The following is a 56,861-nucleotide window of genomic DNA, read 5'->3' on the forward strand; positions in this document are numbered from 1 at the left end:
GCCACGGTGCAGGTTTCCTGCACCGTGGCACTCCGCTCAGGAGGTGACGTCGCGACGGGCGAAGTGGCGGAAGGCCAGCGCGGTGAAGATCGCGGCGTAGACCAGCGACTGGACGACGCCGCGGAACAGGTCACCGGAGTCGACCGGCGTCTGCAGCAGGTCGGTCCAGGCGAACTCCTCCGCGGTGGGGAACCAGTCGCGGATCGACCCCAGCTGCTCGACCTGGTCGAGGATCGCGAACACGAACATGGTGAACACCGCGCCGCCGACCGCCGCCAGCGGCGCGTCGGTCACGGTGGACAGCCAGAACGCCAGGGTGCCCACGACCAGCAGGTGGACGGCGAGGTAGCCGACCATCCCGGCCAGCCGCAGCATCCCCTCCCCCTGGTCGAGGGTGACCCCCAGCGGCGTCCGGATCGCGTCGAAGCCGAACGCGATGCCACCGGCGACCACGGCCACCGCGGTGAGGACGACGAGCGCGCCGACCGAGAGCAGCAGCGCGGCGGCGAACTTCTGCCGGAGCAGCCGCATCCGGGGCACCGGCGTGGCCAGCGTGTAGCGCAGCGACCCCCACGAGGCCTCGCTGGCCACCGTGTCGCCGAAGAACAGCGCGTAGACGACGACCAGGAAGAAGCCCGTCGTCGCGAACAGGACGAACAGCGTGAAGTTCAGCCCGCTCGCGGTGGCGACGTCGACCAGGTTGAGCCGGCTGTTGGCCCGCGCGTCCTCGCCGGCGCCGAACTGGAGGGCGGCGATGAGGATCAGCGGCAGCGCCACCATGAGCGCGAGCACGCCGAGGGTGCGCCGCCGCTTGAACTGCCGGCGCAGCTCCACCGACAGGCGCAGGGTGCGCTCCGGCCGGTAGCCGGCCACCGCCCCCGTCGGCTGCACGTGGTCCGCCGGAATGGCCACTTCGGTCACGAGCCCTCCCCCACCAGCGCCAGGAACGCGTCCTCGAGCCGCCGCCGCGGCGTGAACTGCTCGACCGCCACGCCCGCGGCCACGAGGGCCCCCAGCGCATCGGCCCGGCTGGTGCCGCCGCTCAGCTCGACGACCAGACCGTCGTCGGCTCGCTCGACCGTGACCCCGGGCAGTGCCGCCAGGACGGCGACGGCCCGGTCGGCGTCCGCCTCGTCGGCCAGGCCCACGAGCACCGACCCGCCGGTGCCGACGATCTCCTCGACGGTGCCCTGCGCGATCTTCTGCCCCTTGGCCATGACCACGACGTGGCTGCAGGTCTGCTCGATCTCGCTGAGCAGGTGGCTGGAGACGATGACCGTGCGCCCGGTGGCCGCGTACGAGCGCAGCACCTCGCGCATCGCGTGGATCTGCGGCGGGTCCAGCCCGTTGGTCGGCTCGTCGAGCACGAGCAGGTCGGGCAGCCCGAGCATGGCCTGCGCGATCGCCACCCGCTGGCGCATGCCCTGGCTGTAGCGGCGCACCGGCCGGTCGATGGCCGCGCCCAGGCCGGCGACCTCGATCGCCTCCTCCATGTGCGCGTCGGCGTCGGGCCGGCCGGTCGCCGCCCAGTACAGCCGGAGGTTGTCCCGGCCGGACAGGTGCGGCATCAGCCCGGTGCCCTCGACGAAGGAGCCCAGCCGCGACAGCACCGGCTTGCCGGGGCCCGCCGCGTGGCCGAAGACGCTGATCCGGCCCTCCGTCGGGCGGATCAGCCCCATGAGCATGCGCAGCGACGTCGTCTTCCCGGCGCCGTTGGGACCCAGCAAACCCAGCACCTGACCGCGGCGGACCTCGAAGGACAGGTCGCGGACGGCGACGAAGCCGTCCTTGTAGGCCTTGGTGACCCCCTCGAACCGCAGCGGCACGTCCTCGCCGTCCGGCTCCACCTCCGACACGCGGCGCCGCTGCCGGCGGCCCCACAGGAGGGCGGCCAGCCGGCCGAGCAGCGCCAGCGCCGCGAGGACGCCGAGCAGGACCCACCAGCGGGTCGTCCCCGAGTCGCCGACCGGGGTGCCGTCGACCTCGGGCACGGACAGCACCCCGCCGTCGCCGTCGGCCAGCGCCACGGCGTAGACCGCCGGCTCGGCGGGCAGCGCGAAGGCCTGGTCGGTGGACGACACCAGGACGCGCATCGTGTGGCCGGTCTCGAAGCGGTGCACGATCCCCGGCAGCGTGACGGTGACCTCCGTCGGCGCCGCCGGATCGGTCGAGAGGCCGGTCAGCTGCACCGGCGCCACCAGGCCGGCCGGCAGGGTGAGGCCGCCCTCGGGGGCGACGTCGTAGAGCTTGGCGAACAGCACCGCCGTGCCGCTGGGCGAGGAGACGGCGAGGTCGACGGTCGGGGCCCCGACCACCTCGACGGCCTCGGGGAGGGGCCGGCTGTCGAAGGCGGCGAACTGGCCGGGGATCTCCACGGTCGCGCCGCCGAGCGCCGCGGACACCGCACCGAGTCCCGGCACGGTCGTCAGCGCGGCGGGCGTGCCGCCGGCGGGGGTGACCACCGGCTGGACCGGGCCGGACACCGCGATCGGGGCCCGCGCACCCGGCTCGGCGCCGTCGAGTCCGGGATAGGCGTCGACGACCACCGTCCGGGCGGCGCCGCCGCCCTGGACGGTGAGGCCGCTGGTCGCGATGCCGGTGGGCGCCGGGAACTCGAATCCGGTACCCGGGTCGCTGCCGCGGTCGGGGTCGCCCTGGTCGCGCAGGTGCCAGGAGAACCAGCCGGCGACCTCGTCGCGCAGGCCGGCCGCCACGCGCGGGGCCGGCGGGTCGTCGTGCCCGCCGTCGAACCAGACGACGCGGACGGGCGTGCCGTTCGCGGCGATGCCGCGGGCGTTGGCGTCGGCCTGCCCGAGGCCGAACAGCGAGTCCTGCGTGCCCTGCACCAGCAGTGTCGGCGCGGTGATGCGGTCCAGCACGCCGGCCGGGCTGCTCCGGTCGAGGACCGCGGCGATCTCCGGCGTCAGCGTGCCGGTGACCGCGGCGTCCTGGTACGCCGCGCAGACCTCGGCGCGGAAGCGGCCGCAGGTGAGCGCCTGCTCCACGGCGGCGGGATCCACCGTGGACGGGTCCACCGCCGCCGGGTCGGCCGGGGCCGGTCCGTCCGCGCCGGCGTCGGCCGCTCCCCCGCCGCCGAGCAGGTCGAGCAGGCCGCCGGCGGTCGGCACCGAGCCGACGCCGAAGAACAGCCCCGACCACAGCCGCTTGTAGACCCCGCCGTCGCCCTGCGGCGTGGCGGCCACCGTGGTGGCGTCCCCGGGTTCCCCGCGGGAGTCCGGGAAGAGGGCGGCGGTCAGGGAGTTCCACGTGATCTGCGGGGCGATGGCGTCGACGCGGTCGTCGTAGGCGGCACCCAGCAGCGACAGCGCGCCGCCGTAGGAGGCCCCGGCGACGCCCACCCGCGGGTCGCCCGGGGCGTCCTGCAGCACGTCGTCGCGCTCGGCGAGCAGGTCGAGCAGCGTGGAGAGGTCGGCCACCTCGTAGCGGGGGTCGTCCAGCCCGATCTGCCCGGTGCTGGCGCCGAAGCCGCGCGCGGAGAAGGTGAGGACGACGAATCCGCGGCCGGCGAGGTCCCGGGCGTCGTCGGCGACGGAGTCCTTGCTCCCGCCGAAGCCGTGGGCGAGCACGACCGCGGGCGCCGGGTCGCCGGCCGTGGCCGATCCGGGCCGGTACAGCGTGGTGTCGAGCTCGACGGCGTCCGCGCCGGTGCCCGAGGGGACGGTCGCGTCCTCGGTGGTGACCTCCTCGGCGGCCGCGGCCGGCGCCGGCGGGACGAGGACGAGGAGGGTCAGGGAGAGCAGGAGCGTGAGCAGGGCGGCGGACGCCGGCCGGGCGCCGGGGCGCGGGCGGTGACGTACGGGCCCGCGGGGTGGGCGCACGCAGCGGCCAACGGACGGCGACACGACGGTGTTCCGGCGGCGGACCGCGGGTGGATGATGCGTCAGGGCCGCCAGTCACCGGCGGCGACGACGACCAGGCCGGGGTCGGTCTCGCCGGGGACCTCGAAGAAGCGCACCGCCACGACCTTCACCTCCGGGTGCAGCTCGTGCAGCTGCTCCGCCGACCACCGCTGCTCGTCGACGCCCTCGGTGTAGTAGACCGTCGTGACGCCGACGTCGTCCCCGTCGTAGGCGCCGGTGGCGACGGTCTCCCAGCCGTCCCCGGCCAGGACGCCGGCGATGTCGGCGGCCAGCCCGTTGACGTTCGTCGCGTTGAGGACGGTCACCCCGACGCGGACGGGCGTGCCGGGCGCGTCGGCGACGGTCGACAGCGGCTCGGCCTCCAGCGGTGGCAGCGCCCCGCTGGTCTGCACCGGCGCCGGGGCGCTCGGTGCGGCCTGCTGCTCGCCGTCGGAGGCCGGCTGGGTCTGCGGGGAGGCGAAGGAGTAGACCCCCAGGACCACCAGTGCCACGACGACGACGGCCAGGAGCGCGGCCACCCCCCGGCGGCGGGCCGGGCGGGGCTCGTCGTCCTCGGTGCCGGGGACGCGCGCGCGGACGTGCGCCACCCCGTGGCGCCGGGCCTCCCGGCGGCGCTCGTCCTCGGCGGCGCGCCGCTCCTCGCGCAGCGCCGCCCGGCCGCCGACGACGCCTGTGTGCGCGCCGCCCGCGTCGTCCCGGACCCGGTCCCGCGGCTGCTCCGCCACGCCTCCGTCCGCTCCGGCGGGCGGGACGTCGGGGACGACGGTCCCGGGGACGGCGTCGGGGACGACGGTCCCGGGAACGGCGTCGGCGACGGGCGCGTCCCGGCGACCGCGGCCGGCGTCCCGGTCCGGGATCGCCGTGGTCGCCGGCGCCGCGCCCTGCCCCGAGGGGCGGGTCCAGTCCCGGTAGGCCGGGTTGCCCTGCGACGGGACCGGTGCGGACGGGGCACGGCGCGACGGCGCGGCAGGCTCGGCGGCGGGCTCGGCGGCGGGGACGACCGTCGGCGGCACCTCGGGCGCGACCGACGGCTCGTCGAGCCAGCCGCGGTCCCAGCCGGCGCCGGGGACGTCGGGCAGCGGCGCCGAGGGGTGCTCGGTGGGACCCGGCGACGGCACCGCACGGAAGGGCGCGACGGTCGTGCTCGGCCCCGCGACCGGGCGCGCCGCCTGCGCGGCGGCGACCGCCGGTGCGGCCACGGCGGGCCGGCCGGCCGGCGGCCGGCTCGGCGCGGGCGCCTCGGACGGGCGCTGCCGGGGCGACGACGCAGCCGCCGGGCGGGCGACCGCCGGGGGTCGCGCCGGGGCCCCGGGCGCCCGGCCGGGCTCGGGGGCTCCGGGACGGGCGGCGCGGGCGGGGCGGCGGCCGGGATCGATCCCGGCGTCGAGCAGCCCGTCGCGGCGGCGGTCGGCGCGGCTGCGCCCGGGCGTCGTGGGGTGGTCGCCCGGGTCCTCCGGGAGCTCCGCCGGCGCGGCCGCCGGGGCGTCGGTACGCCGACGGTTCATCGGGACCGGGGGGTTCCCCCGCTCCGTTCCGTCACCGCCTGGCGCGGCATGCCTCCCCACAGTGGTCGAGGCTAGACAACACGGTTGTCATTTCCCAGCAGGTGCGACGAACGACGCTGCCCGCGCGCGGCGCGCAGCCTCCGGAGGCGGCGGACCAGCAGGGGGTCGACAGCCAGCGCCGCGGGCTTCTCCACCAGCGCGTTCAGCGCCTGGTAGTAGCGCGTCGGCGCCTGGTCGAAGCGCTCCCGGATGGCCGCCTCCTTCGCGCCGGCGTGGCGCCACCACTGCCGCTCGAAGGCGAGCATCTCGTGCTCGCGCCGCGTCAGCGCGGCGTCCGGGGAGCCGGCCGTCCCGGGAGCGGGGTGGGTCGGCCCCTGCTCGGGCGGGGTGACCTCGCCCCCCGGCGGGGAGACCGCGGAGGCTGGTTCGGGGTGCATCGGGCGTCCTCGTCGTCGGTGCGCGCGGGGAAGCAGCGCGACACCTGCGACGGTAGTCGGGGGCACCGACGTTCCCGACGTCGTTCAGACCGGCGCGGTCACCGTGTCCGCCGACCGCCGCCGGGCCCCGGCGCGGGCGTGCCGGAGGCTGTCGACGCTGAACACAGCCAGGGCCACCCAGACGATCACGAAGCCGGCCAGCCGCGCGGGCGGCATCGGCTCGTGGAACACGAACACCCCGAGGGCCAGCTGCATCAGGGGCGTGACGTACTGCAGCAGGCCGACGGTCGACAGGGGCACCCGGCGGGTGGCCGCGGCGAACAGCAGCAGCGGGATCGCGGTCGCGATGCCGGAGCTCAGCAGCAGCAGCGTGTGCCCCGCGCCCTCGCTGCCGGCCGTCCCCTGTCCGCGGGAGTGCAGGACGACGAGGAAGAGCGCGGCCGGGAGGAGCACGATCGCCGTCTCCACGAACAGGCCCGGCGCGGCCTCGACCCGCACCAGCTTCTTCATCAGGCCGTACAGGCCGAAGCTGGCGGCCAGCGCCAGGGCGACCCAGGGCGGGCGGCCGTAGTCCACGGTCAGCACGACCACCGCGACGGTGGCGATACCGACCGCCGTCCACTGCAGCGGCCGCAGCCGCTCGGCGAAGAAGACGACACCCAGCAGCACGCTGACCAGCGGGTTGATGAAGTAGCCGAGCGAGGTCTCCACCACGTGACCGGAGTTGACCGCGACCACGAAGACCAGCCAGTTGACCGCGATCAGCAGCGCGGCGGCGGCGAGGACGAGCAGCGTCCGGCGGTCGGTGACCGCCGGACGCACCAGCCGCCACCGCCGGAGGACGGTGAGCAGCAGTCCGATGAAGACCAGCGACCACACGACGCGGTGCGCGACGATCTCCACGCCCCCGGCCGGCTCCAGCAGCCGGAAGTACAGCGGGAAGACACCCCACAGCAGGTAGGCCGCCAGCCCGGACAGCACCCCGATCCGGCCCTCCTGCACCGCCGCACGGTACGCCCGGGCAGGCGCGGGTCGTGAGCCGGGCTCACGACCCGGTGGTCACGCCGTCTGGATGTAGTCGACCAGCTGGGCCCGCTCCTGCTCCAGCTCGTCGAGACGGGCCTTGACGACGTCGCCGATGGAGACGATGCCGACCATCCGGTCCCCCTCGACCACCGGGACGTGCCGGATGCGGTGGTCGGTCATCGTCCGGGCCAGGTCGTGCACCGAGGCCGTCGGCACGCAGGTGCGCACCTCGGCGGTCATGACGGCCGACACCGGCTGGTCCAGCAGCGCGGCACCCTGCTCGGGCAACGCGCGGACGACGTCGCGCTCCGTGACGATCCCCTCGATGGCCCGCCCGTCCGGCGACACCACGAGCGCACCGATCCCCCGATCGGCGAGCAGGCGGAGCGCGGCGGAGACGGTGGCGTCGCGCGGCACGGTCGCCACCTCCGGGCCCTTGCGACGGAGCAGCTGCGCGATCTGCACGGGAGCCTCCTGGGGTCGCGACCGATGCCGCGAGTGTGCGGTACGCCACATCCCAGCCGCAACGGTCCTCCCGTGGATCACCCGGGAGGCCTACCGTCGAGGGGTGCGCACCCGCTCCCCCGCGCCGCCGGCCGCGCCGCGGCCCGGTCCCCTCCGGTGGCTCCGCTACGCCCTCGGCGGCGGCCTGCCCGAGCGGTTCGCGCCGTGGGTGCTGGCCGACACGACCGAGCTCGGCTGGGTCCGCCGCCACCTGGCCCGCGCCGTGGTGCAGATGCTCCCGCTCGTCGCGCTGTGCCTGGTCGTCCCCGTGCCGGTCGTCTACCGCTTCTCGGCGGCGCTGGGCGGCCTCCTGATCGGGCTGATGTTCTCCCTGGCCTTCATGGTGGAGACGACCGAGCACCGGGTCGCCAAGGCCGGCTACCCCGCGGGGACGGCCGCCGCCCTGCGCGAGGAGCGCATCGAGCGGGCCCGCGCGGAGCGGCGTGCGCCGTACCGGGTCGGCGGGGCCGGCAGCTTCGACTGACCGGCTCCCTCAGCCGGACCGCGCCGGGTCCTCCTCCGGCGGCAGGTTCGTGCGCGCCCACAGGGCCGCCGAGGTGCGGTCGTGGACGCCGATCCGCTGGAACACGCTGCCCAGGTGGGCCTTGACCGTTCCCTCGCGGATGCCGAGCGCCCGCGCGATCTGCTTGTTCGCCAGGCCCCGGCCGACCAGCCGCAGGACCTGCTGCTCGCGTTCGGTCAGCTCGGGGACCGCCCCCGGCTCGCGGCGGGCGGAGAGCAGGGTGCGGGCCACCCGCGGGTCCAGCGGCGAGTGGCCTCGCGCCGCCGAGCGGATCGCCTCGAGGATCACGGCCGGCTCGGTGTCCTTGAGGACGTAGCCGATGGCACCGGCGTCCAGCGCCTCGGTGACGCGCGGCGCGTCGGAGAAGGAGCTCAGCACCACGACGGCCACGCCGGGGTGCCGCCCCGTGATCTCGCGGGTGGCGGCCACGCCGTCCAGGACCGGCATGGACAGGTCCATGAGGACCACCTGGGGGGACGCGGTCGCGATGGCCTGCAGGGCCTGCGCGCCGTCGGACACCTCGGCGACGACCCGCATGTCCTCGGCGGAGCCGATGACGCCGCGCAGGCCGGCCCGGACCAGCGCGTGGTCGTCGACGAGCAGCACGTCGATCACGGCAGCGGGGCCTTCATGGGCGGGTGTGTGCCCGCGCCGGGCCCGATCCGCACCTCGCGATGCGGAGCCGCGGAACCCGGCCGGGCGGGCGGGTCCTCGCGGACCGTCCCCGGTCGCGTGGGGCGGGTCTCCGGCCGCCGGGGTCAGCGGTAGCGGGCCGGGCTCTCCTCGAGATGGGGGGACCCGGTTCCACCGGGCGCCGAGCGCCACTGCTCCCCCAGCGCCGCCGCGGCCGCCGGGCTCCAGGCGGTCCCGCCCGCGGCGACCTCCCGCACCCGGTCCGGCAACTCGCCGGGGTTCTCCTCCTTGAGCAGGTAGCCGGCGGCGCCCAGGGCCTGCGCCTCGCAGGCCGTCGCCGGGGTGAGGGCACCGGTGAGGATGACGACCCGCATCTCCGGATGGGCAGCCAGCAGCGCGCACGTCGCCTCGAGGCCGTCCATGACCGGCATCTTCACGTCCATGAGGACGACGTCGGGGCGGGTCCGCTCGGCGGCCTCGAGCACCTCGCAGCCGTCGGCGCACTCGCCCACCACCTCGATGCCGGGCGAGTCGCCGAACAGCTCCACGAGCGCCCGGCGGATCAGCGGGTGGTCGTCCACCACGAGGACTCTGATCGGCATCCGGGTCCTCCTCGTGCCTGCCGGCCGCACCGGCGGCGCACCGGGTCGCGTGCTCCAGCCTGGCCGATCCGGCGCCGGCCGGCGGCCCGGGGACGGGGGGCCCCGCACTCCCCAATACACGGGATGCGGCGTGGCAGGCGCAATCGGCCGACAGTCGTACGCCCTCGGGTGGAACCGGCCGCGGGCTCACCGGGGCACCCGCAGCCGCACCGTCGTGCCCTGACCGGGGGCCGTGGCCAGGTCGAGCGTGGCCCCGGCGGCCTCTGCCACGTCGCCGAGCACCCGCAGACCGAAGGACCGCCGGCCCGTGGCGGGCGCGAGGTCGAATCCGGTGCCGTCGTCGCTGACCTCCAGCACCACCACGTCGTCCTGCTCGGAGACGGCCACGACCGCCCGGGTGGCGCGGGCGTGCTTCACGACGTTCTGCAGCGCCTCCTGGGCCACCCGGAAGAGCAGGCCGGCCGTCTCGGGCGGGAGGTCGAGGCCCGGCGGCAGCGCGATCCGCGTCCGGACGCCGCGCGACTCGACACGGGCGGCGAGGTCGGCCAGGGCGGCGGGCAGCCCCGCGTCGGCCAGGTGCGGCGGATAGATGTCGATCATGAGAGTGCGCAGCGACGTGACCGACGACCGGACGGCGGCCGTGGCGGCCCCGAGATCGGTGAGCAGCTCGGCGTCGTCGGCCCGCCGGTCGGAGGCGGTGGCGATGCGGTCGACGGCGCGCGCCATGATCAGCGGGGCGGCCGAGAGGTCCTGGACCACGCCGTCGTGCAGGTCCCCGGCGATCCTGCGCCGCTCCCGGGTCGACGCCGCGACCGCCCGGGCCGAGGACCGCAGCCGCTCGCCGTCGCCGGCCCTGACCGCCCTGATCATCCGGTGCGCCAGCGGCACCTGGAGGGCGAGCAGGACCAGCAGCGCCGCCGCCGTGATCGGGGCGAAGTGGAGCAGGATGGACCGCTGGCGGTCGGTGACCTCGTCGTACCGGAAGTAGGTCTCGAGCACCAGGCGCTCCCCCGAGGGCGTGGCGACCGTCCGGTAGACCTCCAGCAGCCGCCCGGCGGAGCGCTCGTAGATGTTCTCGTCGTCGCCGAGGTCGGTGAGCTCGGCGACGACGTGCCCGTCGGCCATCGTCTCCACCTGGTACTCGCCGGCCGGGAACGTGCGGCCGACCAGCCGGGCCTCGTCGGAGTAGACAATCCGTTCGTCTGCGTTCCAGATCTTGACCCGAACGACGGCGGCGTCACGCAGCTCGCCCCGGACGACGGCGTCCAGCCGGTCCACCGCGTCGGGGTCCCCGCGCAGCAGCGCCTCGTCGAGGGCCGGCTGGACCAGGAGGGTGGCGATCAGGTCGGTGGTGGTCCGGGCGTCGGCCAGGGCCTGGTTGCGGGCCGTCACGTGGCTGGCGTACACGCTGCCGGCCAGGAGGAGCGCCGCGGCGACGACGTTCGCGACGGCGAACCGGATCAGGACCCGCCGGACGGTCGGCCGGGATCGCGGCGAGCCCTGGTCGGCTCCCGGGCCGACCAGGCGGGTCCACCCGGGCGGAGCGTCCTCCGGCGGGTGGTCGGACGCGGCGCTGCGCTGCGCGGTCACGGTGTCCCTCCCGGCCCGTAGCTGCCGCGGCCGAGCGGCCCCGGTCCTCGATCCGGCACTCGGAGACCTGGCGGATCACCAGCATGGTCGGTGGCCGCCAGAGGTCCCGGTAATCCCCGAAGCAGGGGGTGAGCAGGACGTCCACGCTGCACGTGGCCGTCGGGCGGCGCCCGGCGGGGAGGGCAGGGCGGCACGCGAGGATGGGAGCCGACGAGGGGACTCGAACCCCTAACCGCCCGATTACAAGTCGGGTGCGCTACCAGTTGCGCCACGCCGGCGGGACATGGGACCAAGTCCCGGGACAAGTCTAGGGACTGCTCGCAGGGAGACTCCGCGGCCTCGACGACACGGCGTCGGCTCACCCCCCGGGACGGACCGTCCACCGCGCGATCGGGCTCGGTCGCCGTGCGCCCGGACCGGGTCCGCGGGCGTCGTCCGGGTCCGGGGAACGGTCAGCCGGCGGGCCGGGCGAGCCGGGGCCGCAGCAGCAGCATCGGGATGACCAGCGCCGCGTTCACGGCGAACATGAGGGGCAGTCCGCGAGCTTCGGCGTAGGCACCCAGCACGGGGAGCCCCGCGATGGCGCCCAGGGCCAGGGCGCACAGCGCCGCGCTGAAACCGGTGGCCGGTCGGTCCGGGAACACCTCACCGGACCAGATCACCAGCAGGGCGGAGAGGACCATGAAGCTGGAGCCGAAGAGCACCGCGGAGACCGCCAGCAGCGGCCAGGACGGCGTGAGGACCAGCAGCGCGGACGCCAGGCCGAGAGCGATCGAGGTGGCGACCAGCGTCCAGCGCGGTCCACCGGTGGCGACCAGGTGGCCGGTGGTGGTGCCCACGATCCCGCTGGCGCCGACGAGCACCCAGAACACCGGTGCCGCGACGTCCGGTAGCTCGGGTGCGCCCGCGATGCGGTCGACGGCATAGGTCCAGTACACGGTGCTGGTGAGCCCGAACCCGGCGCCGGCGAGGAGGAGGGGCGCGCTGCCGGGGCGCCGCAGCCAGCGCCACGACGAGGTGCCTGCCGGGGCGTCCGTGCGCCGCGGGTCGGGTCCACCGGGCAGCAGCTGCACGTTCCAGACGGCCGAGACCAGCGCGACGACGGCGAAGCCGGCCCACGCCAGGCGCCAGGCCGACCCCTCGCCGGTCAGCCAGGCCGCCGGGGCGGAGACGAGCACGCCGAACGTCGTCCCGGACGTGATCACCGACAGGGTGCGGTGTCTCCGGTCCTTCGGCACCTGCCGGGCGACGGCGTCGGAGAACGGCGCCCAGCACCAACCCGGGCTCGTCGCGGCGACCCAGATCCCGATCGCGAGCACCACCGTGTTCGGCGCCGCGGCGATCACGGCCGTACCCAGGGTGGCCGCCGACGTGCCGATCAGGACGAGCAGCCGCGGCCCTGTCCGGGCGACGAGCGCCTCGGTGGCCAGCAACGCCAGCAGGTAGCCGGCATAGCCGCCGGCGGCCAGCAGTCCCGCGGTGTCGGTGGACAGGTCGAAGGTCTCCCGGAACTGAGGCAGGAAGAGCCCGTACCCGTACCGGGCGAAGGCGAAGGACACCGCGATCGCCGTGAGGCCGGCCGCCGCGAGATGACCGGGAGATGCGGCGACCCGCACGTCCGGATGTCCGTTCGCCATGCAGTGCGAGTCTCCTCTGCTGGTCCACGGGCCTCCGCGCCGCCCGGTGGACCCCGTCCCGACGATCCGGCACGTCGGTGACCAGGGCCCACCCAGGGGTGGCGACGGACGGTCCTCCGTGACCAGCAGGTCACCCGCGGCGTTCCACGAGACCCTTCGTTCCCACAGGCCACGCCGCAGGCCGGCGGGGCACGGGGCAGGTCCCGGGACGGAGGACAGGACGGCGCCCGCGCCACCGGTGGGCGCGGGTCGGCCGGTCAGACGTCGGTGCCCGCGGCACCCGCGCGCAGGTAACGGGCCGGGTCGGTCGCCGACAGCGGCCCCGCCGCCAGCCAGCGCGCGAACCCGGCCGGATCGCGCCGCTCGAGCTCGTCGAGGACCTGCTCGCGCCGGCCGACGATCGCCTCACGGGCCCGCGGGTCCGGGCCCGCCGCCAGCGCCGCGGACGTCGACGTCCACTCGTGGCCGAGCACCTCCAGCGGCAGCGCGCTCAGCGGCGCGGCGGCCAGGGGCCCGCCGGCGACGTTGCCGGTCACCACGGTCGGTCGGGAGACCGGCGCGGGAACCGGCCGAGCTCCGGCCGGAGGAACCGGACGAGCTCCGGCCGGAGGAAACGGAGGTGCCGCGGCGGGAGGGGACGCCGGAGGGGCGGCCGGCGACCGCCGCGAGGGCCGGGTGCGCGCCATCCAGACCGCCAGGCCCAGCATGCCGCCCACGGCGCCGACCAGGGTGGTGATGAGCGCGCCGGCCACGGCGGCGACGCCGGAGAGGACGAGCAGCCCGAGCACCGTCCACCCGGCCGTCTGCCAGGTGGCGTCGATCGTGGTGCGCAGGTCGTCGTCCGAGGCCTCCCGGGCGATGCCGGCGGCGAGCGCGCCGGCGACCACGGCGCCCAGCCCGACGGCGAGCAGGCCGGCGGGGCGCAGGGCGAGCCCGCCGATCAGGGCGAGCCCGCCGACGACGACGAGCCCCAGGAAGGCGAGACAGCGGACGAGCGGACCGCGGGACGACACGACGACGGCCTCCGGACGACGGACGGGTGGGATGCAGCGGTACCACCGTGGTCCGCACGCCGCGGCCCCTTACCCCGGTGTCGCCGGATCGCACACAGCTCCGCGGCGTGTCGCGTCACCGCGTGTCGTCCCAGCGACCTCACAGCGGGTGTCCAGCGAGGCAGGAGACGGGAGGCCGATCCTGGTACCCGGAGCAGCGATCGGCTGCGCCGGAGGAGGAGGACCGGACATGGACGAGCGAGACACCCCGGACGCGGCGGGACACGGCCCGCAGCAGCCGCACGGCGGCCCGGCTCCGCACGGGCAGGTCCCCCCGGCGTGGCGCACTCCGGCGCCGCCCGTCCCGCCGGCACCCACCTGGTCCACGGCGGCCCTCGGGAGCGGGCCGGTGCACGCCACCCCGCTGCCGTCCCCGGCACCGCCGGCCCGGCGGGGCGGGCGGGTGCGGATCGGACTCGCCGGCCTCGTCGCCGGCGCGCTGATCGGCGGCGGAGCGGGGGCCGGCGTGGTCGTGCTGACCGACGGCGGGAGCAGCGGCGGCGGCAACCCGGTCGCCACGCAGGCGGTCACCATCACCGACCCGGAGAACGCCACGGCGGTCACGGCGGCCGCCGCGAAGGCCACGCCGAGCGTCGTCACCGTGTACGTGAGCAGCGGGTCCTCCAGCGGCAGCGGGTCCGGCGTCGTCCTCACCTCGGACGGCTACGTCGTCACCAACAACCACGTCGTGACCCTCGACAGCAGCACCGGCTCGGCGAGTGTCCAGGTCCGCACCTCCGACGGCTCGCTGTACGACGCCACCGTCGTGGGCACCGACCCGACCTCGGACCTGGCGGTGCTGAGGCTGGACGGCGCGAGCGACCTGACCCCGGCGGAGTTCGCCGACTCCGGGGACGTACAGGTGGGCGACCTGGCCGTGGCGATCGGCGCGCCTCTCGGGCTGTCGGACACGGTGACCGACGGGATCGTCAGCGCCACCGGTCGCGCGGTGGCCACCGGCTCCACACGGGACGACGCCACCGTCATCGACGCGCTGCAGACCGACGCCGCGATCAACCCCGGCAACTCCGGGGGGGCGCTGGTGAACGCGGCCGGCGAGGTCATCGGCATCAACACCGCCATCGCCACGGTGGCCTCCGGGGCGCCGGGCCAGCAGGGCCAGAGCGGCAGCATCGGCGTCGGCTTCGCCATCCCCAGCAACACCGCGCAGCGGATCGCCGAGGAGATCATCGCCAACGGCACCGCCGACACCACCTTCCTCGGGGTGAGCACGCGGACCGACGGCAGCGAGGAGGTCGGTACCGGCGCGCAGGTGCTGTCGGTGGAGCCCGGCTCGCCCGCCGCCGACGCCGGCCTGACCGCCGGTGACGTGATCACCGCCGTCGGGGACCGGCCGATCACGACCTCCACCGAGCTGACCGCCGCCGTCCGCGGCCACGCGCCCGGCGAGCAGGTGGCGCTCACCGTGCGGCGGGACGGCGGGACGGCGACCGTCGACGTGACGCTGACCGCCGCGGCCGGCTGAGCGAGGACCCCTCGCCTCCACCGCTCGCGAGCGCGCGGCGGGGCCCGGCGCGGGGGCCATAGTCTCGGTCCGTGACGGCACCCACCGCGTCCGCGCCCTTCGCGAGCTCGCTCGACGACCCGCAGCGGGCGCGGGACCTGTCCCGGATGAAGCGGGTGGCCACCGGGCTGCTGCTGGCCGCCGCCGCCGTCTTCCTGACCTGCGTGCTGATCGGTGACGACGCCGGCCCCTGGGTCGGCTACGTCCGCGCCACCGCCGAGGCCTCGATGGTCGGCGCGCTGGCCGACTGGTTCGCCGTCACCGCGCTGTTCCGGCACCCGCTGCGGCTGCCGATCCCGCACACGGCGATCATCCCGCGCAAGAAGGACCAGATCGGGGCGAGCCTCGGCACCTTCGTGCAGGAGAACTTCCTCACCCGCGCGGTGGTCGAGGAGAAGCTCGCCAGCATCGACGTCCCCGGGCGGCTGGGCGCCTTCCTCGCCGCTCCCGGCCGGCCCGAGCGGCTCGCCGGGGACGCCGCCGCGGCGCTGTCGGGCCTCACCGACCTGCTGCGCGACGAGGACGTGCAGCCCGCCGTCGCCGCGCTGGTCGACCGCAAGCTGCACGAGACGCCGGCCTCACCGGTGCTGGCCCGGGTGCTGGAGCTGGTGGTCGACGGCGACCGGCACCAGGAGGTCCTGTCGGCAGGGTTGCGGTACATGGCCCGGTTCCTCGAGGAGAACCGCGTCGTCTTCCGCGCCCAGCTCGGTGACGCGTCCCCCGCCTGGGTTCCCGACTGGGTCGACGACCGGGTGTTCAACCGCGCCTTCACGGGCTTGCAGGAGTTCCTCGAGGAGGTCGGCGACGACCGGCACCACGAGCTGCGCCGGGTCTACGATTCCCGCCTGCGGGCCTACGTGCACGCCCTGCGCACCGACCCGGCCACCCAGGCGCGGGTCGAGGAGTTCAAGAAGGACCTGCTCGAGCACCCGGCGATCCGCACCTGGTCGGGCTCGCTGTGGACCAACGCCAAGGCGGCGTTCCTCGCCGCGGCGTCCGATCCGGACTCGCAGCTGCGCGGGCGGGTGGCCGCGCTGATCCGGGACGCCGCCGGGGTGCTGCAGACCGACCCGACCGCCCGGGAGCTGGTGCAGCGGCACAGCCGGCGGGTGGCCGGCTACGTGGTGGAGCGGCTCTCCGGTGACCTGGCCGACGTCGTGGGCAGCACGGTCGCCCGCTGGGACAGCGAGGAGACCAGCCGGCGCATCGAGTTGCAGGTGGGCCGTGACCTGCAGTTCATCCGCATCAACGGCACCGTCGTCGGCGGGCTGGCCGGGCTGGTCATCTACTCCCTCGCCCAGCTCATCGGCTGACCACCACCGGTGGCCGTCCGCCGACGGACGTCCGCCGAAGTAGCCACTTCGGTGGTCAGGTCCGCCGAAGTGGCCACTTCGGCGGTCAGGTCAGGCGGAAGCCGCGCCACTCGAAGCCGGGGCTCACCACGCAACTGACCAGGACCTCGTCGGACCCGGGCTCGGTCGACTGCTCCACACCGGCGGGCACCAGCACCTGCGGGCGGCCGGGGCCGAGGACGACGCGCTCCTCCCCCAACCGCAGCAGGAGCTCGCCGGGGCCGTGCCAGAGCCACAGCTCGTCGGCGTCCACCACGTGCGGCGCGGACCGCTCGCCGGGAGCCAGCAGGAACAGGATCGCCGTCGTCGCCGGGCGACCGCTGCCGAGCACGGCCGGGGACGACCAGGTGCGCCGGTACCAGCCGCCCTCCGGGTGCGCCTCGAGGTCCAGCGCGGCGGCCCGGGGCGGGCGGCTCACCGCCGGGCTGCGCCCGCCGCGTACAGGGCGATCCCCGCCGCGACGCTGACGTTCAGCGACTCGGTGTCGCGGGCGATCGGGATCCGGACGACGACGTCGCAGCGCTCGCGCACCAGCCGCGACAGCCCGGTGCCCTCGGCGCCGACCACGAGCGCCACCGGGTCGCCGAACCCGTCGAAGTCGTGCAGGTCGACGTCGCCGTCCCCGGCCAGGCCCACCGTCTGCAGGCCGGCGTCCTGGTAGGAGGCCAGCGCCCGGGCGAGGTTGACCGCGCGGGCGACGGGCAGCCGCGCCGCGGCGCCGGCGCTGGTGCGCCAGGCCGAGGCGGTCATGCCGACCGACCGCCGCTGCGGGACGACGACGCCGTGGGCGTCGAACGCCGCGGCCGACCGGACGACGGCGCCGAGGTTGCGCGGGTCGGTCACGCCGTCCATGGCCACCACCAGCGGCGGCCGGCCGGAGTCGCGGGCGAAGTCGAGCAGGTCCTCGGGGTGCGCGTACTCGTAGGGCGGCACCTGCAGGCCGATCCCCTGGTGCAGCGCGCCGCTCGACATCCGGTCGAACTCGGCCTTGCCGACCTCCAGCAGCGGCAACCCGCGGTCGGCGGCCAGCGTCAGCGCCTCGGTGATGCGCTCGTCGGTGCGGCCGGCGTCGGTGACCACGTACAGCGCCGTCGCCGGGATCTGCGCGCGCAGGGCCTCGACGACGGGGTTGCGGCCCAGCAGGAGCTCCGGCGTCTCCTCGGCACGCTGGCGGCTGCGATCGCGCTCGGCGCGCCGCCGGGCGTCGGCCTGCGCCTTGCGCTGGGCGGGGTGACCCTTGCGCATCTCGGCCGGCGGGGTGGCGCCGCGACCGGCCAGCGAGCGGCGGTTCTTGCCCCCGGTGCCGGCGGTGGCGGTCTTCTTGCCGGCGCCGCTGCTGCGGCCGCGGCGCTGACTGTTGCCGGCCATCAGCGGCTCAGCTCCCATCGGGGTCCGGCCGGGGTGTCCTCGACCTGCACACCGAGGGCGGTGAGCTGGTCGCGGACCGCGTCGGCGGTGGCGAAGTCCTTCCGGGCGCGAGCGGCCTGCCGCTGCTCCAGCGCCAGCCGCACGAGACCGTCGGTCACCTCGGCCAGCCGGTCGTCGGCGCCGCCGGCCGCCGCCCAGTGCGGGTCGAGCGGGTCCAGGCCGAGGACGGCGAGCATCGCGCGCACCGCGCCCAGCGCCGCGGCCACCGCCTCGTCGTCCGCCCGGTCCAGTGCGCCGTTGCCGTCGCGGACGGTGTCGTGCACGACGCCCATCGCGGCCGAGGTCCGCAGGTCGTCGTCCATGGCGGCGTCGAAGGACGCCGGGCGCCCGGCGGGCCCGACGTCCCCCACGCGCTCGACGGCCCGCCGGACGAAGGACTCGATCCGCCGGTAGGCGACACCGGCCTCCTGCAGCGCGGCGTCGGTGAACTCGATGGTCGAGCGGTAGTGCGGCGTCACCAGGTAGTAGCGCAGCTCGACCGGGCGCACGCGCGTGACGACCTCGTCGACCAGGGCGGTGTTGCCCATCGACTTGCTCATCTTCTCCCCGCCGAGGGTCACCCAGCCGTTGTGCACCCAGTAGCGGGCGAAGCCGTCACCGGCGGCGCGGGACTGGGCCTGCTCGTTCTCGTGGTGCGGGAAGCGCAGGTCCAGCCCGCCGCCGTGGATGTCGAACTCCGCGCCGAGATAGCGCCCGGCCATCGCCGAGCACTCCAGGTGCCAGCCCGGCCGGCCGCGGCCCCAGGGTGTCGGCCAGGACGCCGTCTCCGGTTCGCCGGCCTTGGCGCCCTTCCACAGCGCGAAGTCGCGCGGGTCCCGCTTGCGGTCGTCGGTGTCGGTGTCGGCGGCCGGCTGGAGGTCGTCGAGGCGCTGCCCCGTGAGCGCGCCGTAGCCGGCGAAGGAACGCACGTCGAAGTAGACGTCCCCGTCGACCGCGTAGGCGTGCCCGCGCTCGATCAGCCGCTCCATGAGCTCGATCATCTCCGGGACGTGGCCCGTGGCCCGCGGCTCGTACGTCGGCGGCAGCACGCCGAGGACGTCGTAGGCCCGGGTGCACGCGAGCTCGTTCTCGTAGGCCCACGCCCACCACGGCACGCCGTGGGTCTCGGCCTTGGCGAGGATCTTGTCGTCGATGTCGGTGACGTTGCGGACCAGCGTCACGCGGTGCCCGGTCGCGGTCAGCCAGCGGCGCAGCACGTCGAAGTTGAGCGCGGCGCGCACGTGCCCCACGTGCGGCGGTCCCTGCACGGTGAGCCCGCAGACGTACATCGAGACCTCACCCGCGCGCAGGGGCTCGAAGTCTCGGACCGCGCGGGCGGCGGTGTCGTGCAGGCGCAGGCTCACCGCGCGGATTCTACGGAGCCACCCGCGGCGTCCATCCGGACCACCAGCGCCGTCGCCACCGCGGCCCGGCCCTCGCCGCGACCGACCAGCCCCAGCCCGTCGGTCGTGGTCGCCGAGACGCTCACCGGAGCGCCCAGCGCCGCCGACAGCACCGCCTCGGCCTCCCCCCGCCGTGGCCCGACCTTCGGGCCGGGCGCGACGAGCTGGACCGAGACGTTGCCGACCCGCCAGCCGGCCGCCTCGACCACCTCGCGGACGTGCTCCAGCACCGCCGCACCGCGGGCACCGGCCCAGCGGGGGTCGTCCGTGCCGAGCAGGCCGCCGATGTCGCCGAGCCCGGCCGCGGCGAGCACCGCATCGGTGACCGCGTGGGCGACGACGTCGCCGTCGGAGTGCCCGGCGCACCCGTCGGCGCCGGGCCACTCCAGACCGGCCAGCCAGCACGCGCGACCCGGCTCGACCGGGTGCACGTCGACGCCGGTGCCGACCCGCGGCAGCCCGCTCACCGCGCCACCTGCAGCTCGGCGAGCGCCAGGTCGTGCACCACGGTCACCTTCGCCGCCCGCTCGTCACCCTCGACGGTGCGCACCGGCACACCCGCGGCGCGGACGACGGCGGCGTCGTCGGTCAGCTCGGTGCCGGCGGGCAGCCGGTCGTAGGCCTCGCCGAGCACGGCGCGGGCGAAGCCCTGCGGGGTCTGCACGCGGCGCAGCGCGGCCCGGTCGGGCGCCGAGGTGACCGTGCCCTCGGCGTCCACCACCACCGTGGTGTCCACGACCGGGAGCACGGGGACCACGGCCGGCGCGCCGGCGGCCAGCGCCGCCAGGACCCGGGCGACGACGCCGGGCGGGGTGAGCGGCCGGGCCGCGTCGTGCACGAGGACGGCGTCGGCCGCCGGGTCGACCGCGGCCAGGGCCGACCGGACCGACGCGGTCCGGGTGGCACCGCCGTCGACCAGCCGGGTCGCGGCGGGCAGGACGCCGGCGAAGGCGGCGCGCTCGGCCGCGGGGACGGCGACGACGACCTCGTCCGCACCGCCGTCGAGCAGGGTCGCGACCGCCCAGACCACGAGCGGCCGGCCACCGAGCGGGACCAGCGCCTTCGGACGGTCGGCCCCCAGACGCAGACCACTCCCGGCCGCTGCGACGATGCCGACAGCGTGCACGGGAGTGGTCAGGAGTGCTGCGGGGGAAGCGCCGGACCGGCGCTCAGCTGGCGAGGACCTCGTCGAGGAGCACCTCGGCCTTGTCCTCGTTGGTGCCCTCGGCCAGGGCCAGCTCGCTGACCAGGATCTGGCGGGCCTTGGACAGCATCCGCTTCTCGCCCGCGGACAGGCCGCGGTCCTTGTCGCGACGCCAGAGGTCGCGGACGACCTCGGCCACCTTGTTCACGTCACCGGAGGCCAGCTTCTCGAGGTTGGCCTTGTAGCGGCGGGACCAGTTGGTCGGCTCCTCGGTGTGCGGGGCGCGCAGCACCTCGAACACGCGGTTCAGCCCGTCCTGGCCGACGACGTCGCGGACGCCGACGATCTCCGCGTTGTCGGCAGGGACACGGACGGTCAGGTCGCCCTGGGCGACCTTCAGCACGAGGTAAGCACGCTCTTCGCCCTTGATCACGCGAGTCTCGATCGCCTCGATCAGAGCGGCACCGTGGTGCGGGTAGACGACGGTCTCGCCGACAGTGAAGCCCATGTGGATGTGACCCCTTTCGCTGTCCACAGCCTACCACGGCAGACTGCACCCAGGGACGGCTCGCGACCGGCAAAGGCGCAGGTCAGACGGCAGGTGAAGTGCCAGGGAGGGGTTGACAGGGGCGTGGTCGGTGTGCCTGCGGGGTCGGCCCGGAGGGTCCCGTCGGTGCGGGCGCTGCTCCTCGCGACGCACCTCGGGCCGACCGTCGCGGTGACCACCGTGGCCACCCTGCTGGCGGTCGCGGCGGGGGTGCCGGCGGGGCGCGTGGTGCTCGTGTGCCTGGCCGTCCTCGCAGGTCAGGTGTCCATCGGGTGGAGCAACGACTGGCTCGACGCCGAGCGCGACCGGGCCGTCGCGCGGGCCGACAAGCCGGTCGTGCAGGGCGCCGTGCAGCCGACGGTGCTGCGGACCGCGGCGCTGGTGAGCGTCGTCCTGGCCGTCGTCATGTCGCTGCTGCTCGGGCCGGCCCCCGGCCTGCTGCTGCTCGCCCTGGTCGCCAGCGGGTGGGCCTACAACGCGGGCCTGAAGCGGACGGCGCTGTCCGTCGTCCCCTACGTGACCGGCTTCGGGCTGCTGCCGGCCGGCGTCGTCGCCGCCGCGCCGGGCACCCCGGCGGCGCCCTGGTGGCTGGTCGCCGCCGGCGGCGCGCTGGGTGCCGCGGCGCACCTGGCCAACGTCGCGCCGGACCTCGAGGAGGACCTGGCCACCGGCGTGCGGGGGCTGCCGCACCGGATCGGCGCCACCGCGTCGGCGGTGACCGGCGCGGTGCTGCTGTTCGGCGCCGCGCTGGTCCTCGTGCTCGGGCCTCCGGGCCGCCCCACGGCGGCCGGCTGGGTGGCCCTGGCCCTGGCCGCGCCGGCCGTCGTGGTCGCCGGCCTGTCCGCGACCCCGCGCTTCCGGCGGCTGGCCTTCCCCGCGGTCATGCTGCTGACGGTGCTGACCGTCGTCCTGATGCTGCTCGGCGGGGCAGCGCTCACCTAGCCGGGGCCCGGGGCGGCGGCCAGCGCGAGCGCTCCGCTGGGGCAGGCCCGGACCGCCTCCTCCACGGCGGGATCACCCGGCGCCGGCTGCCGGACCCGCAGCACGCCGTCGTCGTCGAGCTCGAAGACGTCCGGCGCCGTCACCTCGCACACCCCGCTGGCCAGGCACCGGTCGCGGTCGACCAGGACGTGCGTCATCGCGTGGCCGCCAGCCGGGCCGGGAGCCGCTTGAGCCCGTTGACGAAGGAGGACTGCAGCCGGGCCGGCGGGCCGGTCACCTCCAGGTCCGGCAGGTGGTCGAAGACCGCCCGGAAGGCGACGGCGACCTCCCGGCGGGCCAGGTGCGCACCCAGGCAGAAGTGCGGGCCCTTCGATCCGAACCCGACGTGCGGGTTCGGATCGCGGCCCAGGTCGAGGCGGTGCGGGTCGTCGAAGACGGCCGGGTCGCGGTTGGCCGCGGCGTAGAACAGCAGGAACTTGGTGCCGGCCGGGAAGCGCTCGCCGGAGAGCTCGACCTCCCGGGTCGCGGTCCGGCGCATCCAGGTGATGGGGCTGGTCCACCGCACGATCTCCTCGACCGCGGTCCGGTCCAGCCCCGGGTCGGCGGCCCAGCGGTCCCGCTGGTCGGGGTGCTCGGACAGCGCCAGCACGCCCTGGGAGATGGCGTTGCGGGTCGTCTCGTTGCCGGCGACCAGCAGCAGGATGAAGAAGCTGCCGATCTCCTGGTCGGTCAGCCGCTCGCCGTCGACCTCCGCGTGCACCAGGGCGGTGGTCAGGTCGTCGGCCGGCCGGCTGCGGCGCTCCACGGCCATCCGGGTCATCAGCCCGGCGAGCAGCTCGCCGGCCGCCAGGAACGCCGCGACGGCGTGCTCCTCGCTCTCGACCAGCTCCGGGTCGCCGCCGGAGAGGATGACGTTCGACTGCTGCAGCACCATGGCGCGGTCGCCATCGGGCACGCCCATGAGGTCGCAGACGACCCGCAGCGGGATGGGTGCGGCGAGGTCGGCGACGACGTCGATCGCCCCGTTGCCGGCCTCGGCGGTGCGGCGGGCCCGGGCGACGACGTCCCCGGCGACCGCCTGCACCGAACCGACCAGCCCCTGCAGGATCCGCGGGGTGAACGCCTTGGCGACGATCCGGCGGATCTTGGCGTGCCGCGGGTCGTCCATGCTGATCAGCGAGCCGTAGAACTCGTTGAGGTCGGGCGGCATGTCCTGGATCGACACCGCGCCCGCGGCGGAGGAGAACAGGTCGGGGCGGCAGCTGATCGCCTCGACGTCGGCGTAGCGGGTGACCGCGTGGTAGCCAGGCCCCACCGGCAGGTAGGGGATCACCGGTTCGGCGAAGAAGGCGAAGGGCGCCTCGGCGCGCAGCAGGTCGAGGACCGCGTGCTTCTCCTCCGGCGGCCGGGCCCAGAACGCCCGATCGGACAGGTCGATGCCCCCGAGCCCGGACGGCGGCCCGGACGGGACGACGGTGCTGGACACGGGGCCTCCCGGGGTCGCGGCGCGAGCCGCTCCACCGTGGCCTCGGTCACACCCGCGGTCAACCGGTCCGGTCCCGGGGCCCGGTGCGGCGCGGGGCCGGGCCGGCTGCCCGGTCCGGCCCCGCGGAGGTCAGCGGCGGCCGCCGCCGTTCCCCTGGCCGCCACCGTTCCCGTGGCCGGGGTTGCCGCTCCCGTTGCCGCCGCCGTTCCCCTGGCCGGGGTTGCCGCCGCCGTTCCCGTGACCGGGGGCGCCGGTCCCCTGGCTCGCGGAGGCGGTACCGCCGTCCACCGCCGGGGCGGGCGCCGGAGCGGGCGCCGGGGCCGGCCGGACGCCGGCGGGGGCCCCACCCGGCTGCACGCCCGGCTGCCCGGCCGGCGGGGCCGGGGGCTGCTCGGCGGGGACGCCGTCCCGGACCGGCGGGCTGCCCTGCGCGAGGGCCTGGCAGTCGCTCTGCGCGGGGCCGTTCGGCTTGCCCACGCGGGCGAAGCAGCTGACGACGTCGCCCCGGACGAGACCGGCGGAGCTGCCGGCGCTGACCCACTCGCCGAACGAGCGCCACTCGCCCGTTGCGGGGCCCATCGCCCACGCCCCCGGGTCGGCCGGCGCGGCGCCGCCGTCGTCCTCGGCCGTGCCGTCGCCCGTGCCGTCGCCCGTCCCGTCGTCCGTGCCGTCGTCCGTGCCGTCGTCCGTGCCGGTGCCGTCCGTCCCGGTGTCGTCGCCGGCCGGCTCGCCGTCGGTGGTCGTGCCGTCGGGGTCGTCCGCGCCGCCGACGGTCCCCTCCTCGTCGGCCGGGCCGGGGACGGCGTCGCCGTCGCTGGTCGTGACGACCGCCGGGTCGTCGCCGGTGCCGGGCAGGACGTCCGTGGCGGTGGCGACGCCGGTCAGGGTCAGGGCGACGGCGCCACCCGCGACGGCCGCCTTGGCGACGGTGCCGGCGGCGGCGAACTTGACGGCGAGGGAGCCGAGGATCATGCGAGGTCTCTTCCGTGAGCTGGGGGCGGGTCGACCGACCGTCGTCCGGGACGGATCGGTGAGCAGACCGGTCGCCAGCAGCTCGGCCAGGGCCGCGTTCGGCCGCCCGGGGGCGGTCGCCTCGGCCCGCAGCGCGTCGGTGAACGCGGTCACGGCCTCGGCACCCGCGGGTCCGGGACGGCCGGCGAGGGCGGCCTCGAAGGCCTCCTCGACGGATCGGCTGTGGGCTGGCGTGGTCATCTCGCTCCCGTCATCGCTGCGCGGACCCGCAGGGGTGCGCGGACCGCACCCGGGTCACCCGCCCGGGTGGGGCCGGCGGGCTCCAGCTCCTCGCGCAGCCGGCGCAGCCCGCGCCGCTGCAACGCCTTGACCGAGCCGACGGAGCGGCCCATCACCTCGGCCACCTGCTCCACCGTGAGGTCGGCGAGCACGCGCAGCAGCAGCACCGACCGCTGGTCGGCCGGCAAGCCCGCGCACAGCCGGTGCACGCTCTCGGCGCCCAGCCGGGTGAGGACGTCGTCCTCCACGTCGCCGCCCACGGCGTCGGGGACCAGCTCGTCCCCGCCGTCGGCGAGCTGCGGACGGCGCCCGCGGCGCCGCCAGTCGTCGGCCAGCCGGCGGTGGGCGATGGTGAACACCCACGACCGCAGGCTCTGCTCGTCGCCCTCGAAGCCACCCAGCCCGCGGAAGACGGCGAGGAACGTCTCGCTGGCCAGGTCGTCGGGCTCGAGTGCGCCGTGCAGCCGGAGGTACCCGGTCACGGCGGGGGCGAGGTCGCGGTAGAGCGCCTCGAAGGCCCACGCGGCTCCCGCCCGTGCCGCCGCCAGGACCTCGTCGAACGCCGGGCCGATCCCGTGGTCGCGCGCCATCTGCACCTCCCGCCGTCTCCCCGTGGCAGGGAGGGCATCGGCAGGTGCGGGCCGGGACCGGACCGCCGTCCCCCGATCGGGCGGTGGACGTCAGGGCGCGGCGGTGCCCCGCTCGTGCTCCTGCTCGACGACGAGCGGCAGGTTCGCCAGCCGGTCCAGGCCCTGCAGCGGCCGGCGCATCCGCTGGTTGCCGGCCAGCCGCTCGCGGTTGCGGTCGAGGAAGGCCCAGTAGCCGGCCGTGTAGGGGCAGGCGTCCTCGCCCAGCCGCTTGCGGGGGTCGTACCGGCAGCCGCCGCAGTAGTCGCTCATCCGGTCGATGTAGGCCCCGCCCGAGGCGTACGGCTTCGTCGCGAGGACCCCGCCGTCGGCGTGCTGGCTCATCCCGACGACGTTGCTCACCATCACCCAGTCGTAGCCGTCGACGAACGACCGGTGGAACCAGTCGGTCATCTCCAGCGGGTCGATCCCCCGCTGGAGCGCGTAGTTGCCGAGCACCATCAGCCGCGGGATGTGGTGCACCCAGCCGTCCCGGCGCAGGTCGGTGAGGACGCCGGACAGGCATGCGGCCTCCACCGCGTCGCCGTCGAGCTCGGCGAGCCAGTCCGGCACGGGCTCGGTGGCCGCCAGCGCGTTGCCGTGCCGGTAGCCGCGGCCGAGGTGCCAGTAGAGGTGCCAGACGTAGTCCCGCCAGCCCATCACCTGCCGCACGAACCCCTCGACGCTGTTGAGCGGCAGCGGGTCCCCCGCCGCGGCGCGGTCCCGGGCGGTGCGCTCGGCGGCGGTCACCACCTCCAGCGGGTCGAGCAGCCCGAGGTTGAGCGCCGGGGAGAGCAGCGAGTGGGCCAGCCACCGGTCGCCGGCGAGCATCGCGTCCTCGTGCGGGCCGAAGGCGCCGAGCCGGTGCTCCAGGAAGTCCTCGAGCCGGCGGAGGGCCTCGGCGCGGGTGACCGGGAACAGCCGCGGGCCGTCGTCCCCGACGAAGGAGACCAGGCCCTCGGCCTCCCACCGGTCGAGGTCGGCGCGGACCTCGGCGTCGATCTCGTCCTCCTCGGGCCACCACGGCCCGGGGACGCCGATCCGGCCGTCGGCCGGCGGGGGCTCGCGGTTGTCCGCGTCGAGGTTCCACCGGCCGCCCACCGGCTCGGTCCCGTTCATGACGACGTCGTGCCGGCGCCGGGAGTCGCGGTAGAAGTCCTCCATCAGCAACCGGCGGCGGCCGCGGCCCTCGGCCCAGGCGGCGAACTCCGCCTGCGTGGTGACGAAGCCGCGGGCGGCCAGAACCTGCAGCCCGGGGCGGCCCAGGACGTAGTCGCGGCTGCTCCACGTCGAGGGTGCGCAGACCGACAGCGGTCCGCCGACCCGGTCGAGCGCCTCGGCGTAGGTGGTCACCCGGTGGTGCTCGGCCTGCTCGCCGAGCTCGGCGGCGCGGTGCCGCAGCGCCGACAGCACGAGATGGGCCTTCTGCCGGTGGAAGCGGCGCCGCGCGAACACGGCACGGGACTCGATCAGCAGGACCGGCTGCTCCGGGTGGTCGAGGAAGTGCGGGCCCAGCTGGTCGGCGAAGCACCAGCGGCGCGTGCCGGGCGCGCGCACCGGGAAGTCCGCGAGCGCCGGGTCGGCGCCCTCCTCCGTGCCGTCGCCGAGACCCATCGCCTCACCTCCCGGCGGTCATCGTGGGTCGACCGTTAGGCTCGGCGCGACTCGAACCACCGAACTCACGGTGGTCCGTCCCTGCACGCTGGAGGTCGTCGGCTGTGAACCGCGCACTGCGCGCCGCCACCATGGGGGTCCTGCTGCTGACCCCGGTCGCCCTGACCGCCTGCAGCGCCGGGCAGGTCAACCAGACCGCCTCCCAGGCCCGGGACAAGGTCGGCCCGATGGCCCAGGTCGGTGACCTGCAGCTGCGGCAGGTCACGATCGCCAACCCCTGCGAGGCCGGCGACGAGCAGGCGATCGCCTACGAGTCGGGGGACTCCCCCGAGCTCGTGCTGTCGATCGCCAACGGCAGCCGTGAGGACGACACGCTCACCGGTGTCTCCGGCGACGCCTTCGACGGCGTGTACGTGGGCGAGCTGCCGGACGAGACCTCCCCCGAGGCCCCGGCGACCCCCACCGAGCCGGGCACCGAGACGCCGGGCACCGAGCCGGACACGCAGACGCCGGGGACCACGGACACCCCCGGGACGGCGGAGACCCCGACCGGCGCCGAGGACCAGGGAGCCGGAGCGGCTGCGACGGCGAGCACCAGCGTCGACGTGCCGGTGCCGGCCGGCTCGGTGACCACCATCGGGCTGCGCCAGTACGACGGGGAGCAGCCGTGCGAGCCGGAGATCCCCTCAGGCACCCCGCGGATCTTCCTCGCCGACCTCGACGTCGACGACCCGCTCACCGCCAGCCAGACGGTCACCGTCACGCTGACCTTCGAGAACGCCGGTGAGGTGACGGTGCAGGCGCTGGTCGCCGGTCCGGCCGGCGCGGTCGAGCGCGGGGAGGCCTTCGACTTCCACCACGGTGAGGAAGGGGCCGAGGGGAGCGAGGAGCAGGACACCGAGGCCGAGTAGGCGCCCGCGCGCGTGGCGCGGGGCCGCCCCGGTCCGCCGTCCACGGGATCGTCGTAGGCCGCGGTTAGCGTCGGGGCGTGCCCCCCGCCGCCAGGACCGCCCGCCCCGCCCACCGCTGCACCGAGTGCGGCTTCGCCTCGGCGAAATGGGTCGGGCGCTGCCCGGAGTGCCAGGCCTGGGGCACGCTGCAGGAGGTCGGCGCCGTCCCCTCGGGCGGCCTGCGCGCCGTCGTAGCGGGCGCGGTGACCGCTCCGGCCCGGCCGATCGCCCAGGTCGAGCTGACCGGCGCGCGCGCCGTCCCCACGGGCATCGCCGAGTTCGACCGCGTGCTGGGTGGCGGGCTCGTCCCCGGCGCGGTGCTGCTGGTGGCCGGCGAGCCCGGCGTCGGCAAGTCCACGCTCCTGCTCGAGGTCGCGCACCGCGTCGCGGCCACCAACGGCCCGGCGCTCGTCGTCTCCGGCGAGGAGTCGGCCGGGCAGGTGCGGCTGCGCGCCGAGCGGATCGGCGCCCTGCACGACCGGCTGTACCTGGCGGCGGAGACCGAGCTGTCGGCGGTGCTGGCGCACGTCGAGCAGGTCCAGCCGACGCTGCTGGTCCTCGACAGCGTCCAGACCGTTCGCTCCCCCGCCGTCGACGGCACCGATGGCGGCTCGACCCAGGTGCGCGCCGTCGCCAGCGCGCTGACCTCCGTGGCCAAGAGCCGCGGGATGACCACCATCCTCGTCGGCCACGTGACCAAGGACGGCGCCATCGCCGGGCCGCGCACGCTGGAGCACCTGGTCGACGTGGTCGTCTCCTTCGACGGCGAGCGGCACTCGACGCTGCGGCTGGTCCGCGCCACCAAGAACCGGTTCGGCCCCGCGGACGAGATCGGCTGCTTCGAGATCGGCGACGCCGGCGTGGTCGGGGTGCCCGACCCCTCGCACCTGTTCGTCTCCCGCCGGGCCGCCCCGGTGCCCGGCAGTTGCGTCACGGTGACCATGGAGGGCAGCCGGCCGCTGCTGGCGGAGGTGCAGGCGCTGGTCGCGCCCAGCGGTGGCGGGTCGCCGCGGCGGGCGGTGAGCGGCCTGGACCCCCAGCGGGTGGCCATGGTGAACGCCGTCCTGGAGCGCCGGGGCGGGGTCCGCCTGGCCCAGGCCGACGTGTTCGCCGCCTCCGTCGGCGGCGTCCGGATCGCCGAGCCCGCCGCCGACCTGGCGCTCGCCCTGGCGATCGCCTCGGCGACCGCGGACACCCCGCTGCCGGCCGGGCTGGTGGCGGTCGGCGAGGTGGGGCTCTCCGGGGAGATCCGCCGCGTGGGGGGCACCGGCCGGCGGCTGGCCGAGGCGGCCCGCCAGGGCTACCGGGTGGCGCTCGTGCCCGAGGACGCGGGGCCGGCACCCCGGGGCATGCGGCTGGTCGAGGTGCCCGACCTGGGCACGGCACTCACCCCGCTGGGCTGACCTCCTCCGAGCCGCACCAGTACCGTCACCTCGCACGTAGACTCAGGCCCCGCCCCCGACCGTCAGGAGCGCTCGTGCCCCCCGCTGTGGACTCCGAGGTCGCACTGCGCGAGCTCCTCGGCCGCATCGCCCCCGGGACGGCGCTGCGCGACGGCCTGGAGCGGATCCTGGCCGGTCGCACCGGCGCGCTCATCGTGCTCGGGTACGACCGGGTGGTCGAGTCGATCTGCACCGGTGGCTTCGCGCTCGACGTCGCGCTGTCGGCCACCCGGCTGCGGGAGCTGGCCAAGATGGACGGGGCGGTGATCGTCTCCTACGACGGCCTGCGGATCGTCCGGGCCGGCGTGCACCTGATGCCCGACCCGACCGTGCCCACGGAGGAGTCGGGCACCCGGCACCGCACCGCGGAGCGGGTGGCCATCCAGACCGGATTCCCGGTCATCTCGGTCAGCCAGTCGATGCACATCATCAGCGTGTACGTGGCCGGCCGTCGGTACACCCTCGAGCACCCGACGACGATCCTGGCCCGCGCCAACCAGGCCCTGGCCGCGCTGGAGCGGTACAAGCTGCGCCTCGACGAGGTGGCCAGCACCCTGTCGGCCCTGGAGATCGAGGACCTGGTCACCGTCCGCGACGCGATGAGCGTGAGCCAGCGGCTGGAGATGGTCCGCCGGATCGCCGACGAGATCGAGGGCTTCGTCGTCGAGCTGGGCACCGACGGTCGCCTGCTCGCGCTCCAGCTGGACGAGATGCTCGCCGGCGTGGAGGAGGACCGCGGGCTGCTGGTCCGCGACTACCTGCCCGCCACCGGCCGCCGGGCCCGCAGCACCGAGCAGGTGCTCACCGACCTGCGGGCGCTGTCGGCCACCGAGCTGCTCGACCTCTCGGCGGTGGCGCGCTGCTACGGCCTGCCCACCTCCGCCGAGGCGCTCGACTCCCCCGTCAGCCCGCGCGGCTACCGACTGCTGGCCCGGGTCCCCCGCCTGCCGGCCGGCATCATCGACCGGCTGGTCGACCACTTCGGCGGGCTGCAGAAGCTGCTGGCCGCCACCATCGAGGACCTGCTGGCCGTCGAGGGCGTCGGCGAGGCCCGGGCGCGGGGCATCCGCGAGGGCCTCTCCCGCCTGGCCGAGACCTCGATCCTCGACCGCTACAGCTGACGGCCCGGCACGTCCGCGCGCGACCGGCTCATCCCGCCGGTGGGGTCAGTGTCAGCGGGGTCCCGGGGCTCGGCGCGGTGTCCAGCCGGCCGCGCAGCACGTACTGGCCCGGTGGCATCGTCGTCCGCTCCGCCGTGCAGCTCGGTTCGCTGGACCGCCCGCTCCAGACCAGGGGGAAGGCCGCCTGCTCGCCGGGCGCCAGCGTGCGGACGTCGTCGCTGGCCTCCGGCAGGCAGTCGTTGCTGCCCCACAACCGGGCGCCGGCGGTGTCGAGCAGGACGATCTCTTGCAGCTCCTTGTCCAGCGCGCGCACGCACGGCACCGACGAGACGTTGGTGACCACGAGCTCGATCGTCGGGCCGCTGCCGGCCGGGACGCTGCCTGGGCCACGCACCTCCACGCCGATCATGTCGTCGCTGCACGGGTCGCCCGGCTGGGGGCCCGCCGGTGGCGGAGGGGCAACGGTCGGCGTGGCCGGCGGGGTGGGCGTCTGCACGCTCGCCAGCGAGGGCACCACCCGCTCCAGGGCCGGGGTCCCGGCCGGCGCCGCCGAGGCGGTGGAGGAGCCGGCGGCCTGCGTGCCGGCGTCCGCGCCGCCCACCTGCGACAGGCCGAGCCACGCCCCACCGCCGAGCACGGCCAGGACCAGCCCCAGCACCAGTGCGCGGCGCCGCCAGTAGACGGCCGCGGGCAGGGGGCCGACCGGGTGCAGCACGGCCAGAACGGTAGTGCCGGCACGGCCGGGGGCGGGTCCGGCACGCCGGGTCCGGCCGACGGCACACTGGACCCTCGTGGACAGCCCTGCACCGCCGCCGACCGCGCTCCCCGGGAGCACCGGTCCCGCCCTGGGGGACGTGCTCGTCGACTGGTTCGCCGGGGCCGCGCGGGACCTGCCGTGGCGCCGCCCGGACACCGATCCGTGGGCCGTCCTCGTCAGCGAGGTGATGCTGCAGCAGACACCGGTCGCGCGCGTCGAGCCGGTGTGGCGGGAGTGGACGGCCCGCTGGCCGGCGCCGGCGGACCTGGCCGCAGCGTCCCCGGCGGAGGTGATCCGCGCCTGGGGCAAGCTCGGCTACCCCCGCCGGGCGCTGCGGCTGCGGGAGACCGCCGAGGCGCTGGTCCAGCGGCACGGCGGCCGGGTGCCCACCGACGTCGCCGCGCTGGAGGCCCTGCCCGGTATCGGCACCTACACCGCCCGGGCGGTGGCCTGCTTCGGTCACGGGCAGCCGCAGCCGGTCGTGGACACCAACGTGCGGCGGGTCGTGGCCCGGCTCGTGCACGGCCGCGCCGAGGCCCTGCCCGCGCGGGTCGGGGACCTCGCCGACGTCGCGGCGTTCGCTCCCGCCGACCCGGACCGCGCCGTCCGCTTCTCGGGAGCGGTGATGGAGCTCGGGGCGCTGGTCTGCGGAGCCCGCACCCCGCGCTGCGACGCCTGCCCGGTGCGCCTGGCGTGCGCGTGGCGGTTGGCCGGCCACCCGGCCGCCGAGGGGCCGCCGCGTCGTGTGCAGCGGTTCGCGGGCACCGACCGGCAGGTGCGCGGCAAGCTGCTCGACGTGCTGCGGGCCGCGACCGGTCCGGTCCCCGCTGACGCGCTGGACCCCGCCTGGGACGACGCCGCCCAGCGCGGGCGGTGCCTGGACTCCCTGCTGGCCGACGGGCTCGTCGAGCAGACCCCCGACGGTCGCTTCACCCTCCCCACCTGACGGCGAGATCTGCACACTGGTCACCATCAGCCGCTGATGCCGACGAGTGTGCAGATCTCGTCGAGGGCCCGGGGACGGCGAAGGGGCCGCCCCCCGAGCGGGAGACGGCCCCTGTCGTCGTGCGAGAGGCGGGTTACTCGGCCGCGGTGGCCGCCGGGCCCTCCTCGTCGCCGTCGGCGCCCGAGAGGGCCACCGGCGGGGTGTCGGGCAGGTCGATCGGCTTGGCCTCGCCGCGGAAGGTGAACTTCGCGTCGGTGCCCTCGCCCTCGACGTCCACCACGATGATTTGCCCCGCGGACAGCTCGCCGTAGAGGATCTTCTCCGACAGCGCGTCCTCGATCTCGCGCTGGATCGTCCGGCGCAGCGGCCGGGCGCCCAGCACCGGGTCGAAGCCGCGGCTGGCGAGCAGCTTCTTGGCCTCCTGGGTGATCTCCAGCGACATGTCCTTGTTCGCCAGCTGGCCCTCGACGCGGGCGACCATGAGGTCGACGATCTCGATGATCTCGTTCTCGGTCAGCTGGTGGAACACGACGATGTCGTCGATGCGGTTGAGGAACTCCGGCCGGAAGTGCTGCTTGAGCTCCTCGTTGACCTTGAGCTTCATCCGCTCGTAGTTGCTCTGGTCGTCGTTGCCGGCCTGGAAGCCGAGCCCGACCGCCTTGGAGATGTCCCGCGTCCCGAGGTTGGTCGTGAGGATGAGGATCGTGTTCTTGAAGTCCACGATCCGGCCCTGACCGTCGGTGAGCCGGCCGTCCTCCAGCACCTGCAGGAGCGTGTTGAACACGTCCGCGTGCGCCTTCTCGATCTCGTCGAACAGGACCACCGAGAACGGCTTGCGCCGCACCTTCTCGGTGAGCTGGCCGCCCTCGTCATAGCCGACGTAGCCGGGAGGGGCACCGACGAGGCGGGAGACCGTGAAGCGGTCGTGGAACTCGCCCATGTCGATCTGGATGAGCGCGTCGTCCTCGCCGAACAGGAAGTTGGCCAGCGCCTTGGCCAGCTCGGTCTTCCCGACACCCGAGGGGCCGGCGAAGATGAACGAGCCACCGGGGCGGCGCGGGTCCTTGAGGCCCGCGCGGGTGCGCCGGATCGCCTGGCTGACGCTCTTGATGGCCTCTTCCTGGCCGATGATCCGCTTGTGGAGCTCGTCCTCCATGCGCAGCAGCCGGGAGGTCTCCTCCTCGGTCAGCTTGAACACGGGGATGCCGGTCCAGTTGGCGAGGACCTCGGCGATCTGCTCGTCGTCGACCTCGGCGACGACGTCCATGTCGCCGGCCTTCCACTGCTTCTCGCGCTCGGCCTTCTCGGCGAGGAGGTTCTTCTCCTTGTCGCGCAGCGACGCCGCCTTTTCGAAGTCCTGGGCGTCGATGGCCGACTCCTTCTCGCGGCGGATGGCCGCGATCCGGTCGTCGAACTCGCGCAGGTCCGGCGGGGCGGTCATCCGCTTGATCCGCATCCGGGCGCCGGCCTCGTCGATCAGGTCGATCGCCTTGTCCGGCAGGAAGCGGTCGGAGATGTACCGGTCGGCCAGCGTCGCGGCCGCGACGAGCGCGCCGTCGGTGATGCTGATCCGGTGGTGCGCCTCGTAGCGGTCGCGCAGCCCCTTGAGGATCTCGATGGTGTGCTGCAGCGTCGGCTCGCCGACCTGGATGGGCTGGAAGCGGCGCTCGAGGGCGGCGTCCTTCTCCAGGTGCTTGCGGTACTCGTCCAGCGTCGTGGCACCGATGGTCTGCAGCTCGCCACGGGCCAGCATCGGCTTGAGGATGCTGGCGGCGTCGATCGCGCCCTCCGCGGCACCGGCACCGACGAGCGTGTGGATCTCGTCGATGAACAGGATGATGTCGCCGCGGGTGCGGATCTCCTTGAGGACCTTCTTGAGCCGCTCCTCGAAGTCACCGCGGTAGCGGGACCCGGCGACGAGCGCGCCGAGGTCCAGCGTGTACAGCTGCTTGTCCTTGAGCGTCTCGGGGACCTCGCCCTTGACGATCGCCTGGGCCAGGCCCTCGACGACGGCGGTCTTGCCGACGCCGGGCTCGCCGATGAGGACCGGGTTGTTCTTCGTGCGGCGGGACAGCACCTGCATGACCCGCTCGATCTCCTTGGCCCGCCCGATCACCGGGTCGAGCTTGGAGTCGCGGGCGGCCTGGGTGAGGTTCCGGCCGAACTGGTCGAGCACCAGCGAGGTCGACGGCGTGCCCTCGGCGGGCCCGCCGGCCGCGGCCGGCTCCTTGCCCTGGTAGCCGGAGAGCAGCTGGATGACCTGCTGGCGGACGCGGTTGAGGTCGGCACCCAGCTTCACGAGGACCTGGGCGGCGACGCCCTCGCCCTCGCGGATCAGGCCGAGCAGGATGTGCTCGGTGCCGATGTAGTTGTGACCGAGCTGCAGCGCCTCGCGCAGGGACAGCTCGAGCACCTTCTTGGCGCGCGGGGTGAAGGGGATGTGGCCGGAGGGGGCCTGCTGGCCCTGCCCGATGATCTCCTCCACCTGCTGGCGGACACCCTCCAGCGAGATGCCGAGGGACTCGAGCGCCTTGGCGGCGACACCCTCGCCCTCGTGGATCAGGCCCAGGAGGATGTGCTCGGTGCCGATGTAGTTGTGGTTGAGCATCCGGGCCTCTTCCTGGGCCAGGACGACCACGCGGCGGGCTCGGTCGGTGAACCGTTCGAACATCTGCTGCTTCTCCTTCGACCGGCTGGTCCGGCACTGCCCTCCCCGTCTGCTGGGGAGGAGCACCCGACGTCCGTCGGCACGCGGGGGCACCGGTCTTTCCACTGTAGTCGCGGACTCCGACTCCCCGTCGGCGCACGGCCGGGGATGGGGAGGAGGAGCTGCCCGGTCCAACTGATGCTGGCGGGACGGTGTTCCACCCCTGTTACGCCCACAGAGAACGACGAAGGCCCCGGCATGCGGAGCGACGACGAAGGCCCCGGCATGCGGAGCATCCCGGGGCCTTCGTCGTCCGGGCGCAGCCCGGCAGCGGTTCTTCGAGGAGGTCAGCCCGCCGCAGGCGGTCCGCTCCCCAGCGGCAGCTGCGTCAGTGCGCGGCCTCGTAGGCCTCCACGACGCTGGCCGGGATGCGGCCGCGGTCGCTGACGGCGTGGCCGTTCTTCCGCGCCCAGTCCCGGATGGCGCCCGCCTGCTCGCGGTCCATCCGGCCGCCGCCGGTCGCCCGCGAGCGACCTCCGCCCGACGCCCGGCCGCCCCGGCTGACCTTGCGCGCCGCCTGCACGTAGCGGGAGAACGCGTCACGCATCTCCGCGGCGTTCCTGTCCGACAGGTCGATCTCGTAGGTCGTGCCGTCGAGCGCGAAGGAGATCGTCTCGTCGGCGGGGACGTCGTCGTTCTCGAGATCGTCGGTCTTGATGACCTGGACCTTCTGTGCCATTAAGCGTGCCTGCCCTCTCTTTTCCCAGCCCCGTGAACCGGATGGGTGCGTCACCGACGGCGACGTATCCATCACACCACAACTCGCGACCATTAGCCGCAGAAATGGCCGGGATTCTCCGAAATGGGTGAGAAACGAGGGAGAACAGTTCTCGAATTGGCTCAGGAAGGAAGCGGGCGCACCAGCGGGAAGAGGATGGTCTCGCGGATCCCCAGCCCGGTCAGCGTCATCATCAACCGGTCCATACCCATGCCGACGCCACCGGTCGGGGGCATGCCGTACTCGAGCGCCTCGAGGAAGTCCTCGTCCAGCACCATGGCCTCGGGGTCCCCGGCCGCGGCCAGCAGCGCCTGCTGGGTGAAGCGTTCCCGCTGGACGACGGGGTCGACGAGCTCGGAGTAGCCGGTCCCGCGCTCGATGCCGCCGATGTAGAGGTCCCACTTCTCGGCCAGCCCCGGCGTCGACCGGTGCGCGCGGGTCAGCGGCGAGGTGTCCACCGGGTAGTCCAGGACGAACGTCGGGGCCTGCAGGTCGTCCTGCACCAGCGCCTCGAAGAGCTCCTCGACGACCTTGCCCGGCAGCCACTTCGGATCGACCCCCACCTCGTGCCGCGCGGCCAGCGCGCGCAGGTGCTCGACGGGGGTCTGCGGGGTGACCTCCTCGCCCACCGCCGCGGAGACGACGTCGTAGAGCCGAACGTGCGCCCACTCCCCCGACAGGTCGACCTCCGTGCCGTCGTGGTGGCGCGCGACGTGGTCGCCGAACAACGCCGCACAGCACTCCTGGATCAGTTCCCGCGTGATGACGGCGACGTCGGAGTAATCGGTGTAGGCGGCGTAGAACTCGAGCATCGCGAACTCCGGCGAGTGCGAGCTGTCGGCGCCCTCGTTGCGGAAGTTGCGGTTGATCTCGAAGACCCGGTCCAGGCCGCCGACGATGCACCGCTTGAGGAACAACTCGGGTGCGATGCGCAGGTACAGATCGAGGTCGAAGGCGTTCATGTGCGTGCGGAAGGGCCGCGCCGCCGCGCCGCCGTGCACGGTCTGCAGCATCGGCGTCTCGACCTCGAGGAATCCGCGCGAGGTGAGGCCGTCGCGCAGCGTCGCGTTCACCGCGGCGCGCTGGCGCACGGTGCGGCGCGCCTCGTCGCGCACGATGAGGTCGACGTAGCGCCGCCGGACCCGCAGCTCCTCGCTCATCGGCTTGTGCGCCACCGGCAGCGGCCGCAGCGCCTTGGCCGTCATCCGCCAGGAGTCGGCGAACACCGAGAGCTCGCCCCGGCGCGACGTCCCCACCTCGCCGGTGACCAGCACCTGGTCGCCGAGGTCGACGTCGGCCTTCCAGGCGGCCAGGGCGTCCTCGCCGACCCGGTCGCGGGAGAGCATGACCTGCAGCTCGGCATCGCCCTCGCGCAGCGTCGCGAAGCAGAGCTTGCCGGTGTTGCGCGAGAAGATGACCCGCCCGGTGACGCCGACGGTCTCGCCGGTCATCGTGTCCGGCGGCAGGTCGGGGTGCGCGGCCCGGACGCCGGCGAGGGTGGCGCTCCGGCGGACGTCGACGGGGAAGGGGTCGACGCCGGTGTCGCGCAGCCGGTCGATCTTGGCCCGCCGGACCCGCATCTGCTCGGGGAGCTCGTCGTCGGGCAGCGCCCCCTGGGCCGGCTCCGCGCCCCGGTCCGCTCCTCGCTCGCCCCTCACTGCGATGCCCCCGCGGCTGTCGTCCGGCGGTCCAGGCGGTTCCTCGCTCACGGAGGGTCAGCCTACGGGGCGGCCGCCCGGCGTCCCGGCGGGGAACGGTGCGCCGACTGCTGCCGCTGGAAGGCCAGCCGCAGCCCGTGGACGGTGAGGTCGGGCTCGCGCTCGGAGACCGTCCGGCAGCTGTCGACGACCAGCGGCGCCAGCCCGCCGGTCGCGACGACGACCGGCGGCCGGCCGAACTGGTCGACCAGCTCCGCGGAGATGCGGGCGACCAGGCCGTCGACGAGCCCGGCGAAGCCGAGCACCAGCCCGGACTGCAGCGCCGCGACGGTGTTCTTCCCGATGGCCTGCGGCGGCACGGTCAGCTCGACCGAGCGCAGCTGCGCGGCCCGGCTGGCCAGCGCGTCGAGGCTCACCTCCACGCCCGGCGCCAGCGCCCCGCCGAGGAACTGCCCGTCGGGGCCGACGGCGTCCACGTTGGTGGACGTGCCGAAGTCGACCACGACGACCGGCCGGGACCGGCCGCCGTCGTCCCGGCCGAACAGCTCGTGGGCGGCCAGCGCGGTCACCACGCGATCGGCGCCGACCTCGCGCGGGTTGTCCACGTGCAGCGGGACGCCGGTGCGCACGCCGGGACCGATGAGCACGACCGGCACGTCCAGGGAGTCCAGGAGCTGGCGCAGGGCCGGCAGCAGCGCCGGAACCGCGGAGCACGCCGACACCCCGGTGACCCGGGTGTCGCGCAGCAGGCCGCGCCACAGCATCCGCAGCTCGTCGGCCGTGGCGTGCGCCTGGGTGGTGACCCGCCAGCCGCGGACGCACCGGTCGCCGTCGAACACGGCCAGCACGGTGTGGCTGTTGCCGACGTCCACGGTGAGCAGCACCGGTCAGCCCTCCCGGAGGTCCAGGGCGAGGTCGAGGATGGGCGAGGAGTGCGTCAGCGCCCCCACCGAGAGGTAGTCGACGCCGGTCCCGGCGACCTCCCGGGCGACGGCGAGGGTGAGCCCGCCCGTGGCCTCGAGCTCGGCCCGGTCCCCCACGGCGGCGACCACCTCGCGCAGCTGGGCCGGCGTCATGTTGTCCAGCAGCAGGAACCGCGCCCCCGCCTCGACCGCCTCCACCGCCTGGGCCGGGGTGTCGGCCTCCACCTGCACGGGAACGCGGGGAGCGCGCTCGCGCACCGCAGCGACGGCCGCGGCCACCGAGCCCGCCGCGGCGACGTGGTTGTCCTTGACCATGGCGACGTCGTAGAGCCCCATGCGCTTGTTCGACCCGCCGCCGCAGCGGACCGCGTACTTCTCCAGCGGCCGCAGTCCCGGCGTGGTCTTGCGGGTGTCCAGGACCGTCGCCCCGGTGCCGGCGACGGCGTCGGCCCAGGCACGGGTGGCCGTCGCGATCCCGCTGGCCCGGCTGGCGATGTTCAGCGCGCTGCGCTCGGCGGCCAGCAGGGCGCGGACCGGCCCCCGGACGGTCAGCAGCACGTCGCCGCGGGCCACCCGGTCGCCGTCGGTGGCGCCGGCCGTGAGGGTGGCGCCGGGCGCCAGCCGGCCGAACACGCGGGCGGCGACCGGCAGGCCGGCGACGACGCCGTCCGCGCGGGCGACCAGGTCGGCGGTGCCCAGCTGCGCGGGCGGGACGGTCGCGGCGCTGGTGACGTCGTAGGCGACCGCCAGGTCCGGCGCCCCCGGCAGCACCGCGCCGCCGGTGAGGTCCTCGGCCAGGGTGCGCTCGACCAGGGCGTCGACCCAGGCCTCGTCCAGACCCGTGCCCTCCAGCGAGCGGGGATCGCTCACCACGTCCTCCGTTCGCCTGCGCGGGGCGCTCCGCTCCACGCTCGTTCCCCGCCGGCAGGCTTCGGCCCCTGACGGCTCACCACGGGACCACCACCGGCGTCCCCACCGGGCGGCGGGTCAGCTGCAGCTCGCCGGCGCTGTCGAGCCGGACGTCGAGGTGCACCCGCCAGGCGTCGGAGGTCTCCGGGTGGTCCTCGCGCCAGTGGCAGCCGCGGGTCTCCTCGCGCGCGGCCGCGGCGACGGTCAGCGCGCCGGCCACGGTGAGCAGATCGGTCGCCTCCCAGCTGTCCACGCCACCGGGGCCCTCGGCCAGCGCCCCGGCCAGCCCGTCCAGGGTGGCCAGCGCGCCGGCCAGGCCCTCGCCGCTGCGCAGCGCCGCCACCGAAGCCGACATGGTGTCGGTGACGCACCGCCGGGCCGCCGGGTCCAGCAGCCCGGACCCGGCGGGCACGCCGGCCGGCGGGGCGGCCGGCCGCGGCAGCGAGCGGGCCAGCTCGGCGCCGATCCGGGCGGCGAAGACCAGGCCCTCGAGCAGCGAGTTGGACGCCAGCCGGTTGGCACCGTGGACACCGGTGCACGCCGCCTCGCCGCAGGCGTAGAGGCCGGGCACCGTCGTGCGACCCGCCAGGTCGGTGACGAGCCCGCCCGAGGCGTAGTGCGCCGCCGGGGTCACCGGCACGAGATCGGTGACGGGGTCGATGCCGGCCTGCCGGCAGCGGGCCACGATCGTGGGGAAGCGGCCGGCCAGGCCGGGGACGTCGCGGGCGTCGAGCCAGACGTGCGGGACGCCGTCGCGCAGCTGGACCCGGGTGATCGCCTTGGCGACGACGTCCCGCGGGGCGAGGTCGGCCAGCGGGTGCACGCCGGGCATGAAGCGCTCCCCCGCCCCGTCGCGCAGCACCGCGCCTTCCCCGCGCAGCGCCTCGCTCACCAGCGGCTGCTGACCGCGGACGCCGGGTCCGAGGTAGAGGGAGGTCGGGTGGAACTGCACGAACTCCAGATCGGTGGCCACCGCGCCGGCGCGCAGGCCGAGGGCCACGCCGTCACCGGTCGAGACCGACGGGTTCGTGGTGGCGGCGTACACCTGCCCCATCCCGCCGGTGGCCAGCACGACGGCCCGGGAGCGGACGGCGCCCACGCCGTCGGCACTCCCCTCGCCGAGCACGTGCAGCGTCACGCCGGCGGCCCGGCCCTGGGCGTCGCGGAGCAGGTCGAGCACCATCGCGTGCTCGACCAGCGTGACGCCCGGATCGGCCCGCACCGCCTCGTGCCGCGCGCGCGGCCCCTCCCCCCCGGTGGCGTCGGCGCCGGCGTGCCCCATGCGGTCGGCCGAGTGCCCGCCCTCGCGGGTCAGCAGCAGGCGGCCGGCCGGGTCGCGGTCGAAGGCGGCGCCCCAGCCGATCAGCTGGGCCAGCCGCTCGGGCCCCTCGGCGACCAGGACGCGGACCGCGTCGGGCTCGCACAGCCCGACGCCGGCCACCTCGGTGTCGGCGGCGTGGGCCTCGGGGCTGTCGGCCGGGTCCAGGACGGCGGCGATCCCGCCCTGGGCCCAGCGGGTCGACCCGTCGTCCACCCGGACCTTGGTCACGACGGCGACCGACAGGCCCGCCGCGCGCGCGTGCAGCGCGACGCAGAGCCCGGCGATACCCGAGCCGACGACGCAGACGTCGGCGGTCAGCTCCCACCCCGGGTCCGGTGCGGCCAGCCGCAGCGGGAGGCCGGTGAGGCTGGCGGCCGCCAGGCTCACCGGACCGGGACGCCGAGGTCGCTGCGCTTCTGGTCCACCGCGCCGGGCACCGGGGCCGACGGGTCGCCGCCGAGCTCGACGATGCGGTTGGCCCCGTCGACGTGCACGACCTTGGGGATGTAGGCCTTGGCCTCGGTCTCGTCCATCACGCCGTAGCTGATCATGATCACCATGTCGCCCGGGTGGACCAGGTGCGCGGCGGCGCCGTTGATCCCGATGACCCCGCTGCCGCGCTCGCCGGGGATGACGTAGGTCTCCAGCCGGGCGCCGTTGGTGATGTCGACGATGGCGACCTGCTCGCCGGGGAGGAGGTCGGCCGCGTCGAGCAGGTCCTCGTCGATGGTCACCGACCCCACGTAGTGCAGGTCGGCCTGGGTCACGGTCGCCCGGTGGATCTTGGACTTGAGCATCGTGCGCATCATCGAGGACCTCCGAGGGTGACCGGGACGTTGTCGAGGAGTCGGGTGCTGCCGGCGCGGGCGGCCAGCAGGAGGCGGGCGGGGCCGGCCGCGGGTGCGGGGCCGAGGTCGGGGTCGGTGAGCTCGAGGTAGTCGGGCTCCAGCCCGGGTGCGCCGGAGAGCACCTCGCGGGCGGCGGCGAGGACCGCGTCGGCGCCGCGCGGGCCGGCGTCCGCCCCGGCGCGCAGCGCTCTGTTCAACGCGACCGCGGTGGCCCGCTGTTCCGGGTCCAGGTAGCGGTTGCGGGAGGACAGCGCCAGCCCGTCGTCCTCCCGGACGGTCGGCACGCCGACGACCTCCACCCCGAGCGCCAGCTCCCGGGCCATCGCCCGGATGAGGGTGAGCTGCTGGTAGTCCTTCTCGCCGAACAGCGCCACGTCGGGGCGGACGAGGCCGAACAGCTTGGCGACGACGGTGAGGACGCCGGCGAAGTGGCCGGGCCGCACCGCCCCCTCCAGGACCGCCCCCAGCGGCCCGGGCTGCACCGTGACGCCGAGCGAGCCGGGCGGGTAGACGTCGTCGACCGGCGGGTGGAAGACGACGTCGGCGCCCTCCTCGGCCAGCGCGGCGAGGTCGGCGTCCCAGGTGCGCGGGTAGCGGTCGAAGTCCTCGCCGGGGCCGAACTGGGTGGGGTTGACGAACACCGAGACGACGATGCTGCCGGCGCGCTCCCGGGCCGCGCGGACCAGCGTGCGGTGCCCCGCGTGCAGAGCGCCCATGGTCGGCACCAGGGCGACCGGGCCGGGCAGCTGCGCGCGCAGCCGCGCGAGGTCGGCCGCCGTCTCCGCGACGGCGGGGCCGGTGACGGCGGTCACCGGGAGCCGGCGGGTAGAAGGACCACGGTCAGCCCTCCGCTCGCTCGCTCGCGAGGGAACCCGGACCGTGGCCCAGCAGGTCGAGCAGCGGGGCACCCTCGTGCCGCTTGAGCCGACCGGCGGCCAGGGCGCGCTCGGTGGTGCGCTGCGCCATCGCGACGTAGGCCGCCACCGACTCCGGGGCCCGGTCGGTGAGCGTGGCGAGGTGGTCGGCCACGGTGCCCACGTCGCCGCGGCTGACCGGCCCGGTCAGCCCGAGGTCGCCGCGGCGCAGGCCGTTGTCCAGGGCAGCCGTGAGCAGCGGGGCGAGGACGCGACCGGGCTCGGCGACGCCGGCGGTGCGCAGCAGGTCGGCGGCCTCGGCGACGAGGGTGACGAGGTGGTTGGCGCCGGTGACCAGGGCGGCGTGGTAGAGCCGCCGGTCGTCCTCGGCGACGAAGAAGGGCTCACCGCCCATCTCCAGGACCAGGGTCTCGGCGACGGCGCGGTACTCCGGTGCGCTGGTGACGCCGAAGGGGGCGCCGGTCAGCCGGTCGGCGTCCTCGGGGGCGCCGGTGAAGGTCATCGCCGGGTGCAGGGCCAGGGGCAGGACACCGGCGCGGGCGGCGGGCTCGAGCACCGCGAGGCCGTGCGCACCGGAGGTGTGGAAGGTCAGCTGGCCGGCGCGCCAGCCGCCGGTCCCGGCGAGGCCGGCGGCCAGGCCGGGCAGGGTGTCGTCCGGGACCGCGAGGACCACGAGGTCGGCGGCGGCCACGACCTCGTCGGTGGGCAGCAGGGGGACGCCGGGCAGCAGCCGGGCGGCGCGCTCGGCGGAGGCCGCCGAGAGGCCGGCGGCGGCGACCACGTCGTGGCCGGCGGCGGCGAGGGCGGCGCCCAGCACGGCGCCGACACGGCCGGCGCCGACGACGCCCACGCGGAGGCGGGCGGGTGCGTCGGCGGCCGCGGGCAGTCCCGCGGCGCGGGGGGTCCTGCGGGCAGCAGGCATGGAGCACTCCTCGTTCCAGTCCCGGAACGGGTACCGGACGTCGGTCGGTCTCCCCCGTTGGAGACCGGCGGGGTCGTGCGGGTCGAACGGTGTGCGGTGTGCGGTGGTGCGGTGTGCGGTGGCGCGGGCCCGCTGCGACCGGCTGTGTCACGCGGGTGTCGTGCCAATGGCGAGTGTGTGACCGCCCGGGGCGTCCTGCAACGCCGCGGGGCTGTGGGGTCGGTCACGGACGCCGCCGGGTGCGCGCCGCGACGTCCCGCCTACCGTGACGCCCCACCGACGGATCGAGGCAGGGAGCACATGGGCGAGTTCGACGGACGTACCGCGCTGGTCACCGGCGGGAGCCGGGGCATCGGGCTGGCGATCGCGCAGAGCCTGGTGCGCCGGGGCGCCCGGGTGGTGGTCACCGGCCGCAGGCCGGAGCCGCTGACCGAGGCGGTGGCGGCGCTGGGCGGCCCGGACGTGGCGGTCGGGCTCGCCGGCAACGCCGGCGACGCGACGCACCGCGCCGAGGCCGTGCGGACCGCCGTCGACACCTTCGGCAGCCTGGACGTGCTGGTGGGCAACGTCGGCATCAACCCGGTGTACGGGGCCGCGGTCGACCTCGACCTCGACGCCTTCCGCAAGATCCTCGACACCAACGTCGTCTCGACGCTGGGCCTGGTGCAGGAGGCATGGCGGGCGTGGATGGCCGAGCACGGCGGATCCGTCCTCGTCGTCGCCTCCGTCGGCGGGCTGAAGGCCTCCCCCGGCATCGCCGGCTACGGCGTCAGCAAGGCCGCGCTGATCAACCTGGTCACCCAGCTGTCCGTCGAGCTGGCCCCGAAGGTGCGGGTCAACGCGGTGGCGCCCGCGGTCGTGAAGACCCGGTTCGCCGGCGCGCTGTACGAGGGCCGCGAGGAGGAGGCGGCCGCCGCCTACCCGGTCGGCCGGCTCGGCGAGCCCGAGGACGTCGGGGAGGCCGCGGCCTACCTGCTCGGCGACGGCGCGGGCTGGGTCACCGGCCAGACCCTCGTGCTCGACGGCGGCTCGCTCGCCCGCGGCCCGGCCTAGCACCCGGCGAGATCTGCACACTCGTCACCATCAGCCGCTGATGCCGGCGACTGTGCAGATCTCGTCGACGGCCCGGCCCCGTCGCAGGTGCCCGTCGCGAGCGTGCGAGCGGCGGGGGGCGACGGGGTCCTTCGTCAGTGGCGGCCGAGGACCCGGGCCAGCACGTCGTCGTCCTCGTCGTCGTCGCGGTAGCGGTGCCGGCGGCGGCCGCTGCTGCCGGCCGCGGCACCGCTCTCGGCGAGGATCTGCGCCAGGCGCGCCTCGCCGGGCGTCGGCACGCCCGGCGCCTGCCGGGTCAGCGGCGCCGGCGGCTCGGCGGCCGGCGGGTCCGGCGGCAGCGGAGCCGGGGGCCGGGGCCAGGCGTCCAGCTCGGAGACCGCGTCGACCGGAGCGGAGCGGTCCCCGGTCGCCGCCAGCGGCCGCTCCACGGTCAGCTGCTCGGCGGGGCCCGGGTCGTCGGTGCGCCGGCGGCGGCGTGGCGTGGCGGCCGCGACGGGCAGCGCCGGATCGGTCCGGGGAACCGGCTGCCGGGCCCGGATGTCCTGCAGGGCGTCGTAGCCGCGGGTCGCCGGCGGCGGGGCGGGGGCCCACTGCTCGGCGGCCGGTGACGGCGCGGCGGGCGTCTCCAGGCGGACGGCGGGCCAGCCGCCCGTGAGCTCGCGCGGGGGCTCGTCGGACCAGCTCACCGCCTCGATCGAGCGCGTGCCCGGTCCCTCTGCCGCGCCGGCCGGCCCGCGCGAGGACTGGGTGCGCATGACCACCCGCTCCAGCAGCATCTCGCTGGACAGCTGCTCGGTCAGCTCCGTGCGCAGCCGGCCGAGCTCGGCGCGCAGCTCCCCCAGCTCACCGAGGTCGGTCCGCACGGAGGAGAGCCGGGCCACGTCCTCGCGCAGCGCCCCCAGCGCCACGACGTCCTGCCGCAGCCCGGCCAGAGCGGCCACGTCCTGGCGCAGCGCCCCCAGGGCCGCGACGTCCTGCCGGACCCCCGCGAGGGCCGCGACGTCCTGGCGCAGGCCGGCGAGCGCGGCCACCTCGGTCCGCAGCGCCCCCAGCGCGGCGAGGTCCTGGCGCAGCGCGCCGAGCCCGGCGACGTCCTGCCGGAGGGCGCCCAGCGCCGCGACGTCGCGCCGCAGCGCCGCGACCTCGGCGCGCATGGCCTCGTCGGCCTCCCGGCGCCGGCGGTCCTCGGCCTCCCGCTCGCCCCGGCCGGCGGGCTCGGCGGCGGCCGGGCGGGGGGCGGGCTCCGGGCGGCGCCGGCCGGCGGCGAGCAGCGCGAGGACGAACGCCCAGGCGCCGCCGACGACGGCCAGCCGAAGCAGGCGGGGGTCGTCGGTCACGAAGACGACGACGGTCGCGGCCACGGCGAGCGCCGCCCCGGCGACCAGCCCGGCGGTCCGCCACCGGGGCGCGGGGGCGGAGTCGTCTCGCTCGTCCGGTCCCCCGCGCATGGACCCCAGCGTAACGGCGCGACGCCCCGCACTCACGCTCCGAACACCACCCGGAGCACACGCGTCACGGGCCCCGGCGGAGAACCGCCGGGGCCCGTGACCTCGTCCTCCCGCTACTGCGCGAGCGCGGCGTCGGAGCTGAAGACCAGACCGATCGAGACCTCGCCCTGCCGGATCGCCGCCTTGGTCAGCGGGCCGCCGGCGTCGAGCGGGACGAACCGGTCGAACTCGAGGCCGTAGGTCTCCTCGAGCCCGGGCTGGCAGAACGGTCGAGCCGGGGTGGGGCACTCCTCGGGACCGCCCAGGACCAGCGACCCGTCGCCGCAGGCGTCGGCGAGCTCCGACAGGGTGCTGACGCCCACCTGGTCGGCGAACTCCCTGGTCACCGCGAAGGCGTTCTGGTCGACGGCCTCGGACGGCTCGCCGAGGACCAGGCCGGCCTGGTCGGCCAGCGGCCGGGCGGCGCCGGCGGTCTCCTGCGCGTCGCTGCTCGCGACCGGGGCGGCGTCGGGGCCGTTGAACTCGGCGTTGAGCGCCTCGGTGACGGTGGCCAGGTACTCGGGGAAGACCTGGATCTCCGAGCCGGACCGCAGCGCCGGCAGGTACAGCTCCCGGTTGCCCACCGTGCGGACCGAGGCGTCGAAGCCGGCGGCGGCCAGGGCGCGCGAGTAGATCGTCGCCAGGATCTGCGACTCGCTGAAGTCGGCCGCCCCGATGACGACGCTGCCGCTGCCCTGCTCCAGGCCCTCGGTCACCCCGTTGGCCTCGACCCACTCGTCGGCGACCTCGTCCACGGTGCGCCGCTCGAGGTCGACCCCGGCGTTCAGCTCGATGAGCTCCTCGGTCGTGAGGGCGGCGGAGACGGCGTCCAGAGCCGGGATCAGGGCCGGCTGCGCCGAGGCCGTGGCCGCGTTGACCGCCGGCACGATGTTGTCGGCGAGCTGCAGCTGCTGGTCGTCCTCGAGCACGACGAGCTGCTCGCCGGGGACGGGGGCGCAGGCATCGCCGCTGGCCGCACCGCCGGTCGTCTCGCCGCCGCCGGTGCCCGAGGAGCCGGAGTCGCCGCAGGCCGCGGTGGCGAGCACCGCCACCAGGGCCAGGGGGGTGAGGATCCGGGTGCGCCTCGTCATAGCCGCCCGCCTTCTGTGTCCCGTGCGGCCACGGAGCCGCCACGCGTGTCTGGCGGGAGGACTCCCGCAGGGCCATGCAACCGCGCCGGGGGCGGTGGCTCCAACCGCGGGCGAGATGTGTTGTGCCCTTGTTATCGAGTGGCGGGACTCACAGCGGCATCCCGCTGGCCGTCGGCTCCGGCGTCCCGGGCCGGACGACGTCGCGGCGCAAGGGGCGGAACGGGAGCCGGCGCTGTCCGGGCGTCAGCACCCAGGAGAGGACGACGAGGACCAGCTCGGTCAGCAGGGCCAGCACCGCGACGAGGATGGCGCCGGCGATCATCACGCCGTAGTCGCGCTGGCCGAACCCGAGGTTGATCAGCCGGCCCAGACCGCCGCCGCCGACGAGCGCCGCGAGCGTCGCCGTCGCCACGACCTGCACCGCCGCCGTCCGGATGCCGGTGAACACCATCGGGGCGGCCAGCGGCGCCTCCACCCGTCGCAGGACCTGCCCCCGCGACATGCCCATGGCCCTCGCCGCCTCCCGGACGTCGGCGTCGACCCCGCGGAACCCGACGAAGGTGTTGGTCAGGATCGGCGGGATCGCGAAGACGGCCAGGGCCAGCGCGGTCGAGCGGTTGCCGAAACCGATCGGGGTGACCGCGAAGATGGTGAGCAGCGCCAGCGTGGGGATGGCGCGGCTGACGTTGGACAGGACGACGACCGCTCCCGACCCCCGGCGCGCCCGGCCGAGCACGGTCCCCAGCGGGACGGCGACGGCCATGGCCCCGGCCACCGCGGCGCCGGAGACCCACAGGTGCTCCCCGAGCAGGTCCAGGATGCCGTCGCGCCGGGTCCAGTTGAACGGGTCGTTGAGGTAGACGAAGGCGCGCTGGAGGTCGCTCACGTGCGCACCGCCCGCGCCCACGGCGTGAGCAGGCGTTCCACCCCGACCAGCAGGAGGTCGGCCACCAGCGCGAGGAGCACGCAGCCCAGCGCCCCCGTGACGATCTCCGCGCGGTACTCGTTGCGCGCCAGCCCCCCGGTGATGAGCTGGCCGAGGCCGCCGTGGCCCACCAGGACCCCGACGGTCGTGAGCGCGACGGTCGACACCGTCGCCACCCGCAGCCCCGCCATGAAGGTGGGCAGGGCCAGCGGCAGGTCCACCCGCACGAACAGCTGCGCCGGGCTCAACCCCATGCCGCGGGCCGCCTCGCGCACCTCGCCGGGCACGCCCTGCAGCCCGGCCAGGAAGCTGCGCACCAGGATCACCAGCGAGTACGCCGTCAGCCCGACGAGCACCGTGGTGGCCGACAGGCCGGTGACGGGGAGGAGGAGCGCGAACAGGGCCAGCGAGGGGATCGTGTAGACGATCGTCGAGAAGGCGAGCACCGGCCCGGCGAGCCACCGGCTGCGGCGCGCGAGCAGCGCCATCGGCAGCGCGAGGAGCGCCCCGAGCAGCACGGCCGCGACGGTCAGCCAGACGTGCTCGCGCAGGTGGCCCAGAATGGTGTCCCAGTTGCGCGACACGAACGACGGGTCGAACCACGGGTTCGGCGCTTCTTCCACCGCGAGCGAGACGTCGCTCCCCGCGCCCAGCACAGGGCGCACCGACAGGAGGGCCACCCCGTGGACGCTACTGCCGCACCCGCCCGACCCGCTGCCCCCGCCGGGTCCGACGACGGGGACGACCGGGCGGAGACGGCGCCGGAGATCCGGCTGGAGGGCGTGAGCAAGGTCTACGCCGACGGCACCGTCGGCGTCGCCGAGCTCGACCTCGCCCTCGCCGCGGGCGAGCTCACGGTCCTCGTCGGGCCCTCGGGCTGCGGCAAGACGACCACCATGAAGATGATCAACCGGATCATCGAGCCGACGACCGGCCGGATCGTGCTCGGCGGCGAGGACGTGACCCGCGTCGACCCCGACCGGCTGCGCCGGCGGATCGGCTACGTCATCCAGAACGTCGGCCTCTTCCCGCACCAGACGGTGCGGGTCAACGTCGCCACGGTCCCGCGGCTGCTCGGGTGGGACCGGCGCCGCACCCGCGCACGCGTCGACGAGCTGCTGAGCACGGTCGGGCTGGACCCGGCGGTGCACGGCGACCGCTACCCGGCGCAGCTGTCCGGGGGGCAGCGCCAGCGGGCCGGGGTGGCGCGGGCGCTGGCCGCCGACCCGGGCGTGCTCCTGATGGACGAGCCGTTCTCCGCCGTCGACCCGGTGGTCCGCGAGCGGCTGCAGGACGAGTTCCTCCGGCTGCAGGCGGCGGTGCGCAAGACGATCGTCTTCGTCACCCACGACATCGAGGAGGCCGTGCGCCTGGGCGACCGCATCGCGGTGATGAGCGCCGGCGGGCACGTGGAGCAGTTCGCCCCGCCCGCCGAGCTGCTCGGCCGGCCGGCCAACGCCTACGTCGCCGACTTCGTCGGCGCCGACCGCGGTCTCAAGCGCCTCGCGGTGACCGGTGTGGACACCGCGGACCTCGCCCGGCCGCCGGTCGTGCTGCCGGAGACCCCGCTGGCCGAGGCGGCCGCGGCGCTGGCCGGTGCTGCCGGGGCGGTCGTCGTGGACTCCGCCGGCCGGCCCCGCGGCTGGCTGCCGGCCGCCCGCGCCACCGGGGTGGGGACGGCGGGGGCGGCGATGCAGCCGGCCGGGGAGCCGGTCCCGGCGACGGCCACGCTCAAGACCGGGCTGTCGGTGCTGCTGCGCTCCGACGCCGACGCGGTGCCGGTCGTCGACGGCGGCGGGAAGTACCTCGGCGTCCTCACCGCCGGCACGGTGCACACCACGCTGCGCCGGTCGGTCACCACCGGCTGACCCCGGTCGGCGTCCCCGGTCGCGACCTCAGCGCCGGACCGTGAGGACGACCGACCTCGGTGCGCCGGTCGCCGTCGAGTAGGAGATGGTCACCTGCGTGTCGCGGCTCGGCCGCTGGCTCGTGGTGGTGACCGTGAAGCTCGCACTGGTGGCACCCGCGGGCAGGTAGGGCGAGCTCGGGTTCGCCGTCAGCCGCGAGCTCGAGTCCCCGAAGAGGAACATCCCGCCCTCGGGCGCCGGGCCGCTCATCGTGACGGTGCCCGTGACGGTCGAGCCGTACCGGACCGAGGTGGAGCGCAGGGTGACCGCGGTGACGGCCGGCACGGTGACGGCCGACTCCGTGACCCGCACCGTGTAGGCCCCGGCCTCGCCGGAGACGGTCCGGATGTCCAGCACGTTGCCGCTGTAGACCTGGTTGTCCGGGGTGTAGGTCAGGAAGCCGTACTCGCCGGCCGGCAGGACGTCGGTCGTGAAGCGCTCGTAGCTGCTCGGCGACGTCGAGCCGTCGATCATCGTGCCCGAGCCGTCGGGGTTCACGCGGTAGAGGCCGCCGATGACCAGCCCGCCGGAGGTCCCCAGGCCCAGGGCCGACCCGGCGGCGGTGATCTCGCCGGTGTAGGCCTTCCCCCCGGTCGCGGTGAACCGGAAGAAGTCGACGTCCTGCCCGGCCGACGTGCGGGGGAACGGGTTGGGGGCCTGGCAGATCGCCCGCGTCACCGTGCCGCCGACGGCGACCGGCGCGGCGACGCCCGCGGAGAACCCGACGTCGCCGTCGGGCTCCCAGGCGTCGGGTGCGCAGTCGGCCGGCACCGCCGCCGAGGCGGGCGCGGTCAGGAGGGTCGCGGCCGTGACGGTGCCGACCACGAGGAGGACGCGAGCGCGGCGGGAGGACATGGCGCGGAAGCTATTCTTGAAGTGTCAAGCACTTCCATCGGTCGATGGTCGTACGACCCCCGGGTGCCCACCCCGGTCGGCGGGCCGTCCGGCCGGGGCTCCTCAGGCGGGGACGGCGCCGTCGTCGTCCTCCGACGGCGGCACGCGGCAGACGTGCTCCAGCCACAGCGCGGCCCCGGTGAGCGCCACGGAGGAGAGGACGCCGATCACCCCGGCCACCGTGTCGTCCGCTGCGGCGTCCAGCCGGCCGAGCGCGGGCACGACGTACAGCAGCACGCCGGCCCACACGCCGGTGAAGGCCGCGCCCACGTACGCGCTGGCCTGGGCGAGGACCGCGACCCGGGCCACCAGCATCGGCTCCAGCGGGCGTGCGCCCTCCGGCCGGGGCGCGGCGGGGCTCGCCGCGGCCGGCGGCCGGCCTCCGCGGGCGCCGCGGCGGGCGGCGCGCAGAGCACCGAGCCGGCGGCTCAGCGTGCGGGCCGCCATGGCCTCGGCGACGGCGAGCAGCGCCACCGGCACCGGCAGCCACCAGCGCAGCGGCGGCAGGTCGCCGTAGGCCGCGCGCACGACCAGCCAGGTGGCCACGGCCAGGCCGACGGCGACGACGAGCAGGTCCCGCCGGCTGACCGGCTTCACGGCCGCTCCGCCCAGCGCACCACCGCGTCGGCGTCCTCCCGCGGCAGCGCGGCGAGCAGGCCGGCGACCGGACCGTGCCCGGGCAGCACGGCGTCCGGCTCGACCTCCGCCCACGGCACCAGCACGAAGGCCCGCTCGTGCGCGCGGGGGTGCGGCAGGGTGAGCGCCGGGTCACCGGAGATCACCGGCGTGCCGTCGTCGGCGGTCACGGCGACCACGTCGACGTCGAGGGTCCGGGCGCCCCAGCGGACCTCGCGGGTGCGCCCGGCGGCCTGCTCCAGCTCGTGCGCTCGGGCCAGCCACCCGGCGGCGTCACGCGGGCCCTGGACCAGCGCGACCGCGTTCAGGTAGGGCGGCTGCTCGACCGGGCCCCAGGGAGGGGTCTCGTAGAGCGCGGAGACGGCGACCAGCCCGTCGGCCACCAGCCCGTCGAGCGCCTCGCGCAGGGTCGCGGCGCGGTCCCCGAGGTTGGCGCCCAGTGACAGCACCGCACGACTCACCGGCGCTCACGCCGGATGACCACCGTGACGTCGTCGAAGGGGACGCCGAGCTCGGCGTCGGGCTTGTGCACCGCGATCTCGACGGCGTCGACGAGGGGGTTCGCCAGGCAGGCGTCGGCCATCCGCTGGGCGAGGGTCTCGAGGAGGTCGACCGGTTCCCCGGTGAGGATGCCGTGCAGCGCCTGGGCCAGCTCGGCGTAGTTCACCGTCTTCCCCAGGTCGTCCCCGGCCGCGGCCGGCGCGGTGTCCAGCTCCAGGACGACGTCCACCGAGAAGGTCTGGCCCCGCTCCCGCTCCCAGTCATAGACGCCGTGGTGCGCGTGGGCGGTGATGCCGCGGACGGTGATCCGGTCGGGTCGGGAGGACGGGCGGTCACTGGGCACGGGATCGGCTCTCCTGTCGGGCGCGCCGGACGGCGGCGACGGTGCGCACCGCATCGGCCGAGGCAGCGGCGTCGTGCACCCGCACGCCCCAGGCACCGGCCTCGGCGGCGAGCACGGTGGTGGCGAGGGTCGCGGCGTCGCGCTGCTCGGCCGGGCGCACGGTCCCGTCGGCGGCGGCCAGCTCGCGGCCCAGGAAGGTCTTGCGGGAGGCGCCGACGAGGACCGGCAGGCCGAGGGCCACGATCCGGTCCAGCCCCGCCAGCACCCGCCAGTTGTGCCCGGCCCGCTTGGCGAACCCCAGGCCCGGGTCGAGCACCAGCTGACCGGGGTCGACACCGGCGGCGACGACGTCCTCCACGCGGGCGGTCAGCTCGGCGCACACCTCGGTGACGACGTCGCCGTAGCGGGCCGCGGCGTACATCTCCCGGCTGTGCCCGCGCCAGTGCATCAGCACCCAGGGGACGCCGGACCCGGCGACGAGCTCGGCCATGTTCCGGTCGGCCAGCCCGCCGCTCACGTCGTTGACCAGCGTGGCACCGGCCCCGATGGCCGCCTCGGCGACCTCGGCGCGGGTGGTGTCGACGCTGACCCGGACGCCCGCGGCGGCCAGCTCGCGGACGACCGGCAGCACCCGGCGGCACTCCTCGTCGGCGTCGACCCGGTCCGCGCCGGGGCGGGTCGACTCGCCGCCGACGTCGACGTAGTCCGCGCCGGCGGCGTGCATGGCCAGGCCGTGCGCGATCGCGGTGGAGGCGTCGGCGAAGCAGCCGCCGTCGGAGAACGAGTCGGGGGTGACGTTCAGGACCCCCATCACCACGCAGCGCCCGGGCCGCGGGAGCCGGCTGCGGTCGTCCACGTCTGTCGAGGTCACCGCCCCAGGACGAGGCTCATCGCCTCGGCGCGGGTGGCCGCGCTGTCGCGGAACATGCCGCGCACCGCCGAGGTGACCGTGGAGGAGCCGGGCTTGCGGATGCCGCGCATGCCCATGCACAGGTGCTCGGCCTCGATCACCACGATGACGCCCCGCGGCTTGAGGACGTCGTTGAGCGCGTCGGCGATCTGCCGGGTCATCCGCTCCTGGACCTGGGGCCGGCGGGCGTAGATGTCCACGAGCCGCGCCAGCTTGGACAGGCCGGTGACCCGGCCGTCCGCCCCGGGGATGTAGCCGACGTGCGCCACGCCGTGGAAGGGCACCAGGTGGTGCTCGCAGGTCGAGTACATCGGGATGTCCTTGACCAGCACCAGCTCGTCGTGGTCCTCGTCGAACACCGTGGCGAGCACCTCGGCCGGGTCCTGCCACAACCCGGCGAAGGTCTCCGCGTAGGCGCGGGCCACCCGGCCCGGGGTGTCCTGCAGCCCGGGCCGGTCGGGGTCCTCCCCCACCGCGATGAGCAGCTCGCGCACGGCGGCCGCGGCCCGTGCGTGGTCGACCGTCCCCGGGACGGGGCGCACCTCGTCCTCTGGCTCCTCGGCGATCTCGCTCATGACGTGCTCCTCGGCGGCGGTCGGTGGCTGGGACCTGCGGGTCAGGACCCGGTCACGGTTGCACGTGCGCGCCGACGTCGCCCACCGGGTTGGGCTTGTCGAGCACGTGCCCGTTGCCGTTGACCAGCTGCGCCTGCTCGGCCGGGGTGAGGACCGGCGGCTGGTCGGACGGCGTCCGCTTGCCGAAGCCGTTGTAGGGCGCGAGCGAGGGCCGCTTGGTGACCGGCGCGCAGATGCGGGCCATGTCCTCCTTGGAGAGGGTCTCCTTCTCGATCAGCTCCAGGACGAGCTGGTCGAGCACCGGCCGGTGCTCGACGAGGATCTCCCACGCCTCGTCGTGCGCCGCCTCGATGAGCGCGCGCACCTCCGCGTCGATGTCGGCGGCGACGGCCTCGGAGTAGTCCGGCCGCGACCCCATGTCCCGGCCGAGGAACGGCTCGGAGTCGGTGCTGCCGTACTTCACCGCACCCAGCTTGGCGCTCATGCCGTACTGGGTGACCATCGCCCGGGCCATCGAGGTGGCCTTCTCGATGTCGTTGCCGGCGCCGGTGGTGGGCTCGTGGAACACCAGTTCCTCGGCCGCGCGACCGCCCAGCGCGTAGGCGAGGGTGTCGATCATCTCCGACCGGGTCTGGGTGTACTTGTCCTCGGTCGGCAGCACCAGCGTGTGCCCCAGCGAGCGCCCGCGCGGCAGGATCGTCACCTTGTGCACCGGGTCCAGGTTGGGCAGCGCGTGCGCCACCAGCGCGTGCCCGCCCTCGTGGTAGGCGGTGACCTTCTTCTCCTTCTCGCTCATCGCCCGCGTCTTGCGCTCGGGGCCGGCGATGACGCGGTCGATCGCCTCCTCGATGGTCGCGTCGGTGACGACGGTCGCGTTCTCGCGGGCGGTGAGCAGGGCGGCCTCGTTGAGGACGTTGGCCAGGTCCGCGCCGGTGAAGCCGGGGGTGCGCCGGGCCACGGTCTCCAGGTCGACGTCGGGGGCGAGCGGCTTGCCCTTGCCGTGGACGGCGAGGATGGCCTTGCGCCCCTCGAGGTCGGGCCGGTCGACGGCGATCTGGCGGTCGAAGCGGCCGGGGCGCAGCAGCGCCGGGTCCAGGACGTCGGGCCGGTTGGTGGCCGCGATGAGGATGACCCCGCCCTTGACGTCGAAGCCGTCCATCTCGACGAGCATCTGGTTGAGCGTCTGCTCGCGCTCGTCGTGACCGCCGCCCATGCCGGCGCCGCGCTGCCGGCCGACCGCGTCGATCTCGTCGACGAAGATGATCGCCGGGGCGTTCTCCTTCGCCTGGGTGAACAGGTCGCGGACGCGGCTGGCGCCCACCCCGACGAACATCTCGACGAAGTCCGAGCCGGAGATCGAGAAGAACGGCACCCCGGCCTCCCCGGCCACGGCGCGGGCGAGCAGCGTCTTGCCGGTGCCGGGCGGCCCGAACAGCAGGACGCCCTTGGGGATCTTGGCGCCCACGGCCTGGAACTTCACCGGGTTCTGCAGGAAGTCCTTGATCTCGTGCAGTTCCTCGATGGCCTCGTCGGCGCCGGCCACGTCGGCGAACGTCGTCTTCGGCATGTCCTTGGTGAGCTGCTTGGCCTTGGACTTGCCGAAGGCCATGACGCCGCGGCCGCCGCCCTGCATCGAGTTGAACAGCCAGAACAGCAGGAGCAGCAGGATCACGAAGGGCAGGAAGCTGATCAGGACGCTGACGAAGAGGTTGTCCTGCGTGACGTTCGTGTCGAACGGGACGCCGTCCCCGGTCTGAGCGCCCTCGCCGTCCTGCCCCGAGACGAGGTCGAAGATGTCGTCAGCGGCGCCGCTGGAGAAGGAGGCGGTGATCCGGTCGCTGCCCTCGACCGGGTTGGTCAGCTCGATGTCGAGCGTCTGCTCCCGGTCGTTGATGACGACGTTCTCGGCGTTGCCGTCCCGGATCTGCTCGAGGGCGGTGGCCGTGGAGACCTCCTGGTACTCCTCACCGCCTGCGAACATGCTGGAGAAGCCCACCGCCAGCAGGATGACGAGGACGACCCAGAACCACACGGAGCGGAAGATCTTCTTGCGTTCCATACACCGATGCCGGGCGACCCTGACGGGCCGGACCCGTCGACCCTCCTGATCGTCCGGGGGACGCGTCCCGCGCCCCGGGTGGCACCCGCGCGCCGGTGCAGCGTCGTTGCGCCCGACGGTACACCGGGGCACCTGTGCAGACCCCGGGCGAAACCTGCGAGTAACCCGTTCGCGCGGGCGGTCGTGTCGCCGTCCTCCGGACCGCTCCGCCGGCCGCAGGCCGACGTCAGGAGGAGTACACCTCGGCCCGGAGGGTCGCGATGTAGGGCAGGTCGCGGTAGCGCTCGGCGTAGTCCAGCCCGTAGCCGATGACGAACTCGTTGGGGATGTCGAAGCCGATGTAGCGCACCGGCACCTCGACCTTGACCGCGTCGGGCTTGCGCAGCAGCGCGCAGACCTCCAGCGACGCCGGGCCGCGGCCACCCAGGTTCTTGAGCAGCCAGGAGAGGGTCAGGCCCGAGTCGATGATGTCCTCGAGCACCAGCACGTGCTTGTCGCTGATGTCGCGGTCGAGGTCCTTGAGGATCCGGACCACCCCCGAGGAGCTCGTCGCGCTGCCGTAGGAGGACACGGCCATGAACTCCATCTGGGTGGGCAGCTGCAGCGCCCGCGCGAAGTCGCTCATGAAGAGGACGGCGCCCTTGAGGACGCCGACCAGGAGCACCTCCTTGCCGACGTAGTCGCGGGCGACCGCGGCGGCGAGCTCGGTGATCTTGTCCTGGATCTGCTCCTCGCTGAGCAGGACGTGGTCGATGTCCGGGCCGTACCCGTGGTCGGGACCGAGTCCCCCGGAGGTGCTGGCGGGGTCCGTCACGGGTGGGGCTCCTCGGGGGTTGCGGGGCCGGGGGCGGTGCCGCGGCCCGACGGCGGCTGCAGGACCAGCCTGCCAGACGACCGGACGACGCCCGCGCCGCCGGGTAGGTCGACCCGGCCCTGACCGCGCCAGGCAGTGACCAGCGTCTCCACCGCCTGCAGGTGCACCGCGTGCAGATCGGGGACGCCGGCCGCCCGCAGCCACCCGCGCAGCACCCTCCGGCGGACGGCGGCGGGCAGGGGCGCGAGGGGCCGGGCGGGCAGGCCGCCGTCCCCGGCCTCGGCGGCCAGCCGGGCCAGCTCGGCGGCGGCGAGCCCGTCGAGGGCGTCGAGGTCCTCGCGGAGCAGGCCGGCGGTGCGCGCGAGGGCCGGGGCGACCCCGCCGCCGAGCACCTGCTCCAGCAGCGGCAGCACCTCGGTCCGCAGCCGCACCCGGGTGTAGGCGGGGTCGCCGTTCCACGGGTCGTCCCAGACGGGCAGCCCCTGGTCGGCGCAGGCCCGGCGGGTGGTCGCCCGGCGGACGCCCAGCAGCGGCCGCCACCAGAGCACCCCGTCGTCCTCCCGCTCGGCGACCATGCCGGCGACCGAGCGCGGACCCGAGCCCCGGCCGAGACCCAGCAGCACGGTCTCGGCCTGGTCGTCGAGGGTGTGCCCGAGCGCGACGCGGGCGCCGTGCTCCCCGGCCGCCCCGGCCAGGGCCTGCCGGCGGGCCGCCCGGGCGGCGGCCTCGGGCCCGCCGGCGGCGGTCACCTGCACGGCGAGCACCAGCACCGGATCCAGCCCGAGGTCGCGCAGCAACCCCGCCGTCCGTTCCGCCCGCTCGGCCGAACCGGGCTGCAGGCCGTGGTCGACGGTCACGCCACCCACCCGGACGCCGGCGTGC

Annotated in this window: 55 protein-coding genes and 1 tRNA gene (1 of these 56 running past the window's edge); 10 read left to right on the forward strand and 46 right to left on the reverse strand. The window is 75.5% G+C overall.

Features of this window, described 5'->3' with window-relative positions:
* Window positions 1-36: 36 nt before the first annotated feature.
* The 6 genes from ACK586_RS13530 to ACK586_RS13555 all read right to left on the reverse strand — a co-directional run bounded on the left by ACK586_RS13530 (window position 37) and on the right by ACK586_RS13555 (window position 7,314).
* Window positions 37-921, reverse strand: coding sequence for an ABC transporter permease (locus ACK586_RS13530; RefSeq protein WP_409331010.1), 885 nt, complete (start codon window positions 919-921; stop codon window positions 37-39).
* Entirely contained in the window at window positions 918-3,839 is a 2,922-nt protein-coding gene (locus ACK586_RS13535; protein WP_409331011.1) for an alpha/beta fold hydrolase, read from the reverse strand. Before ACK586_RS13535 ends, ACK586_RS13530 begins: the two co-directional genes overlap by 4 nt.
* A 62-nt stretch (window positions 3,840-3,901) precedes the next feature.
* Window positions 3,902-5,386, reverse strand: a complete 1,485-nt coding sequence (locus ACK586_RS13540; protein WP_409331012.1) for a LytR C-terminal domain-containing protein — start codon at window positions 5,384-5,386, stop codon at window positions 3,902-3,904.
* A 71-nt stretch (window positions 5,387-5,457) separates the two neighbouring features.
* Window positions 5,458-5,823 (reverse strand): DUF3263 domain-containing protein, encoded by a 366-nt coding sequence (locus ACK586_RS13545; protein WP_409331013.1) that lies wholly within the window; start codon window positions 5,821-5,823, stop codon window positions 5,458-5,460.
* An 84-nt stretch (window positions 5,824-5,907) separates the two neighbouring features.
* Window positions 5,908-6,825 carry an EamA family transporter RarD gene (gene rarD / locus ACK586_RS13550; RefSeq protein ID WP_409331014.1) on the reverse strand — a complete coding sequence of 306 codons (918 nt, stop codon included), beginning with the start codon at window positions 6,823-6,825 and terminating at the stop codon, window positions 5,908-5,910.
* Window positions 6,826-6,882: 57 nt separating this feature from the next.
* Window positions 6,883-7,314: a CBS domain-containing protein gene (locus tag ACK586_RS13555; RefSeq protein ID WP_409331015.1), complete on the reverse strand. Its 432-nt coding sequence runs from the start codon at window positions 7,312-7,314 to the stop codon at window positions 6,883-6,885.
* 103 nt (window positions 7,315-7,417) lie between these two features.
* Between ACK586_RS13555 and ACK586_RS13560 the strand changes: the two genes are divergently transcribed.
* Window positions 7,418-7,837, forward strand: coding sequence for a DUF5313 family protein (locus tag ACK586_RS13560; RefSeq protein ID WP_409331016.1), 420 nt, complete (start codon window positions 7,418-7,420; stop codon window positions 7,835-7,837).
* 9 nt (window positions 7,838-7,846) lie between these two features.
* Here the strand turns inward: ACK586_RS13560 and ACK586_RS13565 are convergent, their stop codons facing one another.
* The 6 genes from ACK586_RS13565 to ACK586_RS13590 form a co-directional block, all read right to left on the reverse strand.
* Window positions 7,847-8,491: a response regulator gene (locus ACK586_RS13565; RefSeq protein ID WP_409331017.1), complete on the reverse strand. Its 645-nt coding sequence runs from the start codon at window positions 8,489-8,491 to the stop codon at window positions 7,847-7,849.
* Between the two features lie 143 nt (window positions 8,492-8,634).
* Window positions 8,635-9,111, reverse strand: a complete 477-nt coding sequence (locus ACK586_RS13570) for a response regulator (protein ID WP_409331018.1) — start codon at window positions 9,109-9,111, stop codon at window positions 8,635-8,637.
* Between the two features lie 186 nt (window positions 9,112-9,297).
* Window positions 9,298-10,701, reverse strand: coding sequence for a sensor histidine kinase (locus tag ACK586_RS13575; RefSeq protein WP_409331019.1), 1,404 nt, complete (start codon window positions 10,699-10,701; stop codon window positions 9,298-9,300).
* A 205-nt stretch (window positions 10,702-10,906) separates the two neighbouring features.
* Window positions 10,907-10,979, reverse strand: a tRNA-Thr gene (locus ACK586_RS13580).
* A 174-nt stretch (window positions 10,980-11,153) separates the two neighbouring features.
* A complete protein-coding gene (locus ACK586_RS13585; protein WP_409331020.1) occupies window positions 11,154-12,338 on the reverse strand; it encodes an MFS transporter in 1,185 nt (394 codons plus the stop codon).
* A gap of 257 nt (window positions 12,339-12,595) precedes the next feature.
* Window positions 12,596-13,351 carry a hypothetical protein gene (locus ACK586_RS13590; protein WP_409331021.1) on the reverse strand — a complete coding sequence of 252 codons (756 nt, stop codon included), beginning with the start codon at window positions 13,349-13,351 and terminating at the stop codon, window positions 12,596-12,598.
* Between the two features lie 229 nt (window positions 13,352-13,580).
* Between ACK586_RS13590 and ACK586_RS13595 the strand changes: the two genes are divergently transcribed.
* Complete coding sequence (locus tag ACK586_RS13595) at window positions 13,581-14,876, forward strand: S1C family serine protease (protein ID WP_409331022.1); 1,296 nt, start codon at window positions 13,581-13,583, stop codon at window positions 14,874-14,876.
* 71 nt (window positions 14,877-14,947) lie between these two features.
* Window positions 14,948-16,228 (forward strand): DUF445 domain-containing protein, encoded by a 1,281-nt coding sequence (locus ACK586_RS13600; protein ID WP_409331023.1) that lies wholly within the window; start codon window positions 14,948-14,950, stop codon window positions 16,226-16,228.
* An 85-nt stretch (window positions 16,229-16,313) separates the two neighbouring features.
* On the opposite strand, the gene ACK586_RS13605 is transcribed toward ACK586_RS13600, so the two are convergent.
* From ACK586_RS13605 to ACK586_RS13630, 6 genes are read right to left on the reverse strand one after another with little or no spacing between them, the layout of a single operon-like run.
* Window positions 16,314-16,685 carry a cupin domain-containing protein gene (locus tag ACK586_RS13605; protein WP_409331024.1) on the reverse strand — a complete coding sequence of 124 codons (372 nt, stop codon included), beginning with the start codon at window positions 16,683-16,685 and terminating at the stop codon, window positions 16,314-16,316.
* On the reverse strand, window positions 16,682-17,635 hold the full coding sequence (gene rlmB / locus ACK586_RS13610) for a 23S rRNA (guanosine(2251)-2'-O)-methyltransferase RlmB (protein WP_409331025.1): 954 nt from the start codon (window positions 17,633-17,635) through the stop codon (window positions 16,682-16,684). Before rlmB ends, ACK586_RS13605 begins: the two co-directional genes overlap by 4 nt.
* Window positions 17,635-19,038: a cysteine--tRNA ligase gene (cysS, locus tag ACK586_RS13615; protein WP_409331026.1), complete on the reverse strand. Its 1,404-nt coding sequence runs from the start codon at window positions 19,036-19,038 to the stop codon at window positions 17,635-17,637. Before cysS ends, rlmB begins: the two co-directional genes overlap by 1 nt.
* Window positions 19,035-19,544 (reverse strand): 2-C-methyl-D-erythritol 2,4-cyclodiphosphate synthase, encoded by a 510-nt coding sequence (ispF, locus tag ACK586_RS13620; protein WP_409331027.1) that lies wholly within the window; start codon window positions 19,542-19,544, stop codon window positions 19,035-19,037. The genes cysS and ispF overlap by 4 nt, the downstream gene beginning before the upstream one ends.
* Window positions 19,541-20,203 carry a 2-C-methyl-D-erythritol 4-phosphate cytidylyltransferase gene (gene ispD / locus ACK586_RS13625; RefSeq protein WP_409331028.1) on the reverse strand — a complete coding sequence of 221 codons (663 nt, stop codon included), beginning with the start codon at window positions 20,201-20,203 and terminating at the stop codon, window positions 19,541-19,543. The genes ispF and ispD overlap by 4 nt, the downstream gene beginning before the upstream one ends.
* 43 nt (window positions 20,204-20,246) lie before the next feature.
* The gene (locus ACK586_RS13630; RefSeq protein WP_012946870.1) at window positions 20,247-20,729 is read right to left on the reverse strand and encodes a CarD family transcriptional regulator; all 483 of its coding nucleotides are present in this window, start codon (window positions 20,727-20,729) and stop codon (window positions 20,247-20,249) included.
* Between the two features lie 165 nt (window positions 20,730-20,894).
* Between ACK586_RS13630 and ACK586_RS13635 the strand changes: the two genes are divergently transcribed.
* Window positions 20,895-21,710, forward strand: a complete 816-nt coding sequence (locus ACK586_RS13635) for a UbiA family prenyltransferase (protein WP_409331029.1) — start codon at window positions 20,895-20,897, stop codon at window positions 21,708-21,710.
* On the opposite strand, the gene ACK586_RS13640 is transcribed toward ACK586_RS13635, so the two are convergent.
* From ACK586_RS13640 to ACK586_RS13660, 5 genes are all read right to left on the reverse strand, one after another.
* Window positions 21,707-21,907 (reverse strand): ferredoxin, encoded by a 201-nt coding sequence (locus ACK586_RS13640; protein WP_409331030.1) that lies wholly within the window; start codon window positions 21,905-21,907, stop codon window positions 21,707-21,709. The two genes, ACK586_RS13635 and ACK586_RS13640, sit on opposite strands and share 4 nt — an antisense overlap.
* A complete protein-coding gene (locus ACK586_RS13645) occupies window positions 21,904-23,196 on the reverse strand; it encodes a cytochrome P450 (RefSeq protein ID WP_409331031.1) in 1,293 nt (430 codons plus the stop codon). The genes ACK586_RS13640 and ACK586_RS13645 overlap by 4 nt, the downstream gene beginning before the upstream one ends.
* A gap of 129 nt (window positions 23,197-23,325) precedes the next feature.
* Entirely contained in the window at window positions 23,326-24,408 is a 1,083-nt protein-coding gene (locus ACK586_RS13650) for a hypothetical protein (protein ID WP_409331032.1), read from the reverse strand.
* Entirely contained in the window at window positions 24,405-25,037 is a 633-nt protein-coding gene (locus ACK586_RS13655; protein WP_409331033.1) for an RNA polymerase sigma factor, read from the reverse strand. The genes ACK586_RS13650 and ACK586_RS13655 overlap by 4 nt, the downstream gene beginning before the upstream one ends.
* Window positions 25,038-25,127: 90 nt before the next feature.
* Complete coding sequence (locus ACK586_RS13660; RefSeq protein WP_409331034.1) at window positions 25,128-26,687, reverse strand: cryptochrome/photolyase family protein; 1,560 nt, start codon at window positions 26,685-26,687, stop codon at window positions 25,128-25,130.
* Window positions 26,688-26,791: 104 nt separating this feature from the next.
* On the opposite strand from ACK586_RS13660, the gene ACK586_RS13665 reads away from it, so the two are divergent.
* The 3 genes from ACK586_RS13665 to disA all read left to right on the forward strand — a co-directional run bounded on the left by ACK586_RS13665 (window position 26,792) and on the right by disA (window position 30,200).
* Complete coding sequence (locus ACK586_RS13665; RefSeq protein WP_409331035.1) at window positions 26,792-27,598, forward strand: copper chaperone PCu(A)C; 807 nt, start codon at window positions 26,792-26,794, stop codon at window positions 27,596-27,598.
* 77 nt (window positions 27,599-27,675) lie between these two features.
* Window positions 27,676-29,040 carry a DNA repair protein RadA gene (radA, locus tag ACK586_RS13670; protein WP_409331036.1) on the forward strand — a complete coding sequence of 455 codons (1,365 nt, stop codon included), beginning with the start codon at window positions 27,676-27,678 and terminating at the stop codon, window positions 29,038-29,040.
* Window positions 29,041-29,114: 74 nt separating this feature from the next.
* Window positions 29,115-30,200 (forward strand): DNA integrity scanning diadenylate cyclase DisA, encoded by a 1,086-nt coding sequence (gene disA / locus ACK586_RS13675; protein WP_409331037.1) that lies wholly within the window; start codon window positions 29,115-29,117, stop codon window positions 30,198-30,200.
* A gap of 28 nt (window positions 30,201-30,228) precedes the next feature.
* Here the strand turns inward: disA and ACK586_RS13680 are convergent, their stop codons facing one another.
* Window positions 30,229-30,915, reverse strand: a complete 687-nt coding sequence (locus tag ACK586_RS13680; RefSeq protein ID WP_409331038.1) for a MucR family transcriptional regulator — start codon at window positions 30,913-30,915, stop codon at window positions 30,229-30,231.
* A 76-nt stretch (window positions 30,916-30,991) separates the two neighbouring features.
* Here ACK586_RS13680 and ACK586_RS13685 point away from each other — a divergent pair, with 76 nt between their 5' ends.
* The gene (locus ACK586_RS13685; RefSeq protein WP_409331039.1) at window positions 30,992-31,903 is read left to right on the forward strand and encodes an HhH-GPD family protein; all 912 of its coding nucleotides are present in this window, start codon (window positions 30,992-30,994) and stop codon (window positions 31,901-31,903) included.
* 133 nt (window positions 31,904-32,036) lie between these two features.
* On the opposite strand, the gene ACK586_RS13690 is transcribed toward ACK586_RS13685, so the two are convergent.
* From ACK586_RS13690 to ACK586_RS13730, 9 genes are all read right to left on the reverse strand, one after another.
* Window positions 32,037-34,574 carry an ATP-dependent Clp protease ATP-binding subunit gene (locus tag ACK586_RS13690; RefSeq protein ID WP_409331040.1) on the reverse strand — a complete coding sequence of 846 codons (2,538 nt, stop codon included), beginning with the start codon at window positions 34,572-34,574 and terminating at the stop codon, window positions 32,037-32,039.
* A 364-nt stretch (window positions 34,575-34,938) separates the two neighbouring features.
* Entirely contained in the window at window positions 34,939-35,289 is a 351-nt protein-coding gene (locus ACK586_RS13695) for a histone-like nucleoid-structuring protein Lsr2 (protein WP_409331041.1), read from the reverse strand.
* Window positions 35,290-35,450: 161 nt separating this feature from the next.
* Window positions 35,451-37,037, reverse strand: a complete 1,587-nt coding sequence (gene lysS, locus ACK586_RS13700; RefSeq protein ID WP_425330380.1) for a lysine--tRNA ligase — start codon at window positions 37,035-37,037, stop codon at window positions 35,451-35,453.
* An 11-nt stretch (window positions 37,038-37,048) separates the two neighbouring features.
* Window positions 37,049-37,870 (reverse strand): type III pantothenate kinase, encoded by an 822-nt coding sequence (locus ACK586_RS13705; protein WP_409331042.1) that lies wholly within the window; start codon window positions 37,868-37,870, stop codon window positions 37,049-37,051.
* A 3-nt stretch (window positions 37,871-37,873) separates the two neighbouring features.
* Complete coding sequence (nadC, locus tag ACK586_RS13710; protein ID WP_409331043.1) at window positions 37,874-38,779, reverse strand: carboxylating nicotinate-nucleotide diphosphorylase; 906 nt, start codon at window positions 38,777-38,779, stop codon at window positions 37,874-37,876.
* 76 nt (window positions 38,780-38,855) lie between these two features.
* The gene (locus ACK586_RS13715; protein WP_409331044.1) at window positions 38,856-40,526 is read right to left on the reverse strand and encodes an L-aspartate oxidase; all 1,671 of its coding nucleotides are present in this window, start codon (window positions 40,524-40,526) and stop codon (window positions 38,856-38,858) included.
* Window positions 40,523-40,936 (reverse strand): aspartate 1-decarboxylase, encoded by a 414-nt coding sequence (gene panD / locus ACK586_RS13720; protein ID WP_425330381.1) that lies wholly within the window; start codon window positions 40,934-40,936, stop codon window positions 40,523-40,525. The genes ACK586_RS13715 and panD overlap by 4 nt, the downstream gene beginning before the upstream one ends.
* Window positions 40,937-40,944: 8 nt before the next feature.
* Window positions 40,945-41,799, reverse strand: coding sequence for a pantoate--beta-alanine ligase (gene panC / locus ACK586_RS13725; RefSeq protein WP_409331046.1), 855 nt, complete (start codon window positions 41,797-41,799; stop codon window positions 40,945-40,947).
* A 28-nt stretch (window positions 41,800-41,827) separates the two neighbouring features.
* A complete protein-coding gene (locus ACK586_RS13730; protein WP_409331047.1) occupies window positions 41,828-42,784 on the reverse strand; it encodes a Rossmann-like and DUF2520 domain-containing protein in 957 nt (318 codons plus the stop codon).
* Between the two features lie 300 nt (window positions 42,785-43,084).
* Here ACK586_RS13730 and ACK586_RS13735 point away from each other — a divergent pair, with 300 nt between their 5' ends.
* Window positions 43,085-43,837 carry an SDR family oxidoreductase gene (locus tag ACK586_RS13735; RefSeq protein ID WP_409331048.1) on the forward strand — a complete coding sequence of 251 codons (753 nt, stop codon included), beginning with the start codon at window positions 43,085-43,087 and terminating at the stop codon, window positions 43,835-43,837.
* A 134-nt stretch (window positions 43,838-43,971) separates the two neighbouring features.
* Here the strand turns inward: ACK586_RS13735 and ACK586_RS13740 are convergent, their stop codons facing one another.
* The 4 genes from ACK586_RS13740 to ACK586_RS13755 form a co-directional block, all read right to left on the reverse strand.
* The gene (locus ACK586_RS13740) at window positions 43,972-45,285 is read right to left on the reverse strand and encodes a hypothetical protein (protein WP_409331049.1); all 1,314 of its coding nucleotides are present in this window, start codon (window positions 45,283-45,285) and stop codon (window positions 43,972-43,974) included.
* 113 nt (window positions 45,286-45,398) lie between these two features.
* Entirely contained in the window at window positions 45,399-46,415 is a 1,017-nt protein-coding gene (locus ACK586_RS13745; RefSeq protein ID WP_409331050.1) for a glycine betaine ABC transporter substrate-binding protein, read from the reverse strand.
* Window positions 46,416-46,563: 148 nt separating this feature from the next.
* The gene (locus tag ACK586_RS13750) at window positions 46,564-47,301 is read right to left on the reverse strand and encodes an ABC transporter permease (protein WP_409331051.1); all 738 of its coding nucleotides are present in this window, start codon (window positions 47,299-47,301) and stop codon (window positions 46,564-46,566) included.
* Window positions 47,298-48,020, reverse strand: coding sequence for an ABC transporter permease (locus ACK586_RS13755; protein ID WP_409331052.1), 723 nt, complete (start codon window positions 48,018-48,020; stop codon window positions 47,298-47,300). Before ACK586_RS13755 ends, ACK586_RS13750 begins: the two co-directional genes overlap by 4 nt.
* A gap of 3 nt (window positions 48,021-48,023) precedes the next feature.
* Between ACK586_RS13755 and ACK586_RS13760 the strand changes: the two genes are divergently transcribed.
* Window positions 48,024-49,208: an ABC transporter ATP-binding protein gene (locus ACK586_RS13760; RefSeq protein ID WP_409331053.1), complete on the forward strand. Its 1,185-nt coding sequence runs from the start codon at window positions 48,024-48,026 to the stop codon at window positions 49,206-49,208.
* 27 nt (window positions 49,209-49,235) lie between these two features.
* Here the strand turns inward: ACK586_RS13760 and ACK586_RS13765 are convergent, their stop codons facing one another.
* From ACK586_RS13765 to tilS, 9 genes are all read right to left on the reverse strand, one after another.
* Window positions 49,236-50,102 carry a hypothetical protein gene (locus ACK586_RS13765; protein ID WP_409331054.1) on the reverse strand — a complete coding sequence of 289 codons (867 nt, stop codon included), beginning with the start codon at window positions 50,100-50,102 and terminating at the stop codon, window positions 49,236-49,238.
* Window positions 50,103-50,204: 102 nt separating this feature from the next.
* Window positions 50,205-50,738, reverse strand: coding sequence for a DUF3180 domain-containing protein (locus tag ACK586_RS13770; RefSeq protein WP_409331055.1), 534 nt, complete (start codon window positions 50,736-50,738; stop codon window positions 50,205-50,207).
* Complete coding sequence (gene folK / locus ACK586_RS13775; protein WP_409331056.1) at window positions 50,735-51,226, reverse strand: 2-amino-4-hydroxy-6-hydroxymethyldihydropteridine diphosphokinase; 492 nt, start codon at window positions 51,224-51,226, stop codon at window positions 50,735-50,737. Before folK ends, ACK586_RS13770 begins: the two co-directional genes overlap by 4 nt.
* An 8-nt stretch (window positions 51,227-51,234) precedes the next feature.
* Entirely contained in the window at window positions 51,235-51,621 is a 387-nt protein-coding gene (gene folB, locus ACK586_RS13780; protein ID WP_409331057.1) for a dihydroneopterin aldolase, read from the reverse strand.
* A complete protein-coding gene (folP, locus tag ACK586_RS13785) occupies window positions 51,611-52,492 on the reverse strand; it encodes a dihydropteroate synthase (protein WP_409331058.1) in 882 nt (293 codons plus the stop codon). Before folP ends, folB begins: the two co-directional genes overlap by 11 nt.
* On the reverse strand, window positions 52,489-53,106 hold the full coding sequence (gene folE, locus ACK586_RS13790; RefSeq protein WP_409331059.1) for a GTP cyclohydrolase I FolE: 618 nt from the start codon (window positions 53,104-53,106) through the stop codon (window positions 52,489-52,491). Before folE ends, folP begins: the two co-directional genes overlap by 4 nt.
* 52 nt (window positions 53,107-53,158) lie before the next feature.
* Window positions 53,159-55,165 carry an ATP-dependent zinc metalloprotease FtsH gene (gene ftsH / locus ACK586_RS13795; RefSeq protein WP_409331060.1) on the reverse strand — a complete coding sequence of 669 codons (2,007 nt, stop codon included), beginning with the start codon at window positions 55,163-55,165 and terminating at the stop codon, window positions 53,159-53,161.
* 226 nt (window positions 55,166-55,391) lie between these two features.
* Window positions 55,392-55,979, reverse strand: a complete 588-nt coding sequence (gene hpt, locus ACK586_RS13800) for a hypoxanthine phosphoribosyltransferase (protein ID WP_409331061.1) — start codon at window positions 55,977-55,979, stop codon at window positions 55,392-55,394.
* Window positions 55,976-56,861: the 3' portion of a tRNA lysidine(34) synthetase TilS gene (gene tilS, locus ACK586_RS13805; RefSeq protein ID WP_409331062.1), read on the reverse strand. It continues 143 nt past the right edge of the window; only the last 886 of its 1,029 coding nucleotides appear in the window; the start codon falls outside the window, past its right edge; it ends in the stop codon at window positions 55,976-55,978. Before tilS ends, hpt begins: the two co-directional genes overlap by 4 nt.

Source organism: Trujillonella humicola, from assembly GCF_046233715.1.
In the GTDB taxonomy this organism is placed as follows: Bacteria; Actinomycetota; Actinomycetes; order Mycobacteriales; family Geodermatophilaceae; genus Trujillonella; species Trujillonella humicola.

Excerpts from the sequence above, each read along its gene's own strand:
- ACK586_RS13540 (WP_409331012.1), bottom strand. The coding sequence starts at position 5,386 with ATGAACCGTCGGCGTACCGACGCCCCGGCGGCCGCGCCGGCGGAGCTC.
- ACK586_RS13545 (WP_409331013.1), bottom strand. The coding sequence starts at position 5,823 with ATGCACCCCGAACCAGCCTCCGCGGTCTCCCCGCCGGGGGGCGAGGTC.
- ACK586_RS13570 (WP_409331018.1), bottom strand. The coding sequence starts at position 9,111 with ATGCCGATCAGAGTCCTCGTGGTGGACGACCACCCGCTGATCCGCCGG.
- ACK586_RS13585 (WP_409331020.1), bottom strand. The coding sequence starts at position 12,338 with ATGGCGAACGGACATCCGGACGTGCGGGTCGCCGCATCTCCCGGTCAT.
- ACK586_RS13595 (WP_409331022.1), top strand. The coding sequence starts at position 13,581 with ATGGACGAGCGAGACACCCCGGACGCGGCGGGACACGGCCCGCAGCAG.
- rlmB (WP_409331025.1), bottom strand. The coding sequence starts at position 17,635 with ATGGCCGGCAACAGTCAGCGCCGCGGCCGCAGCAGCGGCGCCGGCAAG.
- ACK586_RS13630 (WP_012946870.1), bottom strand. The coding sequence starts at position 20,729 with ATGGGCTTCACTGTCGGCGAGACCGTCGTCTACCCGCACCACGGTGCC.
- ACK586_RS13640 (WP_409331030.1), bottom strand. The coding sequence starts at position 21,907 with ATGACGCACGTCCTGGTCGACCGCGACCGGTGCCTGGCCAGCGGGGTG.
- ACK586_RS13650 (WP_409331032.1), bottom strand. The coding sequence starts at position 24,408 with ATGACCACGCCAGCCCACAGCCGATCCGTCGAGGAGGCCTTCGAGGCC.
- ACK586_RS13655 (WP_409331033.1), bottom strand. The coding sequence starts at position 25,037 with ATGGCGCGCGACCACGGGATCGGCCCGGCGTTCGACGAGGTCCTGGCG.
- ACK586_RS13660 (WP_409331034.1), bottom strand. The coding sequence starts at position 26,687 with ATGGGTCTCGGCGACGGCACGGAGGAGGGCGCCGACCCGGCGCTCGCG.
- ACK586_RS13690 (WP_409331040.1), bottom strand. The coding sequence starts at position 34,574 with ATGTTCGAACGGTTCACCGACCGAGCCCGCCGCGTGGTCGTCCTGGCC.
- ACK586_RS13695 (WP_409331041.1), bottom strand. The coding sequence starts at position 35,289 with ATGGCACAGAAGGTCCAGGTCATCAAGACCGACGATCTCGAGAACGAC.
- panD (WP_425330381.1), bottom strand. The coding sequence starts at position 40,936 with ATGCTCAAGTCCAAGATCCACCGGGCGACCGTGACCCAGGCCGACCTG.
- ACK586_RS13730 (WP_409331047.1), bottom strand. The coding sequence starts at position 42,784 with ATGCCTGCTGCCCGCAGGACCCCCCGCGCCGCGGGACTGCCCGCGGCC.
- ACK586_RS13735 (WP_409331048.1), top strand. The coding sequence starts at position 43,085 with ATGGGCGAGTTCGACGGACGTACCGCGCTGGTCACCGGCGGGAGCCGG.
- ACK586_RS13740 (WP_409331049.1), bottom strand. The coding sequence starts at position 45,285 with ATGCGCGGGGGACCGGACGAGCGAGACGACTCCGCCCCCGCGCCCCGG.
- ACK586_RS13745 (WP_409331050.1), bottom strand. The coding sequence starts at position 46,415 with ATGACGAGGCGCACCCGGATCCTCACCCCCCTGGCCCTGGTGGCGGTG.
- ACK586_RS13765 (WP_409331054.1), bottom strand. The coding sequence starts at position 50,102 with ATGTCCTCCCGCCGCGCTCGCGTCCTCCTCGTGGTCGGCACCGTCACG.
- folE (WP_409331059.1), bottom strand. The coding sequence starts at position 53,106 with ATGAGCGAGATCGCCGAGGAGCCAGAGGACGAGGTGCGCCCCGTCCCG.
- ftsH (WP_409331060.1), bottom strand. The coding sequence starts at position 55,165 with ATGGAACGCAAGAAGATCTTCCGCTCCGTGTGGTTCTGGGTCGTCCTC.